We start from the raw sequence: 49,071 nt of genomic DNA, 5'->3' as shown, positions 1-49,071 counted from the left end.
GGTCCGGGTCCGGCTTTGCCTTGCGCGCTGCGCTCTGCGGCGGCGGGGTAGGGCGCTGCGCGCGAACAGCGGGCGCGGCGCTGGCCTGCCGGCTCTGCTGCGCCGGCGCTGGCAGCAGCCACTGGATGGCGTCCCCGTCCCGCTGCGGCCGGGCCGGCCGGTGCTGCGGCGACAGCAAGGCAAACAGCAGCGCCAGATGCAGCGCAGCGGTCAGCAGGAATGCGGTGGGCGTGCGCCGTTGATGTGTCATTCAGGCAATGTAGCCGAGATGGCGGTTAAATCTTTCCATATTAACAAATGCTTACAAACCGCCGGCCGCTTCGCGCGCCAGTGCGATAAAGCCTTCCACCAGCGCGCCGTGCGCGTCCTTGCGCTGCGCCAGCGACAGCACGGTGTTGGCGCTGGGATCGGCCAGCGGCCGGTAGCAGGCGCCTTCCATGTGGATGCTGTCGAAGGAGCCCGGCAGCACGGTGATGCCGCAGCCGGCCGCCACCAGCCCGATCATGGTGGACGCTTCGCCCGCCTCCATCACCACGTCCGGCGCAAAGCCCGCCTCCTTGCACAGCCGGAAAATCTGCGGATAAATGCCGGTGCCGGCCGTCTTCGGATACATGATGAAGGGCTGGCCCTGCAGGTCGCGGATCTCCACCTGCTCCTTTTGCGCCAGCGGCGAGCCCACCGGCAGCACGGCGATCAGCGGATCATGCCGCAGCACCGTCAGCCGCACCGCGTCCGGAATGGCGGTCTCGGGAGGGCGCACGAAGCCCAGGTCCAGCTCGCGGTTTTCCAGCATGGCGATCTGCGGCAGCGTGGCCAGCTCGCGCAAGGTCAGCAGCACGTCCGGGTAGCGCGCGCGGTAGCGGTTGATGACGGTGGCGAACAGCGGCGTGAACGGCGTGGAGAAGGTGAAGCCGATGCGCAATTCGCCCGCCTCGCCGCGCTGCGCCCGCCGCGCCGTCAGCTTGGCCTGCTCGGACAGCGCCAGCACGCGGCGCGCGTCTTCCAGGAATAGCTTCCCGGCGGCAGTCAGCCGCACCCAGCGCTTGCTGCGCTCGAGCAGCTGCGCGCCCACTTCCGCCTCCAGCGCCTGGATCTGCTGGCTCAGCGGCGGCTGGCCGATGTGCAGCCGTTCGGCCGCGCGTGTAAAACTTAATTCTTCGGCTACGGCGATGAAGTAACGCAGGTGGCGCAGTTCCATTGTTATCGCTTTAAAGTATTACTAACGACTTAAATATATATTGGACAGTAATACAGCGCAATCCTAAGATGAAGCCATCATTCATCAGCCGGGCCGTCATCATGGGCATCACCGCAGGGTCGCCGCAATTCAAACGCACCAACCGCGCATTGTTTTTCAGCGGTTTTTCCTGTTTCGCCTTGCTGTACAGCGTGCAGCCGCTGATGCCGCTGCTGGGCCGGGAATTCGCGCTGACGGCGGCGCAGAGCAGCCTGGCGCTGTCGGTCTCGACGGCGGCGCTGGCGGTGTCGCTGCTGCTGTCCAGCCTGTTGTCCGACCGCATCGGCCGCAAGCCGCTGATGGGCGCGGCGCTCACCATCGCCGCCGTGATGACGGTGCTGTGCGCGGTGGCGCAGAACTATGGCCAGTTCCTGGTCATGCGCGCATTGCTGGGCTTTGCGCTGGGCGGCATGCCGGCCGTGGCCATGAGCTATCTGAGCGAGGAAGTGGAACCGGGCTCGCTGGGTTTGTCGATGGGCTTGCTCATCGGCGGCAATGCTTTCGGCGGCATGGCCGGGCGCATCCTGGTGTCCGTCATGAGCGACTTCTTCTCCTGGCGCGCGGCCATGGCGGCCATGGGCGTGGCCGGGCTGCTGGCGGCGGCCGAGTTCTACCGCAGCCTGCCGCGTTCGCGCAATTTCCGTCCTGCGCAGGGCGGCTTGCGCGAGCTGGGCAACGGCCTGCGCCGCCAGTTCACCGACGACGGCATGCCCTGGCTGTTCGGCATGGGCTTTTTGCTGATGGGCTGCATGGTCAGCGCCTACAACTTTATCGGTTTCCGCCTGCTGGGCGCGCCGTTTGACCTGAGCCAGAGCCTGGTGGGCGCGATTTCCTTCCTTTACCTGCTGGGCATGTTCAGCTCCGTCTGGGCCGGCCGCCTGGCCGACAAGCTGGGCCGCCGCCGCGTGCTGTGGTGGCTGCTGATGGCCATGCTGGGCGGCATGCTGCTTACGCTGAGCGGCAACCTGGTGCTCATCTTCGGCGGGCTGGCGCTGTTCACGTTCTGCTTCTTCGCTTCGCATTCCGTCACTAGCAGCTGGGTGGGGCGGCGTGCGCAGTCGGCCTCGGCGCTGGCGTCGGCGCTGTACCTGTTCTTCTACTATATCGGCTCGGCCGTGATCGGCTGGCTGGCCGGCGTGGCCTGGGGCGTTGCGGGCTGGACCGGCGTTGTGGCCGTGCTCGGCTGCGGGCTGGCGGGCGCCCTGCTGATCGCCCTGCGCCTGCGCAATCTGGCCCCGGCCGCACCGGTTGAGCCTGCGCAGCTGGCGGCGGCGTGATGGCGGTCTGACCTTCAGGGGCAGTTGCTGTAGAGCGGGCCCCTGGTTCCGCCCATGGAGCTGCCGGGGTCCGCCACGGAGATGCAGTAGGTGCCCAGCGCGGTGCGGATTTTGTAGACGCGGGTGCGCGAGCCGGGCGCGGAAATCTCGCTCACTCTGGCCGCTTCGTACCACTTGGGTTTGACGGCCTGGTGCGCCGCTTCGAAGGCGGCGTCGATCTTCCCTCGTATGGTGTCCTTGGCTGGCAGCAGCGGCGCCAGTTTGCCTTTGCGCAGTTCATTGTCCACTTTGCCGGCGTTGTACAAGGTCAGGCGCAGCAGTTCGGCTGCGGGCATGGGCGGCGCGGCGGGCTGGGCGGACAGGTCGCCGATAAGGGGTTCATTTTCCGTGGCGGATGCGGGCGGCAACGCGGATGCTGCGGCGTCTGCGCTTGCGGCCTCCTGCGCCGCCGCGCGGCTGGCGGGAACGCTGGGCTGCACCGGCTGGCGCGGCACGGTAATGGCGGTCCGCCTGCGGTCTGCGGCTTGGGCCGGGGCGACGGCCTGACTGGACTTGGGCGCGGCAGGCAGTATCCACGCGATGGCGCTGCGGTCTGCGCTGCGCGCCGGGCTGCCGGCGTGCTGCCGCGCAAGCAGGGCGGCCAGCAGCGCCATGTGCAGCAGCGTGGTCAGCAGCAGGCCGAACTTGTCGCGGGGTAATATTGTCATTTCCGAAATGTAACGCGGCTGGCGGCGGCTTGTCATAAATTTAACAAGTGCTTACACCTTCGCTGGGCAGGTCGGCTTGAGGCCGCTCAAGCTGGCTGCGGCAACTTTGGGCTGAGATCGCTGTCCAAAGCGGACAGGCACGCCGTGCCTGCTCACCGCAAGGAGGAGATCATGCTGCAAGAGTATGAAATACGGCAACGATTCAACCGGGTGGGGCGCGCCATCGGGGAGGCGGCGCAAGCCTGCTCGGCCGAGCGCAATCTGCCGGGCGAGCTGCGCGACTGCATCCACAAGCTGGACCGCCAGGCCGATGCGGCCCAGCAGGTGGTGGCGCCTTATGATGTGACGCGCTTGCGCAAGATGGTGGATGAGCTGGATGTATTGGGGGAGCGGGCGCAGCGCGTGTGCCGCAATATGCCGGCGCTGACCGCGCAGATGCGCAGCGCGGTCCAGCACGTGCACGACGAGCTGGCGGAGTTGAAGCATGATTTGAGGTGAGGGGCCGCCGGCGGCTCATGGCGGGTTACGCACTGCGTGCTAACCCGCCCTACGTTTTGTATGATATCGCGTATCGTTGTATCGTTGTATCGTAGGGCGGGTTAGGGCGGAGCCCGTAGCCCGCCATGTGTTACAGCACGCCTTTGCCTTTCAGCGCGCCGATGTCTTCGGGGCTGCGGCCCAGCAGCTCGCGCAGGACTTCTTCGGTGTGCTGGCCCAGCAGCGGCGGGGCGCTGCCGCCGTCGGTGGGCGTGCCGGACAAGCGCATCGGGCTGCGCACCAGCTTGACCTTGCCCGCCGACGGATGCGGCGTTTCCGTCACCAGGCCGCGCGCCTGCACCTGCGGATTCTGGTAGACGTCGCCGATGTCGTTGATCGGCCCGCAGGGCACGCCCACCGCTTCCAGCTGCTCTATCCATTCGCTGCGCGTTTTGCCCTTCACCATCTCGGCCAGTATCGGCACCAGCTCGTCGCGGTTCTGCACGCGCAGCGGGTTGCTGGCGTAGCGCTCGTGCGTGGCCAGGTCGGCGCGTCCGCCCGCTTCCACGAACTTCTGGTACTGCCCGTCGTTGCCGGCGGCGACGATGATGTAGCCGTCGCTGCAGGCGAAGGTCTGGTAGGGCACGATATTCGGATGCGCATTGCCCCAGCGCTTGGGCGCCTTGCCGCTGTTCAGGTAGTTGCTGCCCATATTGGCCAGCATGGCCACCTGCACGTCCAGCAGCGCCATGTCGATGTACTGGCCTTCGCCGCTGCGGTCGCGGTGCATCAGCGCGGCCTGGATGGCGATGGTGGAGTACATGCCCGTCATCAGGTCCACCAGCGCCACGCCGGCTTTCTGCGGGCCGCCGCCGGGCAGGTCGTCGCGCTCGCCGGTGACCGACATCAGCCCGCCCATGCCCTGGATCAGGAAGTCGTAGCCGGCGCGGTGCGCATACGGGCCGTCCTGGCCGAAGCCGGTGATGGAGCAGTACACCAGGTCCGGCTTGACCGCCTTCAGCGATTCATAGTCCAGGCCGTAGCGCTTCAACTGGCCCACCTTGTAGTTCTCCAGCACCACGTCCGACTGCGCCGCCAGTTCGCGTATCAGTTGCTGGCCCTCGGCGCTGGCGATGTCCACCGTCACGGAGCGCTTGCCCCGGTTGGCGGCCAGGTAGTAGGCCGCTTCGCTGGTGTCGCGCCCGTCCGCGTCGCGCGCGTAGGGCGGGCCCCAGGCGCGCGTGTCGTCGCCGCTGCCGGGGCGCTCGATCTTGATCACGTCCGCGCCCAGGTCGGCCAGGTTCTGCGAGCACCACGGGCCGGCCAGCACGCGGCTCAGGTCCAGTACGCGGATGTGGCCCAGGGCCTTGGCAACAGTCATCACTTTCACCTCGTTGATTTAGCAAGAGCGCCAGCTTAACGTCTTGTGGTATGTTTTGAATACTAGAGAAGCGACATGCGTTTTCAACATCAACCGAGCTCTGACAAAGGACGCCATGTGGCCCTATCCTAAAGTACTTGCGCACCGGGGCGGCGGCACGCTGGCGCCGGAGAACACGATAGCCGCGTTGCGCTGCGGCCTGGCCTACGGCTACAAGGCGGTCGAATTCGACGTGATGCTGTCCAAGGACGGCATCGGCGTCATCATGCACGACCCGGATTTCGGCCGCACCGTGGCCGGCGAGGGCAATGTGGCGCGCACGCCGGCCTCGGACCTGGTGCGCAAGGACGCGGGCGCCTGGTTCGGGCCGCAGTTCGCCGGCGAAACGGTGCCGCTGTTCACGGAGTTCATCGACTACTGCCGCTCGCAGGGCATCTGGATGAATATCGAGATCAAGCCGGTGCCTGGCCATGAAACGGACACCGGGCGCTGGGTGGCGCAGAAGACGCGCGCCCGCTTCAGCGAGGAGCTGCGCGCCGGGGACACCAAGGCGGTGCCGCTGCTGTCCTCCTTCAGCATGGAGGCGCTGGCGGCCGCGCGCGAGGCCGCGCCGGAGGTGCCGCGCGCCTGCCTGTTCGACACCATGCCGGCCGGCTGGCAAGCGCAGGCGGCCGCGCTGGAGGCGGTGGCCATCCACACCAACCAGAAGCATCTGACGCCGGAACTGGCGCAGGCGGTCAAGGCGGCCGGCTACGGCCTGTTCTGCTACACCGTCAACACGCCCGAGCGCGCGCAGGAAATCCTGGCCTGGGGCGTGGACGGCTTCTGCACCGACCGCATCGACCTGATCGGCCCGGGCTTTGCCGGCTGCGGCGGGTTACGCGCTACGCGCTAACCCGCCCTACATGCCCCGGTGCCTGGTCCTCGGCTGCGGAGGGGGCCAACATGCACCAGCGCCTGGTCCTCAGTGTAGGGCGGGTTAGCGGCGCTGCCGCGTAACCCGCCAGGACTGGCTAGTAGCGCTCGAAGCTGGCCGGGTCCGGTTCCCAGTCGGCCGCCTGCAGCGGCGCGCCGCTGTGCCGGCCCGAGGCCGGCTGGCGCCCCGTGTTGCGGACGGCGCGCGCCGGGCGCGGCGCGGCCTTGCCGGCGCCGGTGTTGAAGAATCCCATGGTGCGCTGCAGGTCTTCGGCCTGGGAGCTCATTTCCTCGGCGGTGGCGGCCAACTGCTCGGAGCCGGCTGCATTCTGCTGGGTGGCCTGGCTGAGCTGGCTGATGGCCGAATTGATCTGCGCCAGCCCGGTCGACTGCTCTTCCGACGCGGCGCTGATCTCCTGCACCAGGCCGGAGGTGCGCTGGATATTGGGGACCATCTGGCTGAGCAGCTTGCCGGCCCGTTCCGCCAGGTCCACGCTGCTGCCCGCCACTTCGCCGATTTCCTGCGCCGCCACCTGCGAGCGCTCGGCCAGCTTGCGCACCTCGGCCGCCACCACGGCGAAGCCCTTGCCGTGCTCGCCCGCGCGCGCCGCCTCGATGGCCGCGTTCAGCGCCAGCAGATTGGTCTGGTAGGCGATGTCGTCGATGATGCCGATTTTCCGGGCGATCTGGCGCATGGCGTCCACCGTGCCGCCCACCGCGCCGCCGCCTTCCACCGCCTCGGCGGCGGCCTGGCTGGCCATGCTGTCGGTGACGCGGGCGTTCTCCGTGTTCTGCGCCACCGAGGCCGTCATCTGCTCGACCGAGGCGCTGGTTTCCTCCACACTGGCGGCCTGTTCGGTGGCGGCCTGCGACAGCGACTGCGCCGTGCCGCTCACCTGTTCGGAGGCGCTGGCCAGCGCGTCGGCGCTGCTGTTGACGCGGCCCACCACGTCGGCCAGGCGCTCGACCATGTTTTTCATGCTGTACAGGAGGCTGTCGTGGTCGCCGGAACTGGTCTCGATCTGCACCGTCAGGTCGCCGTCCGCCACCCGGTTGACGATGCCGGCCGCGTAAGCCGGGTCGCCGCCCAGCTGGCGCAGCGTGTTGCGCAGGATGAGGATGCCCATCGCCGCCACCAGCAGCGCCGCCACGCCGAAGATAATCGCCATATTGCGCTGGGAGGCGGCAATGGCCGCGCCCGCTTCGGCGTTGGCGGTTTCGGCCACCTTGACGTTGAGCGCCACGATTTTGTCCAGCGCCGCCTGCACCGAGGCCACATGGGGCGCCACGTCGACGGTGGCCTGGGTGAAGTCCTCGGTGGCCAGCTTCATGGCGGCCGCGTCGCCGCCGCGCGCCAGCCGCTCGGCCGCCGCGATCACGCGCTCGCCGCCTTTCTGGCGCAGTTCCCACGCCGCCAGGAAGTCCTTGTACAGCACGGCTTCCTCGGCGGTCTGGGGCAGGGGATCGTAAATCTTGCGTCCGGCCGCCACTTCGGCGAAGCCGGCCCGCATCACGTCGGCCTGGGCCGCGATCTTGCCCACGTTTTTGGGGTCTTCCAGCAGGCGGAACACGGTCAGCGCGCCGATGCGCACTTCGCGGTTGCCCAGTTTCATCTGGTACAGGCCCACCAGCGAGGGCAGGCGCACGTCGGCCACCTCGGCGAACCCGGCGCTGGCGCTGCGCAGCCCGGCCAGGCCCGCCGCCCCCACCAGGGCCACGCCCAGGATGGCCAGCACCAGCAGCAATATCAACTTGGTCCGCAGCAAGAGATGGTTGAGCATGACAGCCTTTCACAGTGTGATGGGACGGATGGCGGGGCGCCAAGTGCAGTTTCAGTATAAGGATTATGCTGGCCCTTGGCTGCGGCTCGCCGGCGCTTTCTTGCCTTTGTCGCAAGGCGGCAACGCCCGGCGCTTCGCTCAAGCGGGCGATCCGACGCTGTGCTCTGATTTTCCGGCCGCCACTTCACGTATAATCAACCCTTTGCACCAGCCAGCAACTTAACCAATACGACATGAAATCATCTGAAATCCGCGAGAAGTTCCTTAAATTCTTCGAGTCCAAGGGTCACACGATCGTCCGTTCCAGCCCGCTGGTGCCAGGCAATGACCCGACCATGCTGTTGACCAACTCCGGCATGGTTCAATTCAAGGACGTGTTCCTGGGTCTGGACAGCCGCCCGTATTCGCGCGCCACCACCGTGCAGCGCTGCGTGCGCGCCGGCGGCAAGCACAACGACCTGGAAAACGTCGGCTACACCGCGCGCCACCACACCTTCTTCGAAATGCTGGGCAACTTCAGCTTCGGCGACTACTTCAAGCGCGACGCCATCAACTACGCCTGGGAGCTGCTGACCAAGGTCTACATGCTGCCGGCCGAGAAGCTGACCGTCACCGTCTACATCGAGGACGACGAAGCCTACGACATCTGGGCCAACGAGATCGGCGTGCCGAAAGAGCGCATCATCCGCATCGGCGACAACAAGGGTTCGCGCTACGCGTCGGACAACTTCTGGCAGATGGCCGACGTCGGCCCATGCGGCCCGTGCACCGAGATCTTCTACGACCACGGCGCCGACATCTGGGGCGGCCCTCCAGGCTCGCCGGAAGAAGACGGCGACCGCTTCATCGAGATCTGGAACCTGGTGTTCATGCAGTTCAACCGCGACGAAGCGGGCAATATGAACAAGCTGCCGAAGCCGTGCGTGGACACCGGCATGGGCATGGAGCGCCTGGCCGCCGTGCTGCAGCACGTGCACAGCAACTATGAAATCGACCTGTTCCAGAACCTGATCAAGGCCGCCGCGCGCGAAACCGGCGCCACCGACCTGGAATCGAAGTCGCTGCGCGTGATCGCCGACCACATCCGCGCCGCCTCCTTCCTGATCGTCGACGGCATCATCCCCGGCTCGGAAGGCCACGGCTATGTGCTGCGCCGCATCATCCGCCGCGCGCTGCGCCACGGCCACAAGCTGGGCCAGACCAAGCCCTTCTTCTACAAGCTGGTGGCCGACCTGAACACCGAGATGGGCACCGCCTATCCCGAGCTGAACGAAGCCGCCGCCCGCGTGGCCCAGGTGCTCAAGGCCGAGGAAGAGCGTTTCGGCGAAACGCTGGAACACGGCATGAAGATCCTGGAAGCGCAGCTGGCCAAGGACGCGAAAAACCTGGACGGCGCCACCGCCTTCACGCTGTACGACACCTACGGCTTCCCGCTGGACCTGACCGCCGACATCTGCCGCGAACGCGAAGTGACGCTGGACGAGGCCGGTTTCCACGCCGCCATGGAGCAGCAGAAGAAGACCGCGCGCGCCGCCGGCAAGTTCAAGATGGCCGCCAACGTGGAATACAGCGGCGAGAAGACCAAGTTCGTCGGCTACGACCTGCTGGCGCAGGACGCCAAAGTGATCGCCCTGTACGCCAACGGCGCGCCGGTGCAGGAACTGAAAGCGGGCGAGCAGGGCATCGTGGTGCTGGACACCACGCCCTTCTACGCTGAATCGGGCGGCCAGGTGGGCGACCAGGGCGTGATCGCCACCGCGGGCGCGCAGTTCGACGTGGAAGACACGCTGAAGATCCAGGCGGACGTGTTCGGCCAGCACGGCGTGCTGTCCAAGGGCACGCTGAAAGTGGGCGACGCCGTCTCGGCCAAGGTGGACACCGCCAGCCGCGGCCGCACCATCCGCAACCACTCCGCCACCCACCTGATGCACAAAGCCCTGCGCGAAGTGCTGGGTTCGCACGTGTCGCAGAAGGGCTCGCTGGTTGATCCGGACAAAGCCCGTTTCGACTTCAGCCACAACGCTGCGCTGACGGCCGAGGAAATCGCCAGGGTGGAAGCCATCGTGAATGCCGAGATCCTGGCGAACGCGGCCACCCAGTCGCACAATATGTCGTTTGACGACGCGGTCAAGCACGGCGCCATGGCGCTGTTCGGCGAGAAGTACGGCGACGAAGTGCGCGTGATGGACATCGGCTCCTCGAAAGAGCTGTGCGGCGGCGTGCACGTGCAGCGCACCGGCGACATCGGCCTGTTCAAGATCGTGTCGGAAGGCGGCGTTGCAGCCGGCATCCGCCGCGTGGAAGCGGTGACCGGCGAGGGCGCGCTGGCGCTGGTGCAGGGCCTGACCCGCAAGCTGGGCGAAGCCGCTGCCGTGCTGAAGGCCAATCCGGACGAGCTGACCGTGAAGATCGCCGCCGTGCAGGATCACGTGAAGGCGCTGGAGAAGGAACTGGCCGCGCTGAAATCGAAGCTGGCTTCCGGCCAGGGCGACGAGCTGGCCACGCAGGCCGTGGAAATCAAGGGCATCAAGGTGCTGGCGGCAACGCTGGAAGGCGCCGACGTGGCCACCCTGCGCGAGACCATGGACAAGCTGAAGGACAAGCTGAAAACCGCCGCCATCGTGCTGGCCAGCGTTGCCGACGGCAAGGTTTCCCTGATCGCCGGCGTGACTGCGGATGCCACTTCCAAGGTCAAGGCGGGCGAACTTGTGAACTTTGTTGCACAGCAAGTGGGCGGAAAAGGTGGCGGACGCCCCGATATGGCGCAAGCCGGCGGCACCGATGCTGCAGCCCTGCCGGGCGCCCTGGCTGGCGTTGCCGCATGGGTGGAACAGCGCGCTTAAGAGCGAAAAGCAAGCAAGAGTGCAGTCCGCGCGCAAGCGCGGACTGTTAATTTAATGACTGCTCTCGTTGTGAACTTGCAACGAGAGAGGAACTATTTTGGTGCACCGCGTCACAATCGCCGAATTGGAGTAGACTGTGCAGAACTGGTCAACCAATTTGCGGGATTTTGATGAGCGACACCCTAGTTGATACCGAAATCATGGAATTTCAAAAAGAACTCGATGCACGGGGCTTGAACTGCCCGTTGCCGATTCTGAAGGCTAAAAAGGCCCTGGCCGAACTGCAGAGTGGCGAAGTGCTGCGCATCATGGCGACCGACCCCGGTTCCGTGCGCGACTTCCAGGCGTTCGCCAAGCAAACCGGCAACGCGCTGCTGTCGCACGCACAGCACGGTACGGAATTTGTATTTTTGATGCAACGCAAGTAAGCTAGCAGTTCTTTCTCAGCAGGGAGCCGGGCTGGCTCCCTTGTCGGCAGGCACTCCACGATGTGATGCGCAAGGTTGTAATTAGACGATTTCTACTAGCAAAAAAACGCACGATCGTGCTTTAATTCAGCCTGATGATTGAATTTCTCATATAATCTAGCCCACATATCAGTTCACACTTTATTAATTTTCCCAAAGGCAGAGCTATGAAAGTCTTGGTACCCGTCAAACGCGTGGTCGACTACAACGTCAAGGTGCGCGTCAAATCCGACGGCACTGGCGTGGACATCGCCAACGTCAAAATGTCGATGAACCCGTTCGACGAGATCGCACTGGAAGAAGCGACCCGCCTGAAAGAAGCCGGCAAGGTCACCGAAGTGGTGGCAGTGTCCTGCGGCGTGACCCAGTGCCAGGAAACCCTGCGCACCGGCATGGCGATCGGCGCGGACCGTGGCATCCTGGTGGAGACCACGACCGAACTGGAACCGCTGGCCGTGGCCAAGCTGCTGAAAGCGCTGGTCGACAAGGAACAGCCGCAGCTGGTCATCCTGGGCAAGCAAGCCATCGACGACGACTCCAACCAGACCGGCCAGATGCTGGCAGCCCTGCTGGGCTGGCCGCAAGCGACCTTCGCCTCGAAAGTGGTGCTGGAAGACGGCAAAGCCACCGTGACCCGCGAAGTGGACGGCGGCCTGGAAACCTTGGCGCTGACGCTGCCGGCCATCATCACCACCGACCTGCGCCTGAACGAGCCGCGCTATGTCACGCTGCCCAACATCATGAAGGCCAAGAAGAAGCCGCTGGACGTGGTCAAGCCGGAAGACCTGGGCGTCGACGTGGCCCCGCGCCTGAAAACCCTGAAAGTTGCCGAGCCAGCCAAGCGCTCCGCCGGCATCAAAGTGCCGGACGTTGCAACCCTGGTCGCAAAACTGCGCACCGAAGCCAAAGTCATCTAAAGGATATTCAACATGGTCGCATTAGTTATTGCTGAACACGACAACGCCAGCCTGAAGGGCAGCACCCACCACACCATCACCGCAGCTGCCCAGTGCGGCGGCGACGTGCACGTGCTGGTGGCCGGTTCCAACGCCGCCGCCGCCGCAGCGCAAGCCGCGCAGATCGCCGGCGTGTCCAAAGTGCTGCTGGCCGACGCCGCCCACTTCGCCGATGGCCTGGCCGAGAACGTGGCCGAGCAGGTGCTGGCGGTTGCGGGTGCTTACTCGCACATCCTGGCGCCAGCCACCGCCTACGGCAAGAACATTCTGCCGCGCGTGGCCGCCAAGCTGGACGTGGCCCAGATCTCGGAAATCACCAAGGTCGACTCGCCGGACACCTTCGAGCGTCCTATCTACGCCGGCAACGCGATCGCCACCGTGCAGTCGTCGGACAAGGTCAAAGTCATCACCGTGCGCACCACCGGTTTCGACTCGGCTGCCGCCACCGGCGGTTCGGCCGCCACCGAAACCATCGCCGCTGTTGGCGATTCGGGCAAGTCGTCCTTCGTCGGCCGCGAGCTGGCCAAGTCCGACCGTCCCGAGCTGACCGCCGCCAAGATCATCGTATCCGGTGGCCGTGGCATGGGTTCGGGCGAAGCGTTCAAAGTGCTGGAGCCGCTGGCCGACAAGCTGGGCGCAGCCATGGGCGCATCGCGCGCCGCCGTGGACGCGGGCTTCGTGCCGAACGACTGGCAAGTGGGCCAGACCGGCAAGATCGTGGCGCCGTCGCTGTACATCGCCGTCGGCATCTCCGGCGCGATCCAGCACCTGGCCGGCATGAAGGACTCGAAGACCATCGTCGCCATCAACAAGGATCCAGAAGCGCCGATCTTCTCCGTGGCCGACTACGGCATCGTGGGCGATCTGTTCGACATCGTGCCTGAACTGGTCAAAGAACTGGGTTAATCAAAGCGGAAGTACCGAGGCCACGCTGGCAAGGCACTGCGCCGCCGCGTGGCCTTTTTCTTGGAGAGAAGAAGATGAGCTATCAAGCCCCCCTGAAAGACATGCTGTTCGTGATGAACGAACTGGCCAACCTGCAAGGCGTGAGCCAGCTGCCTGGCTGCGAGGACGCGAGCCCGGAAACGGCGGAAGCCGTGCTGGAAGAAAGCGCGAAATTCGTCGCGGGCGAAATCGCGCCGCTGAACCACGCCGGCGACAAGGAGCCGAGCTACTGGAAGGACGGCAACGTCTTCACCTCCAAGGGTTTCAAGGAAGCGTTCAAGCAGTTCGCCGAAGCTGGCTGGCAAGGCCTGCAGCATCCGGCCGACTTCGGCGGCCAGGGCCTGCCCAAGCTGGTCGGCACGCCATGCGTGGAGATGCTGCACGGCGCCAACCTGGCGTTCGCGCTGGTGGCGCTGCTGTCGGACGGCGCCATCGAAGCGCTGCTGACCGCAGGCAGTGACGAGATGAAGGCGACCTATCTGGAGCCGCTGGTGACCGGCAAGTGGACCGGCACCATGAACCTGACCGAGCCGCAAGCCGGCTCCGACCTGGCCGCCGTGCGCAGCCGCGCCGTGCCGCAGGACGACGGCACCTACAAGATCTTCGGCACCAAGATCTTCATCACCTACGGCGAGCACGACATGGCCGAGAACATCATCCACCTGGTGCTGGCGCGCACGCCGAATGCGCCGGAAGGGGTGAAGGGCATCTCGCTGTTCATCGTGCCCAAGTTCATGGTCAACGCGGACGGCTCGCTGGGCGCGCGCAACGACGCGCATTGCGTGTCGATCGAACACAAGCTGGGCATCAAGGCCAGCCCCACCGCCGTGCTGCAGTTCGGCGACAACGGCGGCGCCATCGGCACGCTGGTGGGCGAAGAGAACCGCGGCCTGGAATACATGTTCATCATGATGAACGCGGCCCGCTTCGGCGTGGGCATGCAGGGCATAGGCCTGTCCGAGAACGCCTACCAGCAGGCGGTGGCCTTCGCCAAGGACCGCGTACAGTCGCGCGACCTGGCCGGTTCCGCCGGTCCGGTCTCCATCATCCACCATCCGGACGTGCGCCGTTTGCTGATGAATATGCGTTCGCAGACAGAAGCGGCGCGCGCGCTGGCCTACGTCGGCGCCTCGCTGTACGACGCGGCCCACCACCACGCGGACGCGGCCACCCGCGCCGAGAACCAGGCCGTGTATGAATACCTGGTGCCGATTATCAAAGGCTGGTCGACCGAGCTGTCGCAGGACGTGGCGCGCGACGGCGTGCAGGTGCATGGCGGCATGGGCTTCATCGAAGAAACCGGCGCGGCGCAGCACTACCGCGACGCCAAGATCCTGACCATCTACGAAGGGACGACCGCCATCCAGGCCAACGACCTGGTGGGCCGCAAGACCGTGCGCGACGGCGGCAAAGTCGCCAAGGGCCTGATCGCGCAAGTGCGCGCCACGGAAGCGGAACTGGCCAAGCTGGACGGCGCGGACTTCGCCGCGATCCGCAAGCACCTGGCGCAAGGCGCGGCCGACCTGGAAGCGGTGGTCGACTACGTGGCGGGCAATATGAAGACCGACATCAAGGCCGTGTTCGCGGGCAGCGTGACCTACCTGAAGCTGGCCGGCATCGTGCTGGGCGGCTGGCAGATGGCGCGCGCCGCCGTGATCTCGCAGCAGAAGCTGGACGCCGGCAGCAGCGACGCCAGCTTCTACCAGGCCAAGATCGTCACCGCGCGCTTCTTCGCCGACCACTTCCTGGCGCAATCGTCGGGCATGCGCACCGCCATCATCGATGGCAGCGCCGGCGTGCTGGCGCTGAGCGAAGACCAGTTCTAAGCCAATCCCAGCCCTGGCGTAGGGCGGGTTAGGCAGGGCCGTAACCCGCCGGCGCCGTCGAAACGCGTGTATTGGCGGGTTACGCAGGCAAAGCCTGCTAACCCGCCCTACGATGTAGAATGGGGATCGACTTTCTGGAGCGGTCCCATGGAACTGTCCACGCTTGCCCTGTTTGTGCCTGCCTGCTTCGCTCTGAATATGGCGCCGGGGCCGAATAATCTTCTCTCCATCAGCAATGCCACGCGTTATGGCTTCCGGCGCGCCTGCGCCGCCGGGGCGGGGCGCTTGCTGGCCTTCGGCGGCATGATTGCGCTGGCGTCGGCCGGGCTGGCGGCGGTGCTGCATACGTCGGAGCTGCTGTTTTACGGCATCAAGACGGTGGGGGCGGCGTATCTGTTCTACCTGGCCTTCCAGCTGTGGCGCGCGGCGCCGGGCGAACAGGCGGAATCGGCCGCGCCTTCCGTGGGACTGATGCAGCTGGCGCGGCAGGAGTTCCTGGTCGCGGCGGGCAATCCGAAAGCCATCCTGATTTTCACGGCCTTCCTGCCGCAGTTCGTCAACCCGGCCCGGCCCATGGCGGCGCAGTTCGCCGTGCTGGGCGCTTTGTTCCTGGTATTGGAGATGGCGGCGATTGCCGCCTATGCGTGGATGGGTGTGCACTTGCGGCGCTGGTTCGCGCAGCCGCGCGGCAAGCGCATCTTCAACCGGGGCTGCGCCGGCCTGCTGGCCAGCGCCGGCCTCGGTTTGCTGCTGTCGCGCCGCGCCTAGCCAGGCGCGGCGCTGGTGCTTGCTTAGCGGCGCACGATGGTGCCGTTGGCGCTGCGCACCAGATCGCCGTTGGCGTAGCCCGGATCCTTGTCGAAGCTGAACTCGCCCTGGGTGCCGTTGTCGTACTGGACTTTCACGTTCCAGGCCTTGGTGGTCTTGACGTGTTCTTCCACCTTGTTGCCGGCGTAGGCGCCGCCGGCCGCGCCGGCGATGGTGGCCAGCTTGCGGCCGCTGCCGCCGCCCACCTGGTTGCCCAGCAGGGCGCCCGCCACGCCGCCGGCGATCACGCCGACCGCGCTGCCTTCGCCTTTTTTCTCCACCACATTGACCGCCACCACGCGGCCGCAGTCATTGCAGGCGGCCGGCTTGGCGCCGGCGTTCTTCAGGTCGGCCTTGGCGGCCGCCAGCGCTTTGTCGTATTCGGTCTTGGCGTCGCGCTGGCACTGCATGCGCGCGCTCGAGCTGCTTTCTTCGGCGCACAGCTTTTTGTCTTCAGCGTAGCGGGTGGCGGCCTGCTTGGTGTCGGCCGCGTATTGCGCCTTGGTGTAGGGCTGGGCGGACACGGCGGTTGCCATGCCGGCCAGCATCAAGGACAGGGTGAGGGCGCGTACATTCATTTCATTCTCCGGTGACTGGTTTATTTCTCCAGTATAACCGTTGAGAATAGCTTTACAGCAATTATGCGACCGTATCGTGCGCGACCGCATTGCGGCCGGCCTGCTTGGCCCGGTACAGCGCCGCGTCGGCGCGCGCCACCAGCGAGGACGGCGTTTCGTCCGGACCCAGCGCGGCCACGCCGAAGGAGCAGGTCTTGCGGCCCACCTCGGGGAAGTCGGCCGCCCCTATGCGCAGCCGCAGCATGTCGGCCAGCGCGCGTGCGCCGTCCAGCTCGGTTTGCGGGCAGATCACCATGAATTCCTCGCCGCCCCAGCGGCCCACGCTGTCGATGCTGCGCGCGCCGGTGCGCAGGATGGCGGCCACCGCCGCCAGCACGCGGTCGCCGGCCGGATGGCCGTAGTTGTCGTTGGTCTGCTTGAAGTGGTCGATGTCGAGCAGGATCACGGCCAGGCCGCCGCCGTAGCGCTGCACGCGCTCCACCTCGTGGTCCAGCACCTCGTCCAGCTTGCGCCGGTTGTGCAGGCCGGTCAGCATGTCGGTGCTGGCCACGCGCTGCAACTCGCGGGTGCGCTCGGCCACCTGCGATTCCAGCGTGTGGTTCATTTGCTTGAGTTCGGCATACAGCGCGGCGTTCTCGGCCACGGACTTGCGCAGGGTGTCGGCCATCTGGTTCAGCTTGTCGGTCAGCTGGTGCAGCTCGTGCTCGCCCTTGTCCTTGAGCACAAAGTGGCGGTTGCCGATGTTGTCGATATTGAGCTGGCCGACAAACTCGCTCATCTGGCGCAGCGGCTGGCCCAGCGTGCGCTTGATCACGTAGAGGAAGATGAACCACAGCGCCAGCGTCTTGATGACGGAGTTCACCAGGATCAGGAAGAAGCCGTAGGCCACCTGGCGCACCACCACCTGCTGGCTGGAGTAGATGGTCCAGCGTCCGACCTGGTGGCGTTCGCCGGCCTCGTCGACGTAGACGGCGGGGAAGCTGTGGCTGAAGATATGATCGAACAGCAGCGCCGGCGCGGCGGCCGGCACCAGCTCGCCGTTCGGCCCGGCTTCCATGCGGCGGCCCTGCGCGTCGTCCACGGTGCCGATGGCGCGCATCAGCTTGCCTTGCTCGTCCTCGACCTTGACGCCGATGACGATGGGCAGCGCCTTCACGCCGGTGACGATGCTGGCCAGCACCTCGCCGTTGAAGCGCCACAGCGCGCCGGTGATGCCGGGGCCGAAGGTGTGCTTCATGGCGCCGATCTCCTCGGACAGGCGCTGCTGCGTGTGGCGGTATTCGGCGGCCAGCTGCGCGCAGGTGACCACCAGCGTGACGATGAAGTAGCAGCCGAAGATAATGCGCAGCAGGCGCGCCGCCAGGTTGCTTTTCATTCGGATTTCAGGACCTGGGTGGGGTAGATGGCGCGGATGATGCGCACCGACTCCTCGTCGGACCAGCGCTCCACGATGGCGCGGTAGCGTGCCGTGTTGCGCTGCGCGTGCAGCACCGCGTTGACCTTGGCCACCACCTGCTTGCCCCATTCGGTGCGCGGGCACATCACGCGGTTCACGGTCGGTTCGCCATGCTCGCGGATGGGAATGGCGGCCAGCTCGCCGTCGCGGCCCAGCTGGCGCGCCGAATAGGTGCTGATAATGGGCAGTTCGAGCAGGTAGTCCAGGCGCCGCGCCAGCAGCATCTGCAGCGCCTCGTTGAACTCGGAGTGGTACTGGCGGTTGGCCTGCTGCTCCAGCAGCGCGTTGATCTGCGGCGAGAAGGAGCGTCCGCGCAGATAGCTGGTGCGCACGCCGTCGCGCGCCATCAGCTCGGCCAGCGAGATGCTGGCGCCGGCCGGACCGGCGAACTCGGCCAGGCGGTCGCGCCGCACCACCACCTTAAACGGCAAGAACACCGCCACCGGGGCGGAGAAATACGCCAGCGCCTCGCGCTCGGGGTTTTTCACGCCGCCGATAAAGCACCAGGGATTGCCGTTCTTGATCTCCTGGAAGATGCGCGGGAAGGGCGCCTGCACGTCCTTGTGCTCGTAGCCGGGCATTTCCTCCTTGAGCAGCACGCGGATCTGGTCGAAGATGCCCTGGCCCTTGTCGGGGCCCTCGGCGATCATATAAGGGGCGGCATTGAACCAGCCCCAGTTCAGGCGGTCGGCGGCGAGGGCCGGGGCGGCGGCGCAAAGTGCGGCGCACAGCAGGGCGGTAAGGCGAAACGTCATGTGGCGAAAGCGGTGAAGGCTGGGTCAGCCGTAGGCGCCACCAGTGTACAGCAAGTCAAACAGCCGGGATATCGTGGCGATGAGGCTGCCGCAGCCGACCAGCATGGTGGCCACCAGGATCACGGCCAGCGGCCAGCGCGTCTCCGAGCTGCGGCCGGAGCCGGCGTTGAAGGTGGCGTCCCACTTCTCGTCGGACATCAGGCCCAGCACCAGCGCTTGCAGGAAGCCCGCCAGCATGGACAAAAACAGCGGCAGCAGCTTGTAGTAAATGTCCGCTTGCGGCGCGGCCGCCATCACCAGGCCGACGGCGGGCAGGCTGCACGCATGCACCCAGCCCCATGTATCGTTTACGCCACGCAGGTAGAAGCGGTGGGCGCCCAGGCCGCCCAGCAGGAAGGCCAGCAGGGTGGCGAAAGTCTTGTTCTTGTGCTTAGAAGTCATGGAGTGGCGGCAAAAACGGCGGAACGGCCAGTATCGGTCAAAATGCGCGCGCGGCCCAGCCCTTTTTAAAGACAATGCTTGCCCTGCTGGACAGAGTGGGGGATAATCTTCGATTGCCCCAAACCCACCCCAATTGTTATTAATGCTTGCTGGAGGATGAGAAAGCGCGCTATAATTTGCGGCTTTTTCCGTCTCAGCACACTTTTTGGAAATATTATGGTCGTTATTCGTTTAGCTCGTGGAGGCGCCAAGAAGCGCCCATTCTTCAACATCGTTGCAACCGACTCGCGCAATCGCCGCGATGGCCGTTTCATCGAGCGCGTTGGCTTCTACAACCCAATGGCTTCGGGTCAGGAAGTACCATTCAAGATTACCGAAGACCGTCTGGCTCACTGGATCGGCGTCGGCGCACAGCTGTCCCCAGCCGTTGCTCGCCTGGTCGCTTCGAACAAGAAAGCAGCCTAATTCGGCGTTCAGGTTTTGGCTGATATAAAGGCATCCGGGGTGCAACTCCCCGACGATCTGGTGCAAGTGGGCTTTGTCTCCGGCGCCTATGGCGTAGCTGGTGGAATCCGGGTTCGCCCCTTTTCCGACGACGCGGATGCCTTGTTGCATGCCCAGACCTGGTGGCTGGATAAACCCAGCCTGCACGAAGTCAGCGTGCGCCGTGCGAAACTGCACGGCGGCGACGTCGTGACCCAGCTGGACGGCCTGACCGACCGGGATCTCGCGGAGGCGCTGAAAGGCACCGGCGTGTACATCCCGCGCAGCCAGTTCCCCACGCTGGACGACGGCGAGTTTTACTGGTCCGACCTGATCGGACTGGCAGTAGAGAATTTGCAGGGTGAAGCCCTGGGTGTCGTCGCCGACATGATGAGCAATGGTCCGCAGTCGATACTGCGCATCACCGCTCCGGTCAGTGCGGAATCCGGCGACGCCGAGTCCGCGGCGCAAGAGCGCCTGATTCCATTTGTGGACCAGTTCATCATTACGGTGGACAAGGAAGCGAAAAAGATCACGGTGGACTGGGGCCTGGATTACTGATCCGGGAGCCTGTATGCAATTTGACGTCGTAACGCTGTTCCCGGAAATGTTTGCCGCGCTGACGCAATCGGGCGTGACCCGCCGTGCGTTCGAGCAGCAGAAGTGGAATTTGTCGCTGTGGAATCCGCGCGACTTCACCACCGACAATCACCGCACCGTGGATGACCGCCCCTATGGCGGCGGCCCCGGCATGGTGATGCTGGCCAAGCCGCTGGAGGCCGCGATCAGCGCCGCCAGGCAGCGCCAGGTGGATGCCGGCTTGCCTGCGCCGCGCGTGGTGTTCATGTCGCCGCAAGGCAAGCAGCTGACCCACGAACGCGTGATGCAGCTCAAAGCCGAGCCCGGCCTGGTGATACTGTGCGGCCGCTACGAAGCGGTGGACCAGCGCCTGATCGACCGTTGCGTCGATGAGGAAATCAGCCTGGGCGACTTCGTGCTGTCGGGCGGCGAATTGCCGGCCATGGCATTGATGGACGCGGTGGTGCGCCTGCTGCCGGGCGCGCTGAACACCGAGGCGTCGGCGGTCGAAGACAGCTTTGTCAACGGCCTGCTCGATTCGCCGCACTACACGCGGCCGGTGAGTTACGAAGGCGAGGATGTGCCCGCGGTACTGATGGGCGGCAACCACGCCGAGATAGAAAAATGGCGCCGCCAGCGCATGCTGGAAGCGACCGCGCGCAAGCGCCCCGATTTAGTGCCGAAGGCGCGCGCAGCAGGCTTGCTGACGCGCCAGGACGAGAAATTTTTGGCCGGTTTAGAAAAACCGGCACTGTAGTAGAGACGGCGGGCATGTTGCCCGCTTGTTTAACCCCATCCTCTACCGGGTTTAGTACGCGCCGGCATGATGGTAATTGGAGTCATCAAATGAACCTGATTCAACAACTCGAGCAAGAAGAAATTGCTCGCCTGGGCAAAAACATCCCTGAATTTGCACCTGGCGACACCGTGATCGTCAACGTCAACGTAGTCGAAGGCACCCGCAAGCGCGCCCAGGCATACGAAGGCGTGGTCATCTCCCGTCGTAACCGTGGCCTGAACTCGAACTTCATCGTTCGCAAGATCTCGTCCGGCGAAGGCGTTGAGCGTACCTTCCAGCTGTACTCCCCGCTGATCGCTTCGATCGAAGTGAAACGCCGCGGTGACGTACGTCGCGCCAAGCTGTACTACCTGCGCGACCGTTCGGGCAAATCGGCACGTATCAAAGAAAAACTGCCAAACCGTCGCCCAGCAGCGGCAAAAGCAAGCGCTTAATCGCGTTTGGGTTTGGGGCAGGGGCGCCTGGGTGGCGTCCCTTCAAAAGGGCGCCGCTGGCGCCCTTTCGCTATTTGGAGGTGGCATGGCCAAGCTATTGTTCGACCCGCAGCAACTCCCCATCGACGCCATTCCCGGCGAGCCTCCCGTGCCGGCCGAGCGCCTGGAGGCGGGCTGGCTGCGCGCGCGCTTCGCCGCGCCGCCGCCGTGGACCCCGGAAGACGCCGAAACCAGCTTCACGCCGCAGGCCGCGCCCAAGGCCGCCGCCGTGCTGGTGCCGCTGGTGCAGCGCCCGGAAGGCCTGAGCCTGCTGCTCACGCAGCGCACCGAGCACCTGAGCAGCCACGCCGGCCAGATCAGCTTTCCCGGCGGCCGCACCGAAGAGTACGACGCCAGCCCGGCCGACACCGCCTTGCGCGAGGCCTGGGAGGAGATCGGCCTGGACCGCCGCCATGCCGAAGTGATCGGCGCCTTGCCGGTCTACCACACCGGCACCAACTACAGCGTGACCCCGGTGGTGGCGCTGCTGCGCCCGCCGTTCGAGCTGCGCGCCGACTCCGGCGAAGTGGCGGAAATCTTCGAGGTGCCGCTGGCCTTCCTGATGGACGGCAGCAACCACCAGCGCCTGTCGGCCGAGCTGGCCAGCGGGCGGCGCAGCTTCTACGCCATGCCTTACCAGCGCTACTACATCTGGGGCGCCACGGCCGGCATGCTGCGCAACCTGTTCCACTTTTTGCGGGCGTGACGTTATCGCTAATAAGTTTGATTCCGGCGCGCCGCTGCGCTATCGTAGCGGGCATTGCGGCAATGCCAATCTCAAGGACGTTTAATGACTTTTCTTTCCATTCTTTGCGCGCTGCTGATCGAGCAGATGAAGCCCCTGCGGGCGGATAATCCCATCTACGCCGAGATCAAGAGCCTGGCCGTGCGCATGGAAGCGTGGTTCAACGCGGGCGACTCCAGGCATGGCCGCATGGGCTGGTTCCTGATGATGTTCAGCCTGATGGCGCCGACCATGCTGATCTACTGGGTGCTGCTGCGCTACGACTGGTTCCTGGCCGCCTTCGCATGGAATGTGCTGATCGTCTACCTGACGCTGGGCTTCCGCCACTACAGCCACTATTTCACCTCCATCCAGCTGGCCCTGAACGCCGGCGACGAGGCGGCCGCGCGCGCGCTGCTGGCCGAATGGACCAAGCTCGACACGGTGGGCATGGAGGCCGGCGAAATCTCGCGCATCGCCGTGGAAAAAGCCCTGATCACCACGCACCGCAATGTGTTCGGCGTGTTCTTCTGGTTCCTGATGCCGCTCGGCCCGGCCGGCGCGGTGCTGTACCGCGTGTCCGAATACCTGGCTCGCGCCTGGACCGAACCCGAGCACATGCGCAATGAGGCCTTCGGCGAGTTCGCCACCAAGGCCTTCTACTGGATAGACTGGATTCCCGTGCGCCTGACCGCCGTGGCCTTCGCCGTGGTGGGCAATTTCGAGGACGCCATCTACGCCTGGCGCAACTTCGCCCACCGCTGGGCGGACGAGGCGCGCGGCATCATCCTGGCCGCCGGCGGCGGCGCCATGGGCGTGCGCCTGGGCACGCCGCACGAGAACGCGGCGCGCGTGCTGCCGGCCGACGCGGCCGTGGTCGACAGCTCGGACATGGAGTCCGACGCGCTGCCGGGCGAGGAGCCGGGCGTGCGCGCCCTGCAGAGCACCGTGGGCCTGGTCTGGCGCGCGCTGCTGTTGTGGATGATGCTGCTGCTGTTGCTTTCCGGCGCAGTCTGGCTGGGCTAAGGGTGCTGAAAGAAAAACGATAGCCGGAACGGGTTACAATGTCGGGATTGGCGGTCGCGGACCATACAGCGCGGCCGCCAATGCGTGTTTCAAATCAAGTACTTACCTTCTTAGGTCTTCTATAAGATATAATACCTAGGATTTTTCACGCATCCAGGTCCCGCGAGTATCTATGGCCGAGTCAGCTCAATCCCCCAAAGAACTGGCCAACGAGTTCTTTATCCTTGGCATCACCGCCGATGGCAGGCAGTTCCGTCCCAGCGACTGGGCCGACCGCCTGTGCGGCGTCATGTCGTGCTTCCGTCCGGAAGGCACCAGCGGCCGAGATTCGCATCTCGGTTATTCCACCTTCGTGCGCCCGACCCATATCAATGGCGTCAAGGCGGTGGTGGTGAACGAAGCGCTGCGGGACTTCGAACCGATGGCCTACCATTTCGTTCTCAATTTCGCCAAGGACAACGGCTTGCAGGTGGTGGACGCCTGCTTCCTGCCCCTGCCCGGAGAAAAATAGGCGTAGGATAGGGCTCTCATTAACTTGCCAGCCCTGCGAACGCTTATGCATTTTTCCAAGTCCGGTTACGCCTTTACGCTGCTACTGTGCAGCGCCTCCCTGCTTCCTGCAAGCACCTCCGCCGCCGGCAGCGCGCCGGCCGCCCCGGTCAAAGGGCCCTCGGTCGAGGGCATCACCGAATACCGGCTGCCGAACGGCCTGAAAGTGCTGCTGTTCCCGGACGCCTCCAAGCCCACCGTCACCGTCAACGTCACCTACCTGGTCGGCTCGCGCCACGAGAACTACGGCGAGACCGGCATGGCCCACCTGCTGGAGCACATGCTGTTCAAGGGCGCGCCGAAGAACCGCAGCATACCCCAGCAGTTCGCCGACCGCGGCATGGAGTACAACGGCACCACGTCCTACGACCGCACCAACTACTACGAGGTGTTCCAGGCCGGCGGCGACAACCTGAAATGGGCGCTCGATATGGAAGCGGACCGCATGGTCAATTCCTTCGTCGCAAAAAAGGACCTGGACTCGGAAATGACGGTGGTGCGCAACGAGTACGAGAGCGGAGAAAACAGCCCCTTCGAAGTGCTGCTCAAGCGCATGCAGAGCGTGGCCTACGACTGGCACAGCTACGGCCGCTCCACCATAGGCAACCGCAGCGACATCGAGAACGTCAAGATCGAGAACCTGCAGGCCTTCTACCGCACCTACTACCAGCCGGACAACGCGGTGCTGCTGGTGGCCGGCAAGTTCGATCCGGCGCAGACGCTGGCCTGGATTTCGAAGACCTTCGGCGCCATCCCGAAACCGAAGCGCAAGCTGCCGCCTTTCTGGACCGTGGAGCCCACGCAGGACGGCGAGCGCGCCTTCACCGTGCGCCGCAAGGGCGACATCCAGATCGTGGCGCTGGGCTACAAGATCCCGGCCGCGCTGCATGACGACAGCGACGCGCTCGCCTTCATGTCCGAAATCCTGAACGACACGCCGAACGGCCGCCTGCACAAGGCGCTGGTGGAAACCGGCAAGGCCGCGCAGGTGTTCAGCTTCGGCCAGACCGGCTACGCGCCGGGCCTGCAATTGATAGGCGCCGTGGTGAAGGCGGGCCAGCCCATAGAGCCGGTGCGCGAGGAGCTGATCGCGGCGGTGGAAGGCTTTGCCAAAACGCCGCCCAGCGAGGACGAAATGGAGCGCGTGCGGCGCAACGTCGGCAACAGCATAGAGAAGGCCTTGAACGACCCGCAGAAGGTGGGCGTGGCGCTGTCCGAACAGATCGCCCTGGGCGACTGGCGCCTGCTCTTCCTGGGCCGCGACAGCCTGGCCAAGGTCACGCCGCAGCAGGTGGCCAAGGCCGCCGCGCACTACCTGCGGCGCGACAACCGCACCGTGGGCAGCTTCCTGCCGGAGGATGAGCCGCAGCGCGCCGAGATCACCGCCGCGCCGTCCATCGAGAAGGTGATGCAGGACTTCAAGGGCAAGGAAAACACGCTGGTGTCCGAGGTGTTCGACCCCAGCCAGGCCAATATCCTGAAACGCACCGAACTGAAAACCATAGGCGGCCTGAAACTGGCGCTGCTGACCAAGAAGAACCGGGGCGAGACCGTGTCGGTCAATCTGCGCCTGCACTGGGGCGACGAGAAGAACCAGTTCGGCAAGGCCACGGTGGCCGCCGCCGTCAACCACATGCTCACGCGCGGCACCAGCAAGTACAGCCGCGCGCAACTGGCGGACGCGATGGAAAAGCTGAAGATGTCCGGCAATGTGTACCAGTTCGACACTACGCGCAGCCACCTGGCCGACGCGCTGCGCCTGGCCGCGCACGTGCTCAAGGAACCGGCTTTCGACGCGGCCGAGTTCGAGCAGCTGCGCCAGCAATGGCTGGTGGGCGTGGAAGCGTCGCGCAACGAGCCGCAGGTGCTGGCCACCACGGCGCTGGCCAAGCACTACAACAACTATCCGAAGGGCGACGTGCGCTACGCGCTGAACACGGACGAGCAGATCGAGGCCATCAAGGCGCTGACGCTGGACCAGCTGAAGGCCTACCACCGCGAATTCTACGGCGCCTCGCACGGCGAGCTGGCCGTGGTGGGGGACTTCGATTCGGCGGCCCTGCAGGCGGTGGTGGCCGAGGAGTTCGGCAACTGGGCCAGCAAGCCCGATTACGCGCGCATCCTGAGCGTCAACGTGGAGCGCCCGCCGCTGCACGCGTCGATCAATGCGCCGGACAAGGAGAACGGCTTCTACGCGGCGCAGGTGAATATCGACATGAACACCGAAGATGCGGACTTCGTGGCGCTGGAGCTGGCCAACTACATCCTCGGCGAAGGCGGCTTGAAGTCGCGCCTGATGGACCGCATCCGGCAGAAGGACGGCCTGTCCTATGGCGGTGGTTCGAGCCTGAGTGTGAGCGACGTGGACCGCGCCAGCAACCTGGGCATCTCGGCCATCGCCGCGCCGCAGAACCTGAAGAAGCTGGAGCAGGCCATCCACGAGGAAGTGGCGCGCGCGCTGAAGGACGGCTTTACGGCGGCGGAAGTGGCCGGCGCCAAGTCCGGCATGCTGCAGCAGCGCATCCAGAATCGCTCGCAGGACAATGTGCTGGCCGGCGGCTGGGCCAACTTCCTGTACCTGAACCGCACCTACGCCTGGAGCCAGGCCTACGAGGACAAGCTCAAGGCGCTCACGCCGGCGCAGGTGAACGCGGCCTTCCGCAAGGCGGTGGACCTGAACAAGCTGAGCGTGGTGGTCGCAGGCGACCAGGCGAAGGCGAAGTAAAGTAGATTGTGGTTACAGCACTGAGCCGGTTTGACACTGCTCAATGTGGCGCTGAGCCTAAGTGCTGAGCTTGTGATTTTTCAAGGAGCGTGGATCCGGCTGGCAGTAGATTGAGGACATGACTAACTCCCAAGGAGACAGGACATGTCCTATGTATATCCCGAGGCAGCGAAGCTGAAAGGCAAGCCCGTTGTTGGAAGCCGCCAGTGCGTTGCACTCGTTCAGAAGTATGCTGGTGCGCCCACCACGACGAACTGGCGGCAAGGTGAAGCGGTGCTTGGCAACAGCATGCTAAAGCCAGGAACGGCAATTGCGACTTTTGTAAAGGGGCGCTATCCGAATCATCAGCATGGTAACCACGCGGCGTTTTACGTAAGCCAGGGTATCGATGGGATCTACATAGCAGATCAATGGAAGGCCAATGGAAAGACTGAAATTTCAGTTCGGCTCATTCGGGCGCAGGGCAAGGACAAAAAGGGAAATTACATCCATGCCAGCGATAATGCTGACGCTTTTTTTGTGATCGAATGAGTTCCGTCATGAAGTGCGGGGCATCGCAAATGGCGCAATGGATAGCAAATGGCGCGGTGTTATTGCTGCCAGTTTCGCTTCTGGTGCAGTCGCCAGTTTGCTTTGCCGCGCCAGCTCTCGCATGCCCTGCCTCCATCCCGCAACGATCGATACAGGTCGTCGATCATCCGCAAGGCTGGAGTGCATTCGTCGGGGCGCCGCTTTATCTTCACAGTGCCGCGCCTATGAGCGGTCCGCCCGAAGAACTTGGCGAGCTGGCAGACTTCAAGCAAAAGCGCCTGAAAGATGGCTGGATAGATGCCTATCCACTGGATGGCAAGTTCCCACGGGGGAAGTGGCTGGCTTGTAGATATGGGGAATCAGGACAGATAACCTTGTCTAGGCAGCTGGATGACAACGTTCAGCATTGTACGTTTGCCTATCGCAAGGGGACGTATGCCGGTCAAAATAACATTGCCATCAGCTGCAAATAGCGGCAGTGTTCCTACTCGGTGAAAGCCCTATCATCAAGGCGTGCTCAGCTCGGCGACGAAGTCGTACATGTCGCCGCGGAAGTAGGAGCGGCAGAACTCCACGGCGCGGCCGTCGCGCAGGAAGCCTAGCCGTTCCACCGCCAGCCCTGCATCGCCTTCCTTCGCCTGCAGCAGCGCGGCCTGTTCGCCCGTGAGCAGCAGGGCGCTCAGGCGCTGCAAGGCGCGCACCGGGCGGTTGCCGGCCAGTTCCAGCGCCTCGTACATGGACACGTCCACCGCGTCCAGCGAGGGCAGGGCGTCCGCCACGATGGTGGCGTATTCCAGGCACATGGGCATGTCGTCCGCATAGCGGATGCGGTTGAAGCGGTACACCGGCGCGCCCGGACTGAGCCGCAGCCGCAGCGCTTCCTCCGGCGTCACCGTCCCCTCCGAACGTTTCAGCCACACGCTGCGCGGCGTGCGTCCGCGGGAGCGCATGTCCTCCGAAAAAGAGGTCAGCTTGGCGAAATTCTTTTCGATCCGCGTGTTGATGAAGTTGCCCGAGCCGGCGCGCCGCACCAGCAGGCCTTCGTCCACCAGTCCGTCGATGGCCTTGCGCACCGTGATGCGGGAAATCGACAGGTCGTTGGCCAGCTGGCGTTCCGCCGGCAGGGCCTCCTCCGGCCCGAAGAGGCGCTTGTCTATCGCTTCGCGCAGCGCGCGCTGCAACTGCTGGTACAGGGGCTGGCTACTGGTCTGCCCCAGGTGCTGCATGATCTGTGCAAGCGATGTCATCTCTTGTCCCCGTGTGCGCATTCGTGTGCGCTTTCTTGCGTCTTAGGCGATCCGATAATACCAAAAAAAGACCGGCACGCCAGCGGTTTGCGGTACGCCCTCGCCCGTACAGAGGGAGATAGCGCTAACTGCACGTCAATATTGGCAAAGTGGTCTGTGTGGCTTAAACAACATGTGAAAAAAATACGAAAATTGGTAGTACTCTGGTATTGGATGGCTGTATATTGGCGTTGAATTGGTTTTGTAAGTGGTTGTATAGAGGGATCTGCGGGGCGGCGCGGGGAGCGCGGCGGTCTGCAAGAGGATCTACTTAAAACGGAAGGGCCTTCGACGAAGGCCACAATCAAGGGGGAGTACATGAAGCGCAATTTGACACCGATCGCCACTGCGGTCGCCATCCTGATCACCAGCACCGCCGCGATGGCGCAGGATGCATCCAAGTCGCCCGACGCGGTCGTGACCGTGACCGGCGTGCGTGCCGCATTGGCGCAGTCGATCAACCAGAAGCGTAACGCCGACTCGCTGGTGGAAGTGATCACCGCCGAAGACGTGGGCAAGATGCCGGACAAGAGCGTCGCCGATTCGCTGCAGCGCGTACCTGGCGTGTCGGTTGCCACCGCCGGCGGCTCCGAAGGCGGCTTTGGCGAGAACGACCGCGTCAGCCTGAAAGGCACGCCGTCCAACCTGACCCTGACCACGCTGAACGGCCACACCGTCTCCAGCGGCGACTGGTACATCTCCAACATCACCGGCGGCGGCCGTTCGGTCAGCTACTCGATGTTCCCGTCCGAACTGATCGGCCGCGTGACCGTGCACAAGAGCGCGCAAGCCAATCTGACCGAAGGCGGCGCCGCCGGTAACGTGGACATCGAAACCCGCAAGCCGCTGAGCTTCAAGAAACCGCTGACCCTGATGGGTTCCATCGAAGGCGCCTACGGCGACGCGGCCAAGAAGACCGACCTGCAAGTGAGCGCGCTGGCCAACTGGAAGAACCAGGAAAACAACCTGGGCGTGCTGGTGCAGGTGTTCGACGAGAAGCGCACGCTGCGCCGCATGGGCCAGGAATTCCTCTGGTGGGACAAGCTGACCAAGGGCTTCGCACCGGACTGGATCGCGAAAAATCCTGAAGTCGAAAACAAATACCTGTCCATGCTGACCGGCTCCTCGCTGTTCCAGCAGAAGCGCGAACGCAAGGGCGGCATGGTGGACGTGGAAGTGAAAGTCAACAGCGACTTCAGCTTCGACGTGAGCGGCCTGTACACCCGCCTGGACGCGGACAACGTCAACGCCAACTTCATGCTGGCGCCATACCAGCCGCTGTCGAACAACTGGTCCGGCGTGGGCGGCGTGGTGCCGTCGGCTTACACCATCTCGGGCAACCAGATCACCTCGATCACCTTCCCGAAAACCTGCCCGGTCGCCAGCTGCGCCAATATGGGCCCGTCGGTGCAGGACATCATCGCCCGTCCCGGCTCGTACAGCGATTCGAAGTTCGTCAACGTGGACTGGAAATACCGCGTCAGCGACGACCTGAAAATCACCGGCCAGATCGGCACCACGCGCGGCACCGGCTATGCGCGCGACTATGGCTACGAAGCCTGGCTGGCCTACTCGGGCACCAGCCTGACCATGCACGGCCTGGACGCACCGGCCACCGTCACCGTGGACAACGCCGGCACCTTCAACCCGCGCACCGGCGCCGACTTCTTCGGCGGCTGGGCATCGGACACCACCGCCAAGGACAAGGAAACCTACGGCCAGGTGGACGGCACCTACAAGACCCCATGGGACGTGGTGCCTACCATCCGCATGGGCCTGCGCACCGCCAAGCATGACCGCCAGCTGACCTGGCTGGCCGGCACCGTGGCGCCTGCGGGTTCGCTGCTGGCCAACCGTCCTACCGGCCTGACGACCTACCCAACCAGCCCGCTGGACAACGTGCTGCAGAACCCATGGACCTTCACCGCCGATTCGATGAAGGAATGGGGCGACAAGTACGTGAAGTTCGACAGCCATTCGTACCAGAACGAGTTCACCATCGCCGAGAAAGCGCATGCGGCCTACGCGATGGGCGACCTGAACCTGGGCGCGGTTACCGGTAACGTCGGCGTGCGTTTCGTGAAGACCCAGATCGACGTGGCCAACGGCTCGCCGAACACGGTATGGAATCCGGTCTACACCTCGAAGACCTACAACGACTTCCTGCCTAGCCTGAACCTGCGCACCGACCTGGCCAGCAACGTGGTGCTGCGCGGCGCGGCCAGCCGCACCCTGGCGCGTCCGGACTTCGGCGCACTCGGTTCGCTGAGCCTGAACGACCTGACCTTCTCGGGCACCGGCGGCAATCCGAACCTGAAGCCGATCTACTCGAACAACGTGGATGCGGGCATCGAGTGGTACTTCATGCCGAAGTCGCTGATCGCCATGAGTGTGTATGACATGCACCTGGGCTCCTACGTGACCTTCGGTTCGTCGACTGCGCAGTTCTTCAACCAGTCCACGCACTCGGTCACCAACTACAACATGAGCTCGGCCCTGAACACCAAGGCCCGCGTGAAAGGCGTGGAGCTGCAGTACTCGCAGGACCTGGGCAACGGCTTCGGCGCCAGCGTGAACTACACCTACGCTGACGGCAAGGAAACCGGCAAGGCGCCTAAATCGGCTTGCGCGGACCTGGGCGATTGCAGCATGATCGGCACCTCGAAGAACTCGTACAACGCCAGCGTGTTCTACGAGAACGACAAGTTCAGCGCGCGTGTGAACTACAGCTTCCGCTCGGCCTTCCTGAATGGCCTGGACCGCAACAGCGCGATCTACCAGGACGACGTGGGCACCGTGTCGCTGGCGCTGAACTACAACCTGACCGAGAACCTGACGCTGTCGTTCGAAGGCAAGGACCTGAACGATCCGCTGCTGAAGTCCTACGCCACCACCAAGGACCAGCCGCGCGCCTTCTACAAGAACGGCAAGCAGTTCTTCCTGGGCGTGCGCGGCAAGATGTAATGCCGGCTGAAGTCTGACGCAATACAGGGCAGGGCTTCTTCGGAGGCCCTGCCTTTTTTCTTATTGGAGCGGGAATGCATTTTCTGATTAAAACGGCGCTGCTGGCGTGCGCAGTGCTCGGTTCTGCGCAAGCGGCTTCGCCTTCGCCGCGCGTGGTCTACAGCCCTTACAAACACCTGGCGATGCACAACGACCCCGCCAGCAACGTCATCACCGTGGCGCCGGACGGCAAGCGCGTGCCCTACCTCGGCCACAGCAAGCAGACGCTGACCTGGGCCTTCGCCAGTGGCGAATGCGGCGAGGAGAACTGGGGCGGGCAGCCGGCGCAGGCGGTGGCGGATGCGAACGTGCCGGCTTTCGCAGCGGCCGGCGTGGGCTACATCATTTCCACCGGCGGGCAGGGCAATGTGTTCACCTGCGGCAGTGACGAGGGCATGGAGCGTTTCATCAAGCGCTACGAATCGCCGCAGCTGATCGGCATTGATTTCGATATCGAAGCGGGACAGACCAGGGAGCAAGTGGACTCGCTGGTGCGGCGCATTGCGGCGGCCCAGGCGCGGCGCCCGCAGCTGCGCTTCAGCTTCACCGTCGCCACACATGCGGCGTCGGACGGCAGCCGCCGCAGCCTGAACGAGATGGCGGAGACCGTGCTGGACGCCGTGCGCCGCAGCGGGCTGAAAGACTACGCGCTGAACATCATGGTAATGGACTACGGCCCCGCCGCGAAGAACGTGTGCGTGGTGCGCAAGGGCCGCTGCGACATGGGCGCCTCGGCGCTGCAGGCTGCGCGCAACGTGCATGAGAAGTACAAGCTGCCGTACAGCCAGATCGAACTGACCGCCATGATAGGCGTGAACGACGTGGTGGAAAACGTCTTCACCATGGCCGACATGGACGCGATGGCGCGCGGCGCGCGCAAGCTGAAACTGGCCGGGCTGCATTTCTGGTCCGTGGACCGCGACACGCCTTGCCGCAGCGAAGTGAAGGGCGCGGACGCCGCCTGCAGCGGCATGCCCGGCGTGCCGCCCGGAGCCTATGCCCGCGCGCTGGAGGCCGGCAAGTGAGCGCAGCTGCGAACCGCTACCTGTCGCTCGACGTGCTGCGCGGCCTGACCGTCGCGCTGATGATTATCGTGAACACGCCGGGCGATTGGAACACCGTCTTCGCGCCGCTGCTGCACGCCCAGTGGCATGGCTTCACGCCCACCGACTGGGTCTTCCCCACCTTCCTGTTCGTGGTCGGCAACGCGCTCAGCTTCGCGCTGCCCAAGTACGCGCAGATGGGCAACGGCGCCGTGCTGGCCAAGGTGGGCAAGCGCAGCGCCATTATCTTCCTGCTCGGCTTCCTGTTGTTCTGGTTCCCCTTCGTGGCGGTGGACGGCGCAGGCAACTGGGGCCTGATCCCGCTGTCCGGCACGCGCATCCCCGGCGTGCTGCAGCGCATCGCCCTGTGCTTCGGACTGGCCACGCTGATCCTGCATTTCTGGAAAGAGAAGGGCGCGCTGGCCTACAGCGTGCTGGCGCTGCCTGGCTACTGGCTGGTGCTGGCGCTGTGCGGCGACTACACGCTCACCGGCAACGCGCCCGCCAGATTCGACCTGTGGCTGCTGGGCGAACGCCACCTGTACCACGGCGAAGGCCTGCCGTTCGATCCCGAAGGCATGCTGGGCACCATCCCGGCCACCGTCAACGTCATCGCGGGCTACTTCGCGGGCAGGCTGATATTGGCCAAGGGCGCCAGCTACGAAACGCTGGCCAGGCTCATGATGGCGGGCGTGGTGTGCGTGGGCGCGGCGCTGTGCTGGGACCTGGCCTTCCCGATCAACAAGAAGCTGTGGACCAGTTCCTACGTGCTCTTCACGATAGGCCTGGACCTGCTGATGCTGCCGCTGCTGATCTACGTGATCGAGATGCGCGGCCGGCGTGGCTGGACCTACTTCTTCGAAGTGTTCGGCAAGAACACCCTGTTCATCTACCTGCTGTCCGAGCTGGCGGTGGTGGTCCTGGTGAAGACGCGGGCGGGCAAGGGCAACGGCTACGACTGGCTCTATGCGCACACCTTTCAGTCCCTGGCGCCGCCCAAAGTGGCGTCGCTGCTGTTCGCGGTGAGCTTCATGCTGGCCTGCTGGGCGGTGGGCTACGTGATGGACCGCCGCAGGATCTACGTCAAGGTCTAGTTCAGAACTTGAGGCGCAGGCCGGCGCGGTTGGCCAGTACGGTCAGTCCCATCATGGCCATGCTCATCGCGGCGGCGTTCAGCAAACCGGGAACGCCGCCCGATGCCAGGAAAGGCCACCAGAAGCGCGGCAAGTGCAGCAGCGCCGCAAGTTGTTCCCACAGGTCCGGCGCGATATAGGCAAACAGCGCGTTCGCGCCGGCGGGCATCAGCAGCGCGCTCCACGCGCGCCATTGCAGCACGTCGATCAGCACATAGAACAGCAGGAACAGGGCCAGCACCAGGCCAGAGCACACCAGCGTGTACGCCTCGGTCGCCTGGATCTTGTTGATGCCGTGCAGAGGGCGCAGCAGCATGCCCGCGCCGAACAGCGCTATAGCGAAAGCTGCCATCAGCACGATACGGCGGCGATGAAGCGCGGCTGGCGGCAGCTCCGCCGGGACAGCGCCAGCAGCGGCCTGCGGTGCGCGGCGCAGGAACAGCGTTCCCACCAGCGTCCCCGCCAGCACATTGGCCGACGTGGAGCCCAGCACCTGCGGCACATTGACGAAATCATTCAACGCCTGCGGCAGCGGCAGCATGCCGGAGGTCCCGGCGAGGTACAGCACGATCAGCAGCACCAGGGCCGCCATCAGCAGCGGCGGCTTGCCGTCCACGGTCACATAGACCACGCTGCACAGCAGATAAGCCCAGCCTATCATCCCCAGGATGCCCCACCACGTATGCTGCAGGTGGACGCTGCTGAACTCGGCGTTCAGCTCACCCCGGAACGACACCAGCAGGAGCAGCATCAGCGCCAGCCCGGCCCAGAAGGCCGCGCCGCGCTGTGCGGACTGGCGCCACAGCAAAATCATGGCCGCGTAAAACAGCATAAAGTACACGGCGCGCGGCAGCAGGGCTGCGGAGGCGTCGTAGCGGTAAGCGTTGGCGAGCACCACGCCCGCCACCATCAGGCTGCCCGCGCGCCATAGCAAGCGTCCCATCAGCGCCGCACTGAAGCGGCCTTGCTCCCGGTTCAGCGCCAGCGGAATGGCAATCCCCACGATAAACAGGAAAGCCGGAAACACCAGGTCCGGCAAGGTAATGCCGTCGGCCCTGGCGCTGGAATGCTCCAGCCAATACGGAATGCCCGGCATGCCGGCGATATAGTTCACCCAGATCATGGCCAGGATGACGAAGCCGCGGAAAGCGTCGAGACTGAGGAGGCGTGGCATTGACAGATAAAAAAAGGGGTCAGGGTTAATCAAATAATTAACCCTGACCCCATTTAGCGGTGGAACAACTTAGTTATTTGGCGGCGGCTGCTGCAGCTGCGCCAGCGGCTGGACGGTTGACCCACAGGATCCAGTAGCGGGCCAGGTCGGCGCGGCCATCGGCGCCTTGCACGGTTTCCAGTACTTTGATGGCGTCTTCTTTCTTACCGGCCATGGCGTAGGAGTAGCCCAGGCGCAGCTTGGCGTCGTCGGCGTTTTTCAGGCCGCCCTTGGCGATGCCTTGCTGGATCAGGTCGATACCTTTGTCGAACTGTTCCAGCGTGACGTAGGCGTAGCCCAGGTTGACCAGGCCGGTGCCGTCTTTCGATTTCTTGGCCGAGGCTTCGCCGCTGGCGATGTTTTTCACGTCGTCCGCAGCCTGCTTGTCGGCTTGCGCCTTGATTTTCTTGTGCTTGTCCGCGTTGCCGCCCACGCCCAGTACGCCGACGGCGTAGCCTGCGTCCATGGCTTTCTTCGCTTCGATCGGCTGGCCGGCCAGCAGCGCCAGTTCAGCCATTTCCATATAGTCTTCCTGCGACATCTTCGACACTGCCGCTTTTTCCAGGCGGTAGATGTCCAGCGCGAAGCGGGTCGAGTAGGTCGATTTGCCCTGGGTGCGGCTCAGCAGGTCGATCCAGTAGTCGTCGGTCGGGTAGTACTGCACCAGCTTCTCGACGGCGACCAGGTAGGTGGCGGTGTCCTTGGACTTGGCGCCGGTGTTGGCCAGCAGCTGCAGTTCTTCCAGCGACGGCGCTTTGCCGGCCTTGGTGTTGGCTTCCAGGTCCTTCAGCAGTTCGGCCTTGGCGGTGGCGAAGTCGTTGTTGAAGTAGTAGGCGCGCAGCACGTAAGGACGCAGCTTGGCGCTGTCGCCGGTGACTTCGGCGTACTTGTTAAAGGTGGCGATGGCTTTCGGATAGTCCTTGCCGTTGTAGTACAGATTGCCCAGCGCCTGGATGAAGTCGCCCTGGTCGGCTGCCGGCAGCTTGCCCGAGGCCAGTACCGCTTCCAGGCCCTGGATGGTCATGGCGTTGTTGGCGGTGACCGAACCCAGCGACACTTTCATGCGGTTCAGCACGAACACTTCGTATGGGGTCAGGTTGGGCAGCGCTTCGGCCTGGGTGATGCGGTTCTGGACTTCGGCGTAATTCTTGGCGGTCATCAGCTCCTTGATCTGGGCCGGGTCCATCAGTTTGAACAGTTCAGGACGCACGGTGTCGGGCTTCGGTGCTTCCGGTGCGGGCGCGGCCTTCTCGGCGGCGTGCACGCCGGCCACCAGGGCCGGTGCGAAGTTCAGGCCGAGTGCGGCCACGATCAGGCTGGTACGTGCGAAACGAAACTTGGACATGGATAATCCTTCAATCTAAATAGAGACAAACGCGTATTCTCCCATAAATCGGGATAGGCGCCGGGTTTCAAAAGTGCGTGAATTGTAACCGCTGTTACACGGCGCGGGGATAGGCCAGGCCTTCCGTGTTGAACAGCATGCAGCGCGCGGCCGGCAGATGCAGGCGCACCGCAGCGCCGGGCGCGGCTTGCATGCCGTCGGCGGGCTGCTTGACGGCCGCCATGTCCGCCACGCCCGGCAGGGCCGCGTAGACGATGGACAGGTCGCCCAGGTTTTCGACGTGGCCCACGGCGGCGTCCACCAGGTTGTCCTCCGGCGGCAGCAGCTGGTCTTCCAGCACGGCGGCCCGGCGCAGCGCCACGTGCTCGGCGCGGATGCCGATGGTGACCGCGTCGCCGCGCTGGGCGTCGCCCGCCGCGCCGCCGCAGCCTTGCGCCGCCACTTCCACGATGGCGCCGCCGGCCAGCTGCACCGCCACGTAATGCGGCGCGGCCGCCAGCACCTCGCCGGGGATGAAGTTCATCTTCGGCGAGCCGAGGAAGCCCGCCACGAACAGATTGGCCGGGCTGTTGTACAGCTCCAGCGGCGTGCCCACCTGTTCGATGCGCCCGCCGTTGAACACCACGATGCGCTGGCCCAGCGTCATCGCTTCCACCTGGTCGTGCGTCACGTAGATCATGGTGGTTTTCAGCTCCTGGTGCAGGCGGCTGATCTCCACCCGCATCTGCACGCGCAGGCTGGCGTCCAGGTTGGACAGCGGCTCGTCGAACAGGAACACCTGCGGCTTGCGGACGATGGCGCGGCCTATCGCCACGCGCTGGCGCTGGCCGCCGGACAGCTCCTTCGGCTTGCGCTTGAGCAGGGGCGTGAGCTGCAGGATGGCGGCGGCGCGCTCCACCATCTGCTGCACCTCGGCCGGCTTGTGGCCAGCCAGCTTGAGGGCGAAGGCCATGTTCTCGTACACCGTCATGTGCGGATACAGCGCATAGGACTGGAACACCATGGCGATGCCGCGTTCGGCCGGCGCCACCTCGTTGGCCACGCGCTCGCCGATGCGCAGCTCGCCGCCGCTGATGCTTTCCAGGCCCGCGATCATGCGCAGCAGGGTGGACTTGCCGCAGCCGGACGGCCCGACGAAGACCACGAACTCGCCGTCGGCGATGTCCAGGTCCACGCCGTGGATGACGGGCTGCTTGGCGTCGTAGTGCTTGACGACGCCTTTCAGGCTGACACTGGACATGGGCTTAGCTCGCGGTTGCCGGCTCTTGCGCCGGCGCCGACGGTTCGGCCTTGCTCGCGCGCGAGACCATCGGTATCAGCTGCGACAGCACCGCCACAGGGATGGCCGAGAGCAGCACCCAGATAAAGAACTTCTGGTAGCCGAGCGCCAGCTGGATGGTGCCGCTCACGTACTTGAACAGCACAAAGCCGAGCTGCATCACGCCGGTGGAGAAGGCGTAGTGCGCGGTCTGGTATTTGCCCGGCGCGACCACCTGCATCATGTACAGGATGATGCCGACGAAGCCGAAGCCGTAGCCGAACATTTCGGCGCTCAGCGCCACGCCGATCACGGTGAGGTCGGTGGGCTGGTAGGTGGACAGGAAATAGAACGCCACATTGGGCAGGTTGACCGCCAAAATCAGCCACAGGATGGCGCGCTTGAGGCTGAGCCAGGAGGTGAAGTAGCCGCCCGCGATGGAGCCGACGATAAAGGCGATGGTGCCGGTGGTGCCGTACACGGCGCCCACTTCGGAGGTGCTCAGCCCCAGGCCGCCGAGGTTGCGCGCTTCGCGCAGGAACAGCGGGCCTATGGTCTGGATCTGCGCCTCGCCGGCGCGGAACAGGATGATGAACAGGATGGAGACCCAGATGCCCGGCTTGCTGACGTAGTCGATGATGACGTCCTTCAGCGTGCTGGCGATGCCGGCCGCCGTGGTGTCCGGCGCGACGACGTTCTTCGCCGGCGGCAGCGCCCAGCTGTGGTACAGGCCGAGCGCGATCATGGTGGCGGCCAGGATGCAGAAGATGATGGTCCAGGCGGGCACCACGCCCTGCGATTTTTCCAGGTAGCCGGCCAGGATCACCAGGCCGCCCAGCGAGATGAAGCGGCCGGCGTTGAAGAAGGTGCCGGTCCAGCCGGCGTATTCGGCCTGCTGCTTTTCGCTCAGGCTGGCGATGTACAGGCCGTCGCAGGCGATGTCGTGGGTGGCCGAGCAGATCGCCACCAGGGCCAGCACCGCCACGCAGGCGGACAGCCAGAACGGCAGCTGCAGCGCCAGCGCCACCAGTCCCAGGCACACGCCGCCGGCCAGCTGGAAGCCGACCACGATGATCTTCTTGCTGCTGGCCAGTTCCAGGAAGGGACTCCACAGCGGCTTGAACACCCAGGCGAAGCCGATGTAGGCGGTCCAGTGCGCGATGTCGTCGTTCGGCACGCCCATGGACTTCAGCATCAGGCTGGCGATCAGCGCGACGGCGAAGAAGGGCAGGCCCTGCGCGAAATACAGCGTGGGGACCCAGGCTAGCGGGCTGCGGATGGCGGGTTTTTCCATGGTTGTGTCGTCCTGTCGTTGTTATTCCGGCGCCGGCACGGCGGGTTACGGCCTATGGCCTAACCCGCCCTACGGTCGCGGTTATCGGTCCTATCGTAGGGCGGGTTAGCGCGCAGAGCGCGCGTAAGCCGCCAAGCCTGCCTTACTCGAAGCCGGGCACCGGGCAGCGGCCCTGCGCTTCCAGCTCGCCGGACAGCCAGGCATTGACCGCTTCCAGCGCGGGCGCGGCAAAGCCGTAGGTCATCAGCGCAGGCGCGTCGATGTCGAGCGCCTGGTAGGGATTCCACAGCGCCAGGTGCAGGTCCGGCTTCCAGGTCGCGCGCGGCCGGGCGCCGTAGCGCAGGCGCGAAGTCGAGGCCAGCATGGTGTAGCGGCCGTCCTGCGGCAGCGCGGACCAGTCGAAGACGTCGGCGTCGGAATAGGTGACCAGTTCCACGTCGTACAGCTTGCCCAGCGTGGCGGCCACCACGGCGGCCGGCACGCCCGCCTCGGACACGCCGTCGCTGACCACGTCCTGGCGCGCCACCAGGCGCACCTTGTCGCCGGCGGCCGGGCGCTGCGGATTGCCGCGCGCGCTCAGGCTGCGGCGCCAGCCCTCGGCCATCACCACGCGGTCGGCCGCGTCTTCCGTGTAGGCGCGCGGCGCGCAGGGATAGGCTTGCGCCAGCGCTGCCAGGCGCGCCAGGCGCTCGTCCACGGCGGACTGCGGCAGCGAGCCGTCGGCCAGCGCGGCGGCGATGGCGTCCAGCGTTTCATCCTGCGTTTCCGGGGTGCCCAGGGCCATCACCATGTCCGCGCCTGCCACCAGCGCGCGCACGGCGGCGTTGCCCACGCCGTAGCGGCCGGCGATGGCGTGCATGTCCATGCCGTCGGTGATGATCACGCCACGGTAGTTCCACTGCTTGCGCAGCAGGCCGTCCAGGATGGCGGGCGACATGGTGGCCGGATTATCGGCGTCGATGGACGGGTAGACGATGTGCGCCGTCATCATCGCCGGCGCCAGCGGGGCGGCCAGCTGGAAGGGCTTGAACTCGAAGTTCTCCAGCACGGACAAGGGCTTGTCCACGGTGGGCAGGTCGCGGTGCGAATCGACGTGGGTGTCGCCGTGGCCGGGGAAGTGCTTCACGCAGCAGGCCACGCCTTCGGCATGGCTGCCCGCCATCCAGGCCATGGCCAGTTCGGCGGCGCGCTGCGGCTCGGCGCCGAAGGAACGCTCTGCGATCACCGGGTTGTGCGGATTGTTGTTCAGGTCCAGCACCGGCGCGAAGTTCCAGTTGAAACCCAGCGACTTGACCGCGCGCGCCACGGCGGCGCCGGTGCGGTAGGCCAGGTCGGTATCGTCGGCCGCGCCCAGGCCCATGGCCGCAGGCGGCGCCGGCACCCAGGTCGAGCGCACCACGGCGCCGCCTTCCTGGTCGATGGCGATCAGCGCGTCCGGGCCCATCACGGCGCGCAGGTCGGCGGTGAGCTTGGCCAGTTGGACGGAGTCGGTCATGTTCCCGCGGAACAGGCACACGCCGCGTATGCTGTTGGTGCGGATGAAGTCAGCGGTGTCCGCATCCAGCACGGTGCCGGGGAAGCGGATCATAATCAGTTGACCGGCGATTTTGCGTAATTCCTGGTGATTCATTTGACTGCTCCGTCCATGCCGCGCATGAAATATCGTTGAGTGAAAAGGAAGGCTGCCAGCGTGGGCAGGATGGTGAGCACCGTGCCAGCGGCGATCACGCGGGTGCTGCTGCCGAAGGTGCCGCGCAAATACAGCACGCCCACCGACAGCGGAAACTCGTCAGGCTTGCTCATCACGATGGATGGCCAGATGTATTCATTCCATGCCTCCACCGCCGTCAGGATGCCGACCGTGGCCAGCCAGGGCGCGATCAGCGGCAGCATGATGCGGGTGAAGATGATCCACTCGGAGGCGCCATCCACGCGGGCCGCGTCGATCAGGTCCTGCGGCACCTCCTCGAAGGCCTGCTTGAGCAGCAGGATGGCGACCGCCGTCACGACGTTGGGCAGGATCACGCCGGCGTAGGTATCGACCAGGCTCAGTTTCGTGACGGTGATGAAGTTGACCAGGAAGTTCACCTCGGACGGCAGCACCAGCGTGGCCAGGATCAGGCCGAACACCAGGCGGCGGCCCTTGAAGTGCATGCGGGCCAGCGGATAGGCCGCCATGGAGCACAGCGCCAGTTTCCAGAACACCGTGAAGGCCGCGATCAGGACCGAGTTCTTGAAAAAGGCCAGGAAGGGGATGACGCGGAAGGCCTCCTCGAAGTTCTCCAGCGAAGGAGACTTGGGCCAGAAGGTGGGCGGGAAGGCGAAGATATTACCCTCGGTGGACAAGGCCGTCACCACTGTCCACCAGAAGGGGAACACGCACACCAGCGCGATGGCGCACAGCACGGCGTAGTGCAGGACGGTGCGGGTCTTCATTTCCGCCCCGGTTTCAGGTAGCGCAGGCACAGCATGGCGATGCCGACGCAGAAGACGGAGACCACGAAGCTCGCGGCTAGCGCGCGCGGCAGCTTCAGGTGCTTCAGGCCCTGGTCATAGGAGTAGTACAGCGCGGTGAAGGTGGAGTTCATCGGGCCGCCTTGCGTGAGCACGTCCACCTCCTGGTAAGCCTTCAGCGCGGCCAGCACGGACAGGATGGTGCAGACCATGATGGTGGGGCGCAGCATGGGCACGGTGATTTTCCAGAAGCGCTGCCAGCGGTTCGCGCCGTCGAGGATGGCGGCCTCCTGCATCTCGGCCGGGACGGCCTGCAAGGCGGCCAGGTACATCACCATATACCAGCCCAGGCCGCGCCACAGGGTGACGAACATGATGCAGAACAGGGCCAGGGTATCGTTCGACAGCCAGCCGATGGGGGCATCCACGAAGCGCAGCGCCATCAGCACATAATTGAGCGCGCCCTGCTCATGGAACATAAAGCCCCACATGATGCCGACCACGGACACGGTGGTCACGACGGGGACATAGAAGGCCGCCCGGAAGAGGCGGATGCCGGGCAGGCGGTTGTTGACCAGCACCGCCAGGCCGAGCGCGCCGACCTGCACGAAGGGCACCATGAGCAGGAACACCAGCGAGTTTTTCAGGCCGGTGACGAACATCTCGTTATCGAAGATATAGCGGAAATTATCCAGCCCCACCCACGACGTCGGGCGGATCAGGCTGTAATCGGTAAAGGCCAGATAAGAGCCGAAGCCCACCGGCCAGAACGAAAACGCCGCCAGCAAAACCAGCGCCGGCGCCAGGAACAGCCACGCCGCCAAAGTTGTCCGCCGCGCGCTCAAAACTGTTGCCCCACCGAAGCAGCCTGAGCCGCATTTTTTACCTCCGGGGTCAGACCCCACGCGCGCGCAATGCGGCTCAGCTCGTCTGCGTCCCAGAGTGAAGCCGCTGCCGTCGCGGGTAAAACTGTCGCTGCGGCAAGCCGCGCAGGGCCATTTTTTGCGTTCTGCGCGGAAACGAGCTGAGCCGCATTTTTTTCGCTTGGGGTCTGACCCCGGATGGGGGAAATGCGGCTCAGCTTGCTTTGGCGCGAGAGCTTTTTGTTCCAGATGGCGGCGGCGGCGTCGAGGGCTTGCTGGATGTCCTGGCGGCCGGTGACGCCGGCTTCGACGGCTTTCACCAGCGAGCGGCGCAGTTCGTCGTAGTCGGTCACGCCGGAGACGTAGAGCGTGTGCGAGTGCGGCATCGAGACGGCACCGGCGCTGACGGCTTTTTCGGCGGCGCCGGCCTTGGGCGGCACGGCCAGGAAGAACGGGTCGCGCGCCGCTTCGGCGGCGGCGGGGTAGACGCTGGCCAGCCTGGCGAACGCGAGCTGGTTCGCGTCGTTGGTCAGGTAGCGGGCGAACTCGCCTATCTGCGGCAGCAGTTTTTTGTCCACGCCGGCAGGCACGGCGAAGTGCACCAGCCAGCCGCCGTCGGCAATGCCGGTCGGTCCCAGCGGCGCGGGAGCCACGCCGGTCTTGGCGTAGATGTCTTTTGCATCGGTCTCGATGCGCTTCACCGCCGTGGGCGGCGCGAGCAGCATGCCGAGGCGGCCGCCTTTGTAGGCGTCAATCGCGGCGGGGAAATTGTCTTCGGCGAACAGGCTGTCTTTCAGCAGGCCGCCTGCCTTGTACGTTGCCGCCAGCTTGGCCACCAGCGCCACGTGCGCCGGCGAGTTGAAGGCGGCGCGGCCGTCTTTGATGACGGCCAGGCCTTGCTGCATCATCAGGCCGTCGATCTTGGACAGCGCGGGGCACAGTCCGGCCTTGCCGGTGCGCTGCGCGATCTGGCGCGCGAAGGCCAGCTGTTCGTCCAGGCTGTTCGGGGCGCGCGTCAGTCCTGCGGCCTTGAAGATGTCGGTGTTGTAGCTGATGACGGCGACGTTGCTGTACATCGGGAAGCCGTAGGTCTTGCCGCCGAAGGTGAGGTCTTCCAGCGTGCTGGCGAGGTAGCGGTGGCGCGCGCCTTGCAGCAGTTCGTCCACCGGCGTGAGCAGGCCGTCACGCGCGAATTCGTCGGCCCACGGCACGTTCAGGTTGACCAGCGCGGGCGGCGTGCCGGCCACGATGCGCGTCACCAGCTTGGTCTGGATAATGTCCCAGGGGAAGTCTACCCATTCGATCTTGATGCCGGGGTGCGTTGCTTCATAGCTGCGCGCCAGGCCTTCGAAGTAGGGCGTGAATTTGGGCTTCATGCTGAAGGTCCAGAATTCGATTTTCTGGATCGGCGGCACAGCCGCCGCCAGCGTTGCCGCGCCCAGGGCCATCAATGCTGTCAGCAGTAATTTGATTTTCATCGATGGTCCAGGGGCGGCGGGTTACGCGCTTTCAGCGCTAACCCGCCCTACGATGCTCCGCGAAACCGGGCGAGGCGTAGGGTGGGTTAGGCGCAGCCGTAACCCGCCAGTGTTTAGTTGGTCTTGGTGACTTTGCTGAGGTGGCGCGGACGGTCCGGGTCCAGGCCGCGCGCGGCGGACAGCTTGGCTGCCATCACGTAGAAGGCCTGGATGGCGACGATGGGGTCCAGGTCCGGCGTGGCGGCAACCGGCAGGGTCAGGTCGCGCTGGGCGACGTCGTCCGGTGCTGCCAGCAGCACGCGGGCGCCGCGGCCGCGCATTTCGTCGGCCAGGGCCAGCAGGCCTGCTTGCGTCGGGCCGCGCGTGGCGAAGATCAGCAGCGGGTAGCCTTCTTCGATCAGCGCCATCGGGCCGTGCTTGATCTCGGCGCCGCTGAACGCTTCGGCTTGCAGCGCCGAGGTTTCCTTGAATTTGAGCGCGGATTCCAGCGCCACCGGGAAGCTGATGCCGCGTCCCACCACCATGATGTTCTTGGCCGGGGCCAGCACTTCGAGGGCAGGCGACCAGTCGGCTTCGGTGGCCTTCAGCAGCGATTCGGGCAGTGCCTGCAGGCCGGCCAGCAGCTCGGGGTCGTTCTGCCATTGGGCCACCAGGCGCGCGCCGGCGACCAGCGAGGTGATGAAGCTCTTGGTGGCTGCCACGCTTTGTTCTTTGCCTGCGCGCAGCGGCATGGACCATTCGGCCGCTTCCGCCAAGGGGGAGGCTATGTCGTTCACCAGCGCCACGGTGGTGGCGCCGCCGTCGCGGAAGTAGCGGATAGGCTCGACCACGTCCGGGCTCTGGCCGGACTGCGATACGGCGATGGTCAGCGTGTCGCGCGTGATCAGCGGCGATTTGTGCAGCGTCACCAGCGACATCGGCAGCGAGGCCACCACGCGGCCCAGGCGCGCCATGATCAGGTAGGCGATGTAGTTGCAGGCGTGGTCGGAGCTGCCGCGCGCCACGGTCAGTGCGGTCGAGAAGGGCGTGCTCCTCAATTTGCGTCCCAGCTCCGCGTAGCGGTCAGCGTCGTTCGCCAGTTGCAGCGCGACGCATTCTGCGGCGGACAGGGCTTCTTTAAGCATCATTGAGGTCACAACGTTCTCCTTCGATATATACGGCTTTGAGTTTGAGATCCCGATCCAGCACCACCAGATCGGCATACGCGCCAGCCACCAGGCGGCCGCGTTCTTGCAGGCCGAGGTAGTCGGCAGCATGGGTTGAGACGCGGGCCGAGGCGTCCGCCAGGTCCAGTCCGAGTCCGACCAGGTTGCGCAGCGCCTGGTCCAGTGTGAGGGTGCTGCCGGCCAGCGTGCCGTCGGGCAGGCGCACGCCGCCCATGCACTTGTGCACGGTGTGCCGGCCCAGCATGTATTCGCCGTCCGGCATGCCGGTGGCGGCGGTGGAGTCGGTCACGCAGTACAGGCGCGGGATGGCGCGCAGCGCGGTCTTGATGGCGCCCGGATGCACGTGCAGCAGGTCCGGTATCAGTTCGGCGTATTCGGCGTGCGCCAGCGCGGCGCCCACCATGCCGGGCTCGCGGTGGTGCAGGCCGCTCATGGCGTTGAACAGGTGGGTGAAGCCGGCCGCGCCGTGCTCGAGGGCGGCCACGCCGTCTTCGTAGGAGCCCAGCGTGTGGCCGATCTGCACGCGCATGCCTTCGTCGGCCAGTTCGCGCACCAGGCCGAGGTGGCCGGCGATTTCCGGCGCGACGGTGATCACGCGCAGCGGCGCCATCGTCTCCAGGCGCTGCACTTCGGCCAGCGTGGCGGCGCGCGCGAAATTGGGCTGCGCACCGAGCTTGCCGGAGTTGATGTAGGGGCCTTCGAGGTGGGCGCCCAGCACGCGCGCTTCGTTCTTGCCGCGCTGGCGCACGGCTTTGCCGATGGCCGTCAGCGCCAGGTCGATGTCTTCCGGCGGCGCGGTCATGGTGGTGGCGAGCATGCTGGTGGTGCCGTGCCGCGCATGGATGCGGGCGATGGCGTGCACCGCGTCGCCGCCTTCCATCACGTCCTTGCCGGCGCCGCCATGCACGTGCAGGTCGATAAAGCCGGGGATAATGTAATCGTCGCCGTTCAGTTGCGGGTCGGCCGCTGCGCCTTGTATGCCGGCGATGCGTTCGCCGAAGGAGATTGCGCCGCTCAGCCAGCCGGCCGGGGTCAGGATATTGCCTTGGATCGTTACATCGCTCATCTGCGCGACTCCGCTACAAATTCATAATAATCGCTGCGGCAGTAGGAGTGCGTAAGCTCCACCGCTGCGCCGTTTTCCAAATAACTCACGCGTGTAATGTGCAGCATGGCGACACCAGGCTGGATATTGGCCAGCTTGGCTTGTTCCGTGGTGGCGTTGACCGCGCGGATGTGCTGCAGCGCGCGCATCGGCACCGTGCCGTTGGCTTCCAAAAAGCCGTACAGCGAACCGGTCACGCTGTGCGGGTTGGGCATGTAGGCGGCCGGGATGGTGGTGGTTTCTATCGCCATCACCACGTCGTCCGCCGTGCGCAGGCGCTTGAGGCGCGCCACCGGCATGTTGGGCGACAGCCCCAGCGACAGCAGTTCCAGCGGCGCGGCCACGCCGATCTCGCGCTGCAGCCAGCGCGAGCCGGCCGTGAAGCCGCGCTGGCGCAGCTCCTCGGAGAAGCTGGTCAGGCGCGACAGCGGCTGTTCCAGCTTGGGGGTGATGTAGGTGCCGGAGCCGCGCTTGCGGGTCAGCATGCCGCGGTCGCACAGCATGTCGATGGCCTTGCGCGCCGTGACCCGCGAGATGTCCAGCATGTCGGACAGCACGCGCTCGGACGGCAGGGCTTCGTTGGCGCGCCAGTCGCCGCTGGCGATGCCGTCGGACAGCTTGTTCGCCAGCTGCATGTACAGCGGCGTGTCGCTTTCGTGGTCCGGCCTGAAGTCGCTCAACTGGTCTAACACGGCTGCTCCCTGTTCAGGATTGAGGTTGGTTTTGCTGCAGGTGCTGCTGGATCAGCCGCAGCGCGCCGGCTGCGGAATCGCCCCGCGGCGCGACGATGCGGCGCAGCAGCTCGGACGGCAGGTAGCTGCGCAGCGGCTCGCCCAGCCCGCCGCACAGGGCGATCGGCAGCTTGCCGCCGGCGTCCAGCGCCTGCGCGATCAGGGCCACCTGGCGGCCCGCTTCGAGCAGGATGGCGCGCGCCACTTCGTCCGTGTCCGCATGCTGGAGCACGATGCGGGCCAGGTGCGCGTAATGCGTCTGCGTGGCGTTGGCCAGCCAGACCTGGATGGCGTTGCGTTCGCCGCCGCAGGCGTTGATGACGGACGCCGCGAAGGCGCCGCCTTCGGCGCGGCCGTCTATCACTTGCTGGATATGGTTGATGGCGCGCAGTCCTATCCAGGCGCCGCCGGCTTCGTCGCCGGCCGGGAAGCCCCAGCCGCCCACTTCCTTGCGGCTGCCGTCGGCCAGCAGGATCTCGCCCACGCTGCCGGTGCCGAGCGCGATGATGGCGCCGGGCTGGCCCTGGTGGGCGCCCAGCACGGTGGTGTAGGCGTCGGTTTCCAGCGCCACCGCCGCGTAGCCGGGATTGGCGGCCACGAAGTTGGCGGCCCACTGGCGGTTGTGCACGCCGGCCAGGCCGAGGCCGATGGCGATGCGCTCGCGCGCCGGGTAGTCCAGGCCGCTGGCCTTGAAGGCTTTGCCGGCCGCATCCTCCACCGAGGACCAGGCGTTCTTGATGCCGTGCAGCAGGCCGGAAGGGCCGCTGTCGCCTTCGCCCAGCGCGGCGCCGTTGCTGCGCATTAAACGCACCCTGGTACCGCTGCCGCCGCCGTCGACGCCGATTAGAAATTCGATCATGTTCATGTCTGTGTGAGGAGCTGTGGGGCACTATATGGTCGGCCAACCAGCTTGTCAACAGGTATTTAACTGGTATTGTATTTGAGTGAAGTGGACTTGCTTTCCAAGCCGACAATTGCGGCCTAAGTTATTGTTTTATAACGCAGAGTTATTTTGTGACGCGGACGGGGAATGTGGTCTTGAATAATGCCAATTTTGGCGGCTTAGGAGCAAGCCGTAACCCGCCGCACGGCCAAATGCAGAACGCCCGGCTCTGGGCCGGGCGTTCGGGTAAGTCGGGCTGGGCGGACCCGCAGGCCCGCCACCACCGTTAATTGTCGCGGCTGGGGCGGACGCCGCTGCGGTCTATCATCACCATGCGGGCGCCGTCCGCGCTGGAGGGTTTGCCTTCTGCGTTCAGCTTGCCCTGCACATTGACCCAGGCGCTGCCCGGGCCGCGCACCACCACGTCGGCCTGCTTGGCCACCAGGCCGCGCGCCTGCAGGTTGCCGGAGCCGGTCAGGCGGGCGTTCAGGTTGGCCGTGTTGCCGTCCAGATGGACCTGGCCGGGACCGCTCATGGTCACTTTCACGTCGCGGCATTCGGTGGTGGTTTTCAGTTCGCCGGAGCCGCGCACTTCCGCGTCCAGCGTGTCGTTGACTTTTTTCAGGTAGATATTGCCGGGGCCGCGGTTGCGGGTGACGGCGCGCGCCACCACCAGGCCTTTGGCGTCCAGGTCGCCGGAGCCGTTCACTTCCGCGCTCAGCGTGTTGCTGCTGCCGGACAGTTCCACATTGCCCGAGCTGTCCAGGATCACGCGCACATTGTTGCTGGCCAGTCCGCGCGCGCTCAGGTCGCCGGAGCCATGCACTTCGGCGTCGAATTTCTTGATATTGCCTGCGATGCAGGCGTTGCCGGAGCTGCGCAGCATGGCGCTGGCGTTCTCCACCGACAAGCCGCAGGCTTCCAGGTCGCCGGAGCCGGAGATTTCGGCGCGGATTTCCTTGCTGCTGCCGCCCAGCGTCACGCTGCCGGAGCTGCGCATCAGCGCGTTGACGGTGTTGGTGTGCAGTTCCTGCGCTTCCAGGTCGCCGGAACCACTCAGTTCGGCGTTCAGGTCCAGGCTGATGGCGCCGGCCTGCACGTCGCCGGAACCGCTCATCTGCAGATTCATGCTGCCGGTTTTCAGGTGGCGCATGTCCAGGTCGCCGCTGCCGCCGGAGCGCACCACCAGGCTGCCCACGGCGCCGCTGGCGTCCACGTCGCCGGAACCGCTGGCGGTCAGGGCGAACTGCGTGCCTTTGAGCTGGTCGGCGCGCACGTCGCCGCTGCCGGAGGCGGTCAGGCTTTTCAGGCCGGCCGCGCTGATGCGCACGGTGGGCGGTTCCATGCTTTTGCCAAAGTGGAAGGAGAAGCCGTTGCGCTTGACGGGGCGCACGATCAGCGTGCCGTTCTCGACTACGGTTTCCAGGCCGTCCAGCTGCTTGCGGGTGCCGCGCACTTCCACGGCGCGGCCGCCGTCGTCCTTGATTTCCACGTTGTAGGGGCCGGCCAGTTCGATGGCCGTAAAGGCCGCCACGGGGCGCGACTCGGTGACATGCGCGTTGGCGGCGGGCGTGTCCGCGTGGCCGGGCAGGGCGATGGCGCCTCCCAGGGCGAGGGCGGTAACCAGGGCTGTTTGTTTGATCAGCTTATTCATATTGTTTTCACTGTAGTTTTTGCCCGGAGGGGCGGGGAAGTGTGTGAACAATAAGATAAAAAGCGCGCGGCGGTGGGCGGAAAGGGACGAAAGCGCAAATTCGCGGGATCAACTGCAAAATAGCGGCGCTGAAATGCATGCGGCCCGCGATCGGGCCACAACCGGCCGCGAGGCGGGCCCGGGGCGGCTTATTTGGTGTAGAAGCTCAGGTCCTTGGATAGCGTGTTTTCATAGGTACGCACCGCTTCGGCGGCTTCGCGCTGGACTTCGGCGCGCGAGCGGACGGCATCCTTTTTCGCCAGCGCGGCAGGCACGGCGGCGGCGGCGGCCGGGGTGGCGGCGCTGGCCAGCAGCACGGGCGCAGGGCGGGCGGCGGCTTCAGCTTCGGCTTTGGGGGCGTCGGATGCGAATGCCGAGGAAGTGG

46 protein-coding genes (1 of these 46 only partly in view) are annotated in these 49,071 nt (G+C 65.2%); 22 read left to right on the top strand and 24 right to left on the bottom strand.

Features of this window, described 5'->3' with window-relative positions; translation table 11 throughout:
• Positions 1 to 250: hypothetical protein (locus GTP77_RS12470; protein ID WP_371869352.1), on the bottom strand; the 250-nt coding region annotated here is incomplete at its 3' end.
• A gap of 51 nt (positions 251 to 301) precedes the next feature.
• On the bottom strand, positions 302 to 1,198 hold the full coding sequence (locus tag GTP77_RS12465) for a LysR substrate-binding domain-containing protein (protein ID WP_161072480.1): 897 nt from the start codon (positions 1,196 to 1,198) through the stop codon (positions 302 to 304).
• A 68-nt stretch (positions 1,199 to 1,266) separates the two neighbouring features.
• On the opposite strand from GTP77_RS12465, the gene GTP77_RS12460 reads away from it, so the two are divergent.
• Positions 1,267 to 2,514, top strand: coding sequence for an MFS transporter (locus tag GTP77_RS12460; RefSeq protein ID WP_161072479.1), 1,248 nt, complete (start codon positions 1,267 to 1,269; stop codon positions 2,512 to 2,514).
• Between the two features lie 14 nt (positions 2,515 to 2,528).
• Here the strand turns inward: GTP77_RS12460 and GTP77_RS12455 are convergent, their stop codons facing one another.
• Complete coding sequence (locus tag GTP77_RS12455; protein WP_161072478.1) at positions 2,529 to 3,221, bottom strand: hypothetical protein; 693 nt, start codon at positions 3,219 to 3,221, stop codon at positions 2,529 to 2,531.
• A gap of 171 nt (positions 3,222 to 3,392) precedes the next feature.
• Between GTP77_RS12455 and GTP77_RS12450 the strand changes: the two genes are divergently transcribed.
• Positions 3,393 to 3,719, top strand: coding sequence for a hypothetical protein (locus tag GTP77_RS12450; RefSeq protein ID WP_161072477.1), 327 nt, complete (start codon positions 3,393 to 3,395; stop codon positions 3,717 to 3,719).
• Positions 3,720 to 3,849: 130 nt separating this feature from the next.
• On the opposite strand, the gene GTP77_RS12445 is transcribed toward GTP77_RS12450, so the two are convergent.
• Positions 3,850 to 5,079: a CaiB/BaiF CoA transferase family protein gene (locus GTP77_RS12445; RefSeq protein WP_161072476.1), complete on the bottom strand. Its 1,230-nt coding sequence runs from the start codon at positions 5,077 to 5,079 to the stop codon at positions 3,850 to 3,852.
• 115 nt (positions 5,080 to 5,194) lie between these two features.
• Between GTP77_RS12445 and ugpQ the strand changes: the two genes are divergently transcribed.
• Entirely contained in the window at positions 5,195 to 5,974 is a 780-nt protein-coding gene (gene ugpQ, locus GTP77_RS12440) for a glycerophosphodiester phosphodiesterase (protein WP_161072475.1), read from the top strand.
• Between the two features lie 118 nt (positions 5,975 to 6,092).
• Here the strand turns inward: ugpQ and GTP77_RS12435 are convergent, their stop codons facing one another.
• A complete protein-coding gene (locus tag GTP77_RS12435) occupies positions 6,093 to 7,775 on the bottom strand; it encodes a methyl-accepting chemotaxis protein (RefSeq protein WP_161072474.1) in 1,683 nt (560 codons plus the stop codon).
• 233 nt (positions 7,776 to 8,008) lie between these two features.
• Between GTP77_RS12435 and alaS the strand changes: the two genes are divergently transcribed.
• The 6 genes from alaS to GTP77_RS12405 all read left to right on the top strand — a co-directional run bounded on the left by alaS (position 8,009) and on the right by GTP77_RS12405 (position 15,580).
• Positions 8,009 to 10,618, top strand: a complete 2,610-nt coding sequence (alaS, locus tag GTP77_RS12430; protein WP_161072473.1) for an alanine--tRNA ligase — start codon at positions 8,009 to 8,011, stop codon at positions 10,616 to 10,618.
• A gap of 200 nt (positions 10,619 to 10,818) precedes the next feature.
• Positions 10,819 to 11,046 carry a sulfurtransferase TusA family protein gene (locus tag GTP77_RS12425; protein ID WP_161072488.1) on the top strand — a complete coding sequence of 76 codons (228 nt, stop codon included), beginning with the start codon at positions 10,819 to 10,821 and terminating at the stop codon, positions 11,044 to 11,046.
• A 206-nt stretch (positions 11,047 to 11,252) separates the two neighbouring features.
• Positions 11,253 to 12,002: an electron transfer flavoprotein subunit beta/FixA family protein gene (locus GTP77_RS12420; RefSeq protein ID WP_161072472.1), complete on the top strand. Its 750-nt coding sequence runs from the start codon at positions 11,253 to 11,255 to the stop codon at positions 12,000 to 12,002.
• Between the two features lie 12 nt (positions 12,003 to 12,014).
• Positions 12,015 to 12,947 (top strand): electron transfer flavoprotein subunit alpha/FixB family protein, encoded by a 933-nt coding sequence (locus tag GTP77_RS12415; protein ID WP_161072471.1) that lies wholly within the window; start codon positions 12,015 to 12,017, stop codon positions 12,945 to 12,947.
• 74 nt (positions 12,948 to 13,021) lie between these two features.
• Positions 13,022 to 14,812: an acyl-CoA dehydrogenase gene (locus GTP77_RS12410; RefSeq protein WP_161072470.1), complete on the top strand. Its 1,791-nt coding sequence runs from the start codon at positions 13,022 to 13,024 to the stop codon at positions 14,810 to 14,812.
• A 147-nt stretch (positions 14,813 to 14,959) separates the two neighbouring features.
• Entirely contained in the window at positions 14,960 to 15,580 is a 621-nt protein-coding gene (locus GTP77_RS12405) for a LysE family translocator (RefSeq protein ID WP_161072469.1), read from the top strand.
• A gap of 23 nt (positions 15,581 to 15,603) precedes the next feature.
• Here the strand turns inward: GTP77_RS12405 and GTP77_RS12400 are convergent, their stop codons facing one another.
• The 4 genes from GTP77_RS12400 to GTP77_RS12385 all read right to left on the bottom strand — a co-directional run bounded on the left by GTP77_RS12400 (position 15,604) and on the right by GTP77_RS12385 (position 18,849).
• A complete protein-coding gene (locus tag GTP77_RS12400) occupies positions 15,604 to 16,197 on the bottom strand; it encodes an outer membrane lipoprotein (protein ID WP_161072468.1) in 594 nt (197 codons plus the stop codon).
• A 61-nt stretch (positions 16,198 to 16,258) separates the two neighbouring features.
• Entirely contained in the window at positions 16,259 to 17,572 is a 1,314-nt protein-coding gene (locus tag GTP77_RS12395) for a GGDEF domain-containing protein (protein WP_161072467.1), read from the bottom strand.
• Complete coding sequence (locus GTP77_RS12390; RefSeq protein WP_161072466.1) at positions 17,569 to 18,408, bottom strand: TIGR02285 family protein; 840 nt, start codon at positions 18,406 to 18,408, stop codon at positions 17,569 to 17,571. Before GTP77_RS12390 ends, GTP77_RS12395 begins: the two co-directional genes overlap by 4 nt.
• 24 nt (positions 18,409 to 18,432) lie before the next feature.
• Positions 18,433 to 18,849 carry an NINE protein gene (locus GTP77_RS12385; RefSeq protein WP_161072465.1) on the bottom strand — a complete coding sequence of 139 codons (417 nt, stop codon included), beginning with the start codon at positions 18,847 to 18,849 and terminating at the stop codon, positions 18,433 to 18,435.
• Between the two features lie 216 nt (positions 18,850 to 19,065).
• Between GTP77_RS12385 and rpsP the strand changes: the two genes are divergently transcribed.
• The 10 genes from rpsP to GTP77_RS12335 all read left to right on the top strand — a co-directional run bounded on the left by rpsP (position 19,066) and on the right by GTP77_RS12335 (position 27,211).
• A complete protein-coding gene (gene rpsP / locus GTP77_RS12380) occupies positions 19,066 to 19,314 on the top strand; it encodes a 30S ribosomal protein S16 (protein WP_056403210.1) in 249 nt (82 codons plus the stop codon).
• A gap of 39 nt (positions 19,315 to 19,353) precedes the next feature.
• Positions 19,354 to 19,893, top strand: a complete 540-nt coding sequence (gene rimM, locus GTP77_RS12375) for a ribosome maturation factor RimM (protein ID WP_228895334.1) — start codon at positions 19,354 to 19,356, stop codon at positions 19,891 to 19,893.
• Between the two features lie 13 nt (positions 19,894 to 19,906).
• Positions 19,907 to 20,668 carry a tRNA (guanosine(37)-N1)-methyltransferase TrmD gene (gene trmD / locus GTP77_RS12370; protein ID WP_161072463.1) on the top strand — a complete coding sequence of 254 codons (762 nt, stop codon included), beginning with the start codon at positions 19,907 to 19,909 and terminating at the stop codon, positions 20,666 to 20,668.
• A gap of 89 nt (positions 20,669 to 20,757) precedes the next feature.
• Positions 20,758 to 21,144, top strand: a complete 387-nt coding sequence (gene rplS / locus GTP77_RS12365; RefSeq protein ID WP_056403202.1) for a 50S ribosomal protein L19 — start codon at positions 20,758 to 20,760, stop codon at positions 21,142 to 21,144.
• Positions 21,145 to 21,229: 85 nt separating this feature from the next.
• Positions 21,230 to 21,889 carry a CoA pyrophosphatase gene (locus GTP77_RS12360; protein ID WP_161072462.1) on the top strand — a complete coding sequence of 220 codons (660 nt, stop codon included), beginning with the start codon at positions 21,230 to 21,232 and terminating at the stop codon, positions 21,887 to 21,889.
• Between the two features lie 84 nt (positions 21,890 to 21,973).
• Entirely contained in the window at positions 21,974 to 22,933 is a 960-nt protein-coding gene (locus GTP77_RS12355; protein ID WP_161072461.1) for a CobD/CbiB family protein, read from the top strand.
• Positions 22,934 to 23,105: 172 nt separating this feature from the next.
• A complete protein-coding gene (locus GTP77_RS12350; RefSeq protein ID WP_056403193.1) occupies positions 23,106 to 23,444 on the top strand; it encodes a DUF3579 domain-containing protein in 339 nt (112 codons plus the stop codon).
• 45 nt (positions 23,445 to 23,489) lie between these two features.
• Complete coding sequence (locus GTP77_RS12345) at positions 23,490 to 26,207, top strand: M16 family metallopeptidase (protein ID WP_161072460.1); 2,718 nt, start codon at positions 23,490 to 23,492, stop codon at positions 26,205 to 26,207.
• A 144-nt stretch (positions 26,208 to 26,351) separates the two neighbouring features.
• A complete protein-coding gene (locus GTP77_RS12340; protein ID WP_161072459.1) occupies positions 26,352 to 26,738 on the top strand; it encodes a BPSL0067 family protein in 387 nt (128 codons plus the stop codon).
• Positions 26,735 to 27,211 carry an STY0301 family protein gene (locus GTP77_RS12335; protein WP_161072458.1) on the top strand — a complete coding sequence of 159 codons (477 nt, stop codon included), beginning with the start codon at positions 26,735 to 26,737 and terminating at the stop codon, positions 27,209 to 27,211. Before GTP77_RS12340 ends, GTP77_RS12335 begins: the two co-directional genes overlap by 4 nt.
• A gap of 33 nt (positions 27,212 to 27,244) precedes the next feature.
• On the opposite strand, the gene GTP77_RS12330 is transcribed toward GTP77_RS12335, so the two are convergent.
• On the bottom strand, positions 27,245 to 27,985 hold the full coding sequence (locus tag GTP77_RS12330) for a GntR family transcriptional regulator (RefSeq protein WP_161072457.1): 741 nt from the start codon (positions 27,983 to 27,985) through the stop codon (positions 27,245 to 27,247).
• Positions 27,986 to 28,342: 357 nt separating this feature from the next.
• Between GTP77_RS12330 and GTP77_RS12325 the strand changes: the two genes are divergently transcribed.
• The 3 genes from GTP77_RS12325 to GTP77_RS12315 all read left to right on the top strand — a co-directional run bounded on the left by GTP77_RS12325 (position 28,343) and on the right by GTP77_RS12315 (position 33,164).
• Positions 28,343 to 30,988 carry a TonB-dependent receptor gene (locus GTP77_RS12325; RefSeq protein WP_161072456.1) on the top strand — a complete coding sequence of 882 codons (2,646 nt, stop codon included), beginning with the start codon at positions 28,343 to 28,345 and terminating at the stop codon, positions 30,986 to 30,988.
• A gap of 74 nt (positions 30,989 to 31,062) precedes the next feature.
• A complete protein-coding gene (locus GTP77_RS12320) occupies positions 31,063 to 32,052 on the top strand; it encodes a glycoside hydrolase family 18 protein (RefSeq protein ID WP_161072455.1) in 990 nt (329 codons plus the stop codon).
• Positions 32,049 to 33,164, top strand: coding sequence for an acyltransferase family protein (locus GTP77_RS12315; RefSeq protein WP_161072454.1), 1,116 nt, complete (start codon positions 32,049 to 32,051; stop codon positions 33,162 to 33,164). The genes GTP77_RS12320 and GTP77_RS12315 overlap by 4 nt, the downstream gene beginning before the upstream one ends.
• Before the next feature lies 1 nt (position 33,165).
• Here the strand turns inward: GTP77_RS12315 and GTP77_RS12310 are convergent, their stop codons facing one another.
• The 14 genes from GTP77_RS12310 to GTP77_RS12245 all read right to left on the bottom strand — a co-directional run.
• Positions 33,166 to 34,377, bottom strand: a complete 1,212-nt coding sequence (locus tag GTP77_RS12310) for a DUF5009 domain-containing protein (protein WP_161072453.1) — start codon at positions 34,375 to 34,377, stop codon at positions 33,166 to 33,168.
• A gap of 73 nt (positions 34,378 to 34,450) precedes the next feature.
• Complete coding sequence (locus GTP77_RS12305) at positions 34,451 to 35,761, bottom strand: tetratricopeptide repeat protein (RefSeq protein WP_161072452.1); 1,311 nt, start codon at positions 35,759 to 35,761, stop codon at positions 34,451 to 34,453.
• A gap of 94 nt (positions 35,762 to 35,855) precedes the next feature.
• A complete protein-coding gene (locus tag GTP77_RS12300; RefSeq protein WP_161072451.1) occupies positions 35,856 to 37,001 on the bottom strand; it encodes an ABC transporter ATP-binding protein in 1,146 nt (381 codons plus the stop codon).
• A 4-nt stretch (positions 37,002 to 37,005) separates the two neighbouring features.
• Positions 37,006 to 38,313, bottom strand: a complete 1,308-nt coding sequence (locus GTP77_RS12295; RefSeq protein WP_161072450.1) for an MFS transporter — start codon at positions 38,311 to 38,313, stop codon at positions 37,006 to 37,008.
• A 142-nt stretch (positions 38,314 to 38,455) separates the two neighbouring features.
• Positions 38,456 to 39,943: a beta-N-acetylhexosaminidase gene (gene nagZ, locus GTP77_RS12290; protein ID WP_161072449.1), complete on the bottom strand. Its 1,488-nt coding sequence runs from the start codon at positions 39,941 to 39,943 to the stop codon at positions 38,456 to 38,458.
• Positions 39,940 to 40,749 carry a carbohydrate ABC transporter permease gene (locus tag GTP77_RS12285; protein ID WP_161072448.1) on the bottom strand — a complete coding sequence of 270 codons (810 nt, stop codon included), beginning with the start codon at positions 40,747 to 40,749 and terminating at the stop codon, positions 39,940 to 39,942. Before GTP77_RS12285 ends, nagZ begins: the two co-directional genes overlap by 4 nt.
• Positions 40,746 to 41,591 (bottom strand): carbohydrate ABC transporter permease, encoded by an 846-nt coding sequence (locus tag GTP77_RS12280; RefSeq protein WP_229202167.1) that lies wholly within the window; start codon positions 41,589 to 41,591, stop codon positions 40,746 to 40,748. The genes GTP77_RS12285 and GTP77_RS12280 overlap by 4 nt, the downstream gene beginning before the upstream one ends.
• A 17-nt stretch (positions 41,592 to 41,608) precedes the next feature.
• Positions 41,609 to 43,108 carry an ABC transporter substrate-binding protein gene (locus GTP77_RS12275; protein ID WP_228895351.1) on the bottom strand — a complete coding sequence of 500 codons (1,500 nt, stop codon included), beginning with the start codon at positions 43,106 to 43,108 and terminating at the stop codon, positions 41,609 to 41,611.
• A 113-nt stretch (positions 43,109 to 43,221) separates the two neighbouring features.
• Positions 43,222 to 44,235: an SIS domain-containing protein gene (locus tag GTP77_RS12270; RefSeq protein ID WP_161072446.1), complete on the bottom strand. Its 1,014-nt coding sequence runs from the start codon at positions 44,233 to 44,235 to the stop codon at positions 43,222 to 43,224.
• A complete protein-coding gene (gene nagA / locus GTP77_RS12265; protein ID WP_161072445.1) occupies positions 44,225 to 45,340 on the bottom strand; it encodes an N-acetylglucosamine-6-phosphate deacetylase in 1,116 nt (371 codons plus the stop codon). Before nagA ends, GTP77_RS12270 begins: the two co-directional genes overlap by 11 nt.
• Entirely contained in the window at positions 45,337 to 46,071 is a 735-nt protein-coding gene (locus GTP77_RS12260) for a GntR family transcriptional regulator (RefSeq protein WP_161072444.1), read from the bottom strand. The genes nagA and GTP77_RS12260 overlap by 4 nt, the downstream gene beginning before the upstream one ends.
• A 13-nt stretch (positions 46,072 to 46,084) precedes the next feature.
• Entirely contained in the window at positions 46,085 to 46,969 is an 885-nt protein-coding gene (locus GTP77_RS12255) for a glucosamine kinase nucleotide-binding domain-containing protein (protein WP_161072443.1), read from the bottom strand.
• A 310-nt stretch (positions 46,970 to 47,279) separates the two neighbouring features.
• Positions 47,280 to 48,647, bottom strand: coding sequence for a GIN domain-containing protein (locus GTP77_RS12250; RefSeq protein WP_161072442.1), 1,368 nt, complete (start codon positions 48,645 to 48,647; stop codon positions 47,280 to 47,282).
• Positions 48,648 to 48,835: 188 nt separating this feature from the next.
• Positions 48,836 to 49,071, bottom strand: the 3' portion of a protein-coding gene (locus GTP77_RS12245) for a hypothetical protein (RefSeq protein ID WP_161072441.1). Its footprint extends 40 nt past the window's final position; only the last 236 of its 276 coding nucleotides appear in the window; the start codon falls outside the window, past its right edge; its stop codon occupies positions 48,836 to 48,838.

Source organism: Pseudoduganella aquatica (assembly GCF_009857595.1).
Classification (GTDB): domain Bacteria; phylum Pseudomonadota; class Gammaproteobacteria; order Burkholderiales; family Burkholderiaceae_D; genus Rugamonas; species Rugamonas aquatica_A.
The sequence above is the reverse complement of the archived record's forward strand: the minus strand, read 5'-3'. Positions and strand labels throughout refer to the sequence as shown.

What these genes read in the sequence shown, in the direction of transcription:
- GTP77_RS12465 (WP_161072480.1), bottom strand. Translation starts at nt 1,198, where the DNA reads ATGGAACTGCGCCACCTGCGTTACTTCATCGCCGTAGCCGAAGAATTA.
- GTP77_RS12460 (WP_161072479.1), top strand. Translation starts at nt 1,267, where the DNA reads ATGAAGCCATCATTCATCAGCCGGGCCGTCATCATGGGCATCACCGCA.
- GTP77_RS12455 (WP_161072478.1), bottom strand. Translation starts at nt 3,221, where the DNA reads ATGACAATATTACCCCGCGACAAGTTCGGCCTGCTGCTGACCACGCTG.
- GTP77_RS12450 (WP_161072477.1), top strand. Translation starts at nt 3,393, where the DNA reads ATGCTGCAAGAGTATGAAATACGGCAACGATTCAACCGGGTGGGGCGC.
- GTP77_RS12445 (WP_161072476.1), bottom strand. Translation starts at nt 5,079, where the DNA reads ATGACTGTTGCCAAGGCCCTGGGCCACATCCGCGTACTGGACCTGAGC.
- ugpQ (WP_161072475.1), top strand. Translation starts at nt 5,195, where the DNA reads ATGTGGCCCTATCCTAAAGTACTTGCGCACCGGGGCGGCGGCACGCTG.
- GTP77_RS12435 (WP_161072474.1), bottom strand. Translation starts at nt 7,775, where the DNA reads ATGCTCAACCATCTCTTGCTGCGGACCAAGTTGATATTGCTGCTGGTG.
- alaS (WP_161072473.1), top strand. Translation starts at nt 8,009, where the DNA reads ATGAAATCATCTGAAATCCGCGAGAAGTTCCTTAAATTCTTCGAGTCC.
- GTP77_RS12425 (WP_161072488.1), top strand. Translation starts at nt 10,819, where the DNA reads ATGGAATTTCAAAAAGAACTCGATGCACGGGGCTTGAACTGCCCGTTG.
- GTP77_RS12420 (WP_161072472.1), top strand. Translation starts at nt 11,253, where the DNA reads ATGAAAGTCTTGGTACCCGTCAAACGCGTGGTCGACTACAACGTCAAG.
- GTP77_RS12415 (WP_161072471.1), top strand. Translation starts at nt 12,015, where the DNA reads ATGGTCGCATTAGTTATTGCTGAACACGACAACGCCAGCCTGAAGGGC.
- GTP77_RS12410 (WP_161072470.1), top strand. Translation starts at nt 13,022, where the DNA reads ATGAGCTATCAAGCCCCCCTGAAAGACATGCTGTTCGTGATGAACGAA.
- GTP77_RS12405 (WP_161072469.1), top strand. Translation starts at nt 14,960, where the DNA reads ATGGAACTGTCCACGCTTGCCCTGTTTGTGCCTGCCTGCTTCGCTCTG.
- GTP77_RS12400 (WP_161072468.1), bottom strand. Translation starts at nt 16,197, where the DNA reads ATGAATGTACGCGCCCTCACCCTGTCCTTGATGCTGGCCGGCATGGCA.
- GTP77_RS12395 (WP_161072467.1), bottom strand. Translation starts at nt 17,572, where the DNA reads ATGAAAAGCAACCTGGCGGCGCGCCTGCTGCGCATTATCTTCGGCTGC.
- GTP77_RS12390 (WP_161072466.1), bottom strand. Translation starts at nt 18,408, where the DNA reads ATGACGTTTCGCCTTACCGCCCTGCTGTGCGCCGCACTTTGCGCCGCC.
- GTP77_RS12385 (WP_161072465.1), bottom strand. Translation starts at nt 18,849, where the DNA reads ATGACTTCTAAGCACAAGAACAAGACTTTCGCCACCCTGCTGGCCTTC.
- rpsP (WP_056403210.1), top strand. Translation starts at nt 19,066, where the DNA reads ATGGTCGTTATTCGTTTAGCTCGTGGAGGCGCCAAGAAGCGCCCATTC.
- trmD (WP_161072463.1), top strand. Translation starts at nt 19,907, where the DNA reads ATGCAATTTGACGTCGTAACGCTGTTCCCGGAAATGTTTGCCGCGCTG.
- rplS (WP_056403202.1), top strand. Translation starts at nt 20,758, where the DNA reads ATGAACCTGATTCAACAACTCGAGCAAGAAGAAATTGCTCGCCTGGGC.
- GTP77_RS12360 (WP_161072462.1), top strand. Translation starts at nt 21,230, where the DNA reads ATGGCCAAGCTATTGTTCGACCCGCAGCAACTCCCCATCGACGCCATT.
- GTP77_RS12355 (WP_161072461.1), top strand. Translation starts at nt 21,974, where the DNA reads ATGACTTTTCTTTCCATTCTTTGCGCGCTGCTGATCGAGCAGATGAAG.
- GTP77_RS12350 (WP_056403193.1), top strand. Translation starts at nt 23,106, where the DNA reads ATGGCCGAGTCAGCTCAATCCCCCAAAGAACTGGCCAACGAGTTCTTT.
- GTP77_RS12345 (WP_161072460.1), top strand. Translation starts at nt 23,490, where the DNA reads ATGCATTTTTCCAAGTCCGGTTACGCCTTTACGCTGCTACTGTGCAGC.
- GTP77_RS12340 (WP_161072459.1), top strand. Translation starts at nt 26,352, where the DNA reads ATGTCCTATGTATATCCCGAGGCAGCGAAGCTGAAAGGCAAGCCCGTT.
- GTP77_RS12335 (WP_161072458.1), top strand. Translation starts at nt 26,735, where the DNA reads ATGAGTTCCGTCATGAAGTGCGGGGCATCGCAAATGGCGCAATGGATA.
- GTP77_RS12330 (WP_161072457.1), bottom strand. Translation starts at nt 27,985, where the DNA reads ATGACATCGCTTGCACAGATCATGCAGCACCTGGGGCAGACCAGTAGC.
- GTP77_RS12325 (WP_161072456.1), top strand. Translation starts at nt 28,343, where the DNA reads ATGAAGCGCAATTTGACACCGATCGCCACTGCGGTCGCCATCCTGATC.
- GTP77_RS12320 (WP_161072455.1), top strand. Translation starts at nt 31,063, where the DNA reads ATGCATTTTCTGATTAAAACGGCGCTGCTGGCGTGCGCAGTGCTCGGT.
- GTP77_RS12310 (WP_161072453.1), bottom strand. Translation starts at nt 34,377, where the DNA reads ATGCCACGCCTCCTCAGTCTCGACGCTTTCCGCGGCTTCGTCATCCTG.
- GTP77_RS12305 (WP_161072452.1), bottom strand. Translation starts at nt 35,761, where the DNA reads ATGTCCAAGTTTCGTTTCGCACGTACCAGCCTGATCGTGGCCGCACTC.
- GTP77_RS12300 (WP_161072451.1), bottom strand. Translation starts at nt 37,001, where the DNA reads ATGTCCAGTGTCAGCCTGAAAGGCGTCGTCAAGCACTACGACGCCAAG.
- GTP77_RS12295 (WP_161072450.1), bottom strand. Translation starts at nt 38,313, where the DNA reads ATGGAAAAACCCGCCATCCGCAGCCCGCTAGCCTGGGTCCCCACGCTG.
- nagZ (WP_161072449.1), bottom strand. Translation starts at nt 39,943, where the DNA reads ATGAATCACCAGGAATTACGCAAAATCGCCGGTCAACTGATTATGATC.
- GTP77_RS12285 (WP_161072448.1), bottom strand. Translation starts at nt 40,749, where the DNA reads ATGAAGACCCGCACCGTCCTGCACTACGCCGTGCTGTGCGCCATCGCG.
- GTP77_RS12275 (WP_228895351.1), bottom strand. Translation starts at nt 43,108, where the DNA reads ATGAAAATCAAATTACTGCTGACAGCATTGATGGCCCTGGGCGCGGCA.
- GTP77_RS12270 (WP_161072446.1), bottom strand. Translation starts at nt 44,235, where the DNA reads ATGATGCTTAAAGAAGCCCTGTCCGCCGCAGAATGCGTCGCGCTGCAA.
- nagA (WP_161072445.1), bottom strand. Translation starts at nt 45,340, where the DNA reads ATGAGCGATGTAACGATCCAAGGCAATATCCTGACCCCGGCCGGCTGG.
- GTP77_RS12255 (WP_161072443.1), bottom strand. Translation starts at nt 46,969, where the DNA reads ATGATCGAATTTCTAATCGGCGTCGACGGCGGCGGCAGCGGTACCAGG.
- GTP77_RS12250 (WP_161072442.1), bottom strand. Translation starts at nt 48,647, where the DNA reads ATGAATAAGCTGATCAAACAAACAGCCCTGGTTACCGCCCTCGCCCTG.